This is a genomic window from Rhizobium sp. WYCCWR 11152, from assembly GCF_013087615.1.
GTDB classification, from domain to species: Bacteria; Pseudomonadota; Alphaproteobacteria; order Rhizobiales; family Rhizobiaceae; genus Rhizobium; species Rhizobium indicum.
Genome location: NZ_JABFCP010000024.1, coordinates 230388 through 286601, shown reverse-complemented (window position 1 = coordinate 286601; position 56214 = coordinate 230388). Strand labels below are relative to the sequence as shown.

At 60.7% G+C, this 56214-nt stretch carries 55 protein-coding genes (2 of these 55 running past the window's edge); 27 read left to right on the top strand and 28 right to left on the bottom strand.

The genetic code is table 11. The annotated features are described in order from the left end of the window. A protein-coding gene (gene groL / locus G9X67_RS31695; protein WP_171600510.1) for a chaperonin GroEL crosses the window boundary here: on the bottom strand, nucleotides 1-1581 show its 5' portion. It extends 48 nt beyond the left edge of the window; 1581 of the gene's 1629 nt are visible here — the first part of the coding sequence; its start codon is at nucleotides 1579-1581; its stop codon lies off the left edge, out of view. A gap of 153 nt (nucleotides 1582-1734) precedes the next feature. Then, entirely contained in the window at nucleotides 1735-2049 is a 315-nt protein-coding gene (locus G9X67_RS31690; RefSeq protein WP_171600509.1) for a co-chaperone GroES, read from the bottom strand. Between the two features lie 351 nt (nucleotides 2050-2400). On the opposite strand from G9X67_RS31690, the gene G9X67_RS31685 reads away from it, so the two are divergent. The 4 genes from G9X67_RS31685 (at nucleotide 2401) to G9X67_RS31670 (ending at nucleotide 3963) form a co-directional block, all read left to right on the top strand. After that, nucleotides 2401-2691, top strand: a complete 291-nt coding sequence (locus G9X67_RS31685; RefSeq protein ID WP_171600587.1) for a hypothetical protein — start codon at nucleotides 2401-2403, stop codon at nucleotides 2689-2691. A gap of 109 nt (nucleotides 2692-2800) precedes the next feature. After that, nucleotides 2801-3157 carry a hypothetical protein gene (locus tag G9X67_RS31680; RefSeq protein WP_171600508.1) on the top strand — a complete coding sequence of 119 codons (357 nt, stop codon included), beginning with the start codon at nucleotides 2801-2803 and terminating at the stop codon, nucleotides 3155-3157. Between the two features lie 54 nt (nucleotides 3158-3211). Further along, nucleotides 3212-3538, top strand: coding sequence for a DUF2934 domain-containing protein (locus G9X67_RS31675; protein WP_171600507.1), 327 nt, complete (start codon nucleotides 3212-3214; stop codon nucleotides 3536-3538). 5 nt (nucleotides 3539-3543) lie between these two features. Further along, a complete protein-coding gene (locus tag G9X67_RS31670) occupies nucleotides 3544-3963 on the top strand; it encodes an HD domain-containing protein (protein ID WP_171600506.1) in 420 nt (139 codons plus the stop codon). Nucleotides 3964-4111: 148 nt separating this feature from the next. On the opposite strand, the gene G9X67_RS31665 is transcribed toward G9X67_RS31670, so the two are convergent. The 4 genes from G9X67_RS31665 to G9X67_RS31650 all read right to left on the bottom strand — a co-directional run bounded on the left by G9X67_RS31665 (nucleotide 4112) and on the right by G9X67_RS31650 (nucleotide 6388). Then, nucleotides 4112-4381, bottom strand: coding sequence for a cyclase (locus tag G9X67_RS31665; protein WP_138388721.1), 270 nt, complete (start codon nucleotides 4379-4381; stop codon nucleotides 4112-4114). 43 nt (nucleotides 4382-4424) lie between these two features. Beyond that, on the bottom strand, nucleotides 4425-4688 hold the full coding sequence (locus G9X67_RS31660; RefSeq protein ID WP_138388722.1) for a hypothetical protein: 264 nt from the start codon (nucleotides 4686-4688) through the stop codon (nucleotides 4425-4427). 231 nt (nucleotides 4689-4919) lie between these two features. Beyond that, entirely contained in the window at nucleotides 4920-5564 is a 645-nt protein-coding gene (locus G9X67_RS31655) for an RES domain-containing protein (protein WP_171600505.1), read from the bottom strand. Continuing rightward, the gene (locus G9X67_RS31650) at nucleotides 5561-6388 is read right to left on the bottom strand and encodes a hypothetical protein (RefSeq protein ID WP_171600504.1); all 828 of its coding nucleotides are present in this window, start codon (nucleotides 6386-6388) and stop codon (nucleotides 5561-5563) included. The genes G9X67_RS31655 and G9X67_RS31650 overlap by 4 nt, the downstream gene beginning before the upstream one ends. A 208-nt stretch (nucleotides 6389-6596) precedes the next feature. On the opposite strand from G9X67_RS31650, the gene G9X67_RS31645 reads away from it, so the two are divergent. Beyond that, the gene (locus tag G9X67_RS31645; RefSeq protein WP_171600503.1) at nucleotides 6597-7103 is read left to right on the top strand and encodes an HIT family protein; all 507 of its coding nucleotides are present in this window, start codon (nucleotides 6597-6599) and stop codon (nucleotides 7101-7103) included. Nucleotides 7104-7128: 25 nt separating this feature from the next. Here G9X67_RS31645 and G9X67_RS31640 read toward each other — a convergent pair whose 3' ends face one another. The 7 genes from G9X67_RS31640 to G9X67_RS31610 all read right to left on the bottom strand — a co-directional run bounded on the left by G9X67_RS31640 (nucleotide 7129) and on the right by G9X67_RS31610 (nucleotide 15243). Continuing rightward, the gene (locus tag G9X67_RS31640; protein ID WP_171600502.1) at nucleotides 7129-8979 is read right to left on the bottom strand and encodes a DUF2264 domain-containing protein; all 1851 of its coding nucleotides are present in this window, start codon (nucleotides 8977-8979) and stop codon (nucleotides 7129-7131) included. Nucleotides 8980-9056: 77 nt separating this feature from the next. Then, on the bottom strand, nucleotides 9057-10331 hold the full coding sequence (locus G9X67_RS31635) for a sugar ABC transporter substrate-binding protein (RefSeq protein ID WP_171600501.1): 1275 nt from the start codon (nucleotides 10329-10331) through the stop codon (nucleotides 9057-9059). A gap of 35 nt (nucleotides 10332-10366) precedes the next feature. After that, on the bottom strand, nucleotides 10367-11095 hold the full coding sequence (locus G9X67_RS31630) for a YesL family protein (RefSeq protein WP_138388728.1): 729 nt from the start codon (nucleotides 11093-11095) through the stop codon (nucleotides 10367-10369). Nucleotides 11096-11115: 20 nt separating this feature from the next. Further along, complete coding sequence (ugpC, locus tag G9X67_RS31625; protein WP_171600500.1) at nucleotides 11116-12225, bottom strand: sn-glycerol-3-phosphate ABC transporter ATP-binding protein UgpC; 1110 nt, start codon at nucleotides 12223-12225, stop codon at nucleotides 11116-11118. Between the two features lie 15 nt (nucleotides 12226-12240). After that, on the bottom strand, nucleotides 12241-13413 hold the full coding sequence (locus G9X67_RS31620) for a glycoside hydrolase family 88 protein (RefSeq protein ID WP_138388730.1): 1173 nt from the start codon (nucleotides 13411-13413) through the stop codon (nucleotides 12241-12243). A 4-nt stretch (nucleotides 13414-13417) separates the two neighbouring features. Further along, complete coding sequence (locus tag G9X67_RS31615) at nucleotides 13418-14254, bottom strand: carbohydrate ABC transporter permease (protein ID WP_138332606.1); 837 nt, start codon at nucleotides 14252-14254, stop codon at nucleotides 13418-13420. Then, nucleotides 14251-15243, bottom strand: coding sequence for a sugar ABC transporter permease (locus G9X67_RS31610; protein WP_171600499.1), 993 nt, complete (start codon nucleotides 15241-15243; stop codon nucleotides 14251-14253). The genes G9X67_RS31615 and G9X67_RS31610 overlap by 4 nt, the downstream gene beginning before the upstream one ends. Nucleotides 15244-15367: 124 nt before the next feature. Between G9X67_RS31610 and G9X67_RS31605 the strand changes: the two genes are divergently transcribed. The 4 genes from G9X67_RS31605 to G9X67_RS31590 all read left to right on the top strand — a co-directional run bounded on the left by G9X67_RS31605 (nucleotide 15368) and on the right by G9X67_RS31590 (nucleotide 20324). Further along, nucleotides 15368-17164 carry a heparinase II/III family protein gene (locus G9X67_RS31605; RefSeq protein WP_171600498.1) on the top strand — a complete coding sequence of 599 codons (1797 nt, stop codon included), beginning with the start codon at nucleotides 15368-15370 and terminating at the stop codon, nucleotides 17162-17164. A 124-nt stretch (nucleotides 17165-17288) separates the two neighbouring features. Beyond that, a complete protein-coding gene (locus G9X67_RS31600) occupies nucleotides 17289-18149 on the top strand; it encodes a carbohydrate-binding protein (RefSeq protein WP_171600497.1) in 861 nt (286 codons plus the stop codon). 116 nt (nucleotides 18150-18265) lie between these two features. Beyond that, nucleotides 18266-18934: a response regulator gene (locus G9X67_RS31595; RefSeq protein ID WP_138332614.1), complete on the top strand. Its 669-nt coding sequence runs from the start codon at nucleotides 18266-18268 to the stop codon at nucleotides 18932-18934. After that, nucleotides 18924-20324: a sensor histidine kinase gene (locus tag G9X67_RS31590; RefSeq protein WP_171600496.1), complete on the top strand. Its 1401-nt coding sequence runs from the start codon at nucleotides 18924-18926 to the stop codon at nucleotides 20322-20324. Before G9X67_RS31595 ends, G9X67_RS31590 begins: the two co-directional genes overlap by 11 nt. Before the next feature lie 97 nt (nucleotides 20325-20421). On the opposite strand, the gene G9X67_RS31585 is transcribed toward G9X67_RS31590, so the two are convergent. The 7 genes from G9X67_RS31585 to G9X67_RS31555 form a co-directional block, all read right to left on the bottom strand. Next, entirely contained in the window at nucleotides 20422-21303 is an 882-nt protein-coding gene (locus G9X67_RS31585) for an ABC transporter permease (RefSeq protein ID WP_062942872.1), read from the bottom strand. Nucleotides 21304-21314: 11 nt separating this feature from the next. Next, nucleotides 21315-22133 (bottom strand): ABC transporter ATP-binding protein, encoded by an 819-nt coding sequence (locus G9X67_RS31580; protein ID WP_171600495.1) that lies wholly within the window; start codon nucleotides 22131-22133, stop codon nucleotides 21315-21317. A 98-nt stretch (nucleotides 22134-22231) separates the two neighbouring features. Further along, nucleotides 22232-23245: an ABC transporter substrate-binding protein gene (locus G9X67_RS31575; protein WP_171600494.1), complete on the bottom strand. Its 1014-nt coding sequence runs from the start codon at nucleotides 23243-23245 to the stop codon at nucleotides 22232-22234. 347 nt (nucleotides 23246-23592) lie between these two features. Then, nucleotides 23593-24603, bottom strand: a complete 1011-nt coding sequence (locus G9X67_RS31570) for a helix-turn-helix domain-containing protein (protein WP_171600493.1) — start codon at nucleotides 24601-24603, stop codon at nucleotides 23593-23595. Next, on the bottom strand, nucleotides 24600-25178 hold the full coding sequence (locus tag G9X67_RS31565; RefSeq protein ID WP_171600492.1) for an isochorismatase family protein: 579 nt from the start codon (nucleotides 25176-25178) through the stop codon (nucleotides 24600-24602). Before G9X67_RS31565 ends, G9X67_RS31570 begins: the two co-directional genes overlap by 4 nt. A gap of 192 nt (nucleotides 25179-25370) precedes the next feature. Continuing rightward, nucleotides 25371-26120, bottom strand: a complete 750-nt coding sequence (locus G9X67_RS31560) for a FadR/GntR family transcriptional regulator (protein WP_171600491.1) — start codon at nucleotides 26118-26120, stop codon at nucleotides 25371-25373. Nucleotides 26121-26296: 176 nt separating this feature from the next. Further along, a complete protein-coding gene (locus G9X67_RS31555; RefSeq protein WP_171600490.1) occupies nucleotides 26297-27304 on the bottom strand; it encodes a LacI family DNA-binding transcriptional regulator in 1008 nt (335 codons plus the stop codon). Between the two features lie 207 nt (nucleotides 27305-27511). Between G9X67_RS31555 and G9X67_RS31550 the strand changes: the two genes are divergently transcribed. The 4 genes from G9X67_RS31550 to G9X67_RS31535 all read left to right on the top strand — a co-directional run bounded on the left by G9X67_RS31550 (nucleotide 27512) and on the right by G9X67_RS31535 (nucleotide 31976). Further along, entirely contained in the window at nucleotides 27512-28834 is a 1323-nt protein-coding gene (locus tag G9X67_RS31550) for an alpha-L-fucosidase (RefSeq protein ID WP_171600489.1), read from the top strand. A gap of 49 nt (nucleotides 28835-28883) precedes the next feature. Then, nucleotides 28884-30107, top strand: coding sequence for a sugar ABC transporter substrate-binding protein (locus G9X67_RS31545; RefSeq protein ID WP_171600488.1), 1224 nt, complete (start codon nucleotides 28884-28886; stop codon nucleotides 30105-30107). A gap of 68 nt (nucleotides 30108-30175) precedes the next feature. Further along, on the top strand, nucleotides 30176-31102 hold the full coding sequence (locus G9X67_RS31540; protein WP_042954711.1) for a sugar ABC transporter permease: 927 nt from the start codon (nucleotides 30176-30178) through the stop codon (nucleotides 31100-31102). Further along, entirely contained in the window at nucleotides 31092-31976 is an 885-nt protein-coding gene (locus G9X67_RS31535; protein ID WP_171600487.1) for a carbohydrate ABC transporter permease, read from the top strand. The genes G9X67_RS31540 and G9X67_RS31535 overlap by 11 nt, the downstream gene beginning before the upstream one ends. A 28-nt stretch (nucleotides 31977-32004) precedes the next feature. Here the strand turns inward: G9X67_RS31535 and G9X67_RS35350 are convergent, their stop codons facing one another. Together G9X67_RS35350 and G9X67_RS31530 are read right to left on the bottom strand one after the other, a co-directional pair. Continuing rightward, complete coding sequence (locus G9X67_RS35350; RefSeq protein ID WP_281385746.1) at nucleotides 32005-32136, bottom strand: hypothetical protein; 132 nt, start codon at nucleotides 32134-32136, stop codon at nucleotides 32005-32007. 523 nt (nucleotides 32137-32659) lie between these two features. Further along, nucleotides 32660-33415 carry a glucose 1-dehydrogenase gene (locus G9X67_RS31530; RefSeq protein WP_171600486.1) on the bottom strand — a complete coding sequence of 252 codons (756 nt, stop codon included), beginning with the start codon at nucleotides 33413-33415 and terminating at the stop codon, nucleotides 32660-32662. 230 nt (nucleotides 33416-33645) lie between these two features. Here G9X67_RS31530 and G9X67_RS31525 point away from each other — a divergent pair, with 230 nt between their 5' ends. The 6 genes from G9X67_RS31525 to G9X67_RS31505 all read left to right on the top strand — a co-directional run bounded on the left by G9X67_RS31525 (nucleotide 33646) and on the right by G9X67_RS31505 (nucleotide 37591). After that, nucleotides 33646-34233, top strand: coding sequence for a L,D-transpeptidase (locus G9X67_RS31525; protein ID WP_171600586.1), 588 nt, complete (start codon nucleotides 33646-33648; stop codon nucleotides 34231-34233). Nucleotides 34234-34400: 167 nt separating this feature from the next. Next, complete coding sequence (locus G9X67_RS35230) at nucleotides 34401-34520, top strand: hypothetical protein (protein ID WP_018243378.1); 120 nt, start codon at nucleotides 34401-34403, stop codon at nucleotides 34518-34520. A gap of 161 nt (nucleotides 34521-34681) precedes the next feature. Beyond that, a complete protein-coding gene (locus G9X67_RS31520; protein WP_171600485.1) occupies nucleotides 34682-35266 on the top strand; it encodes a hypothetical protein in 585 nt (194 codons plus the stop codon). A gap of 60 nt (nucleotides 35267-35326) precedes the next feature. Then, nucleotides 35327-35920 (top strand): protein-S-isoprenylcysteine O-methyltransferase, encoded by a 594-nt coding sequence (locus G9X67_RS31515; RefSeq protein WP_246705482.1) that lies wholly within the window; start codon nucleotides 35327-35329, stop codon nucleotides 35918-35920. Nucleotides 35921-35930: 10 nt separating this feature from the next. Next, nucleotides 35931-36716 carry a 2-oxo acid dehydrogenase subunit E2 gene (locus tag G9X67_RS31510; RefSeq protein WP_138332643.1) on the top strand — a complete coding sequence of 262 codons (786 nt, stop codon included), beginning with the start codon at nucleotides 35931-35933 and terminating at the stop codon, nucleotides 36714-36716. Continuing rightward, the gene (locus G9X67_RS31505; RefSeq protein WP_138332645.1) at nucleotides 36713-37591 is read left to right on the top strand and encodes an SDR family NAD(P)-dependent oxidoreductase; all 879 of its coding nucleotides are present in this window, start codon (nucleotides 36713-36715) and stop codon (nucleotides 37589-37591) included. Before G9X67_RS31510 ends, G9X67_RS31505 begins: the two co-directional genes overlap by 4 nt. A gap of 263 nt (nucleotides 37592-37854) precedes the next feature. Here the strand turns inward: G9X67_RS31505 and G9X67_RS31500 are convergent, their stop codons facing one another. The 4 genes from G9X67_RS31500 to G9X67_RS31485 all read right to left on the bottom strand — a co-directional run bounded on the left by G9X67_RS31500 (nucleotide 37855) and on the right by G9X67_RS31485 (nucleotide 42870). Next, entirely contained in the window at nucleotides 37855-39117 is a 1263-nt protein-coding gene (locus G9X67_RS31500; RefSeq protein WP_171600484.1) for a DUF3422 domain-containing protein, read from the bottom strand. A 222-nt stretch (nucleotides 39118-39339) separates the two neighbouring features. Next, nucleotides 39340-40797, bottom strand: a complete 1458-nt coding sequence (locus G9X67_RS31495; protein ID WP_171600483.1) for an MFS transporter — start codon at nucleotides 40795-40797, stop codon at nucleotides 39340-39342. A 56-nt stretch (nucleotides 40798-40853) separates the two neighbouring features. Beyond that, nucleotides 40854-41705, bottom strand: coding sequence for an alpha/beta hydrolase (locus tag G9X67_RS31490; RefSeq protein WP_171600482.1), 852 nt, complete (start codon nucleotides 41703-41705; stop codon nucleotides 40854-40856). 4 nt (nucleotides 41706-41709) lie between these two features. Beyond that, complete coding sequence (locus G9X67_RS31485) at nucleotides 41710-42870, bottom strand: FAD-dependent monooxygenase (protein ID WP_138388752.1); 1161 nt, start codon at nucleotides 42868-42870, stop codon at nucleotides 41710-41712. Between the two features lie 114 nt (nucleotides 42871-42984). Between G9X67_RS31485 and G9X67_RS31480 the strand changes: the two genes are divergently transcribed. Then, nucleotides 42985-43908, top strand: coding sequence for a LysR family transcriptional regulator (locus G9X67_RS31480; protein WP_171600481.1), 924 nt, complete (start codon nucleotides 42985-42987; stop codon nucleotides 43906-43908). Nucleotides 43909-44105: 197 nt separating this feature from the next. On the opposite strand, the gene G9X67_RS31475 is transcribed toward G9X67_RS31480, so the two are convergent. Further along, on the bottom strand, nucleotides 44106-45389 hold the full coding sequence (locus G9X67_RS31475; RefSeq protein WP_171600480.1) for an ABC transporter substrate-binding protein: 1284 nt from the start codon (nucleotides 45387-45389) through the stop codon (nucleotides 44106-44108). A gap of 191 nt (nucleotides 45390-45580) precedes the next feature. Here G9X67_RS31475 and G9X67_RS31470 point away from each other — a divergent pair, with 191 nt between their 5' ends. From G9X67_RS31470 to G9X67_RS31445, 6 genes are read left to right on the top strand one after another with little or no spacing between them, the layout of a single operon-like run. Continuing rightward, nucleotides 45581-48103: a hypothetical protein gene (locus G9X67_RS31470; protein WP_171600479.1), complete on the top strand. Its 2523-nt coding sequence runs from the start codon at nucleotides 45581-45583 to the stop codon at nucleotides 48101-48103. 17 nt (nucleotides 48104-48120) lie between these two features. After that, complete coding sequence (locus tag G9X67_RS31465) at nucleotides 48121-49215, top strand: glycoside hydrolase family 88 protein (RefSeq protein WP_012755439.1); 1095 nt, start codon at nucleotides 48121-48123, stop codon at nucleotides 49213-49215. Then, entirely contained in the window at nucleotides 49212-50576 is a 1365-nt protein-coding gene (locus G9X67_RS31460; protein WP_171600478.1) for a glycoside hydrolase family 28 protein, read from the top strand. Before G9X67_RS31465 ends, G9X67_RS31460 begins: the two co-directional genes overlap by 4 nt. Further along, nucleotides 50564-51670 (top strand): sn-glycerol-3-phosphate ABC transporter ATP-binding protein UgpC, encoded by a 1107-nt coding sequence (ugpC, locus tag G9X67_RS31455; RefSeq protein WP_171600477.1) that lies wholly within the window; start codon nucleotides 50564-50566, stop codon nucleotides 51668-51670. Before G9X67_RS31460 ends, ugpC (G9X67_RS31455) begins: the two co-directional genes overlap by 13 nt. A gap of 2 nt (nucleotides 51671-51672) precedes the next feature. Beyond that, nucleotides 51673-52668, top strand: coding sequence for a sugar ABC transporter permease (locus G9X67_RS31450; protein WP_171600476.1), 996 nt, complete (start codon nucleotides 51673-51675; stop codon nucleotides 52666-52668). A gap of 1 nt (nucleotide 52669) precedes the next feature. After that, nucleotides 52670-53716, top strand: coding sequence for a carbohydrate ABC transporter permease (locus tag G9X67_RS31445; protein WP_171600475.1), 1047 nt, complete (start codon nucleotides 52670-52672; stop codon nucleotides 53714-53716). Nucleotides 53717-53980: 264 nt separating this feature from the next. On the opposite strand, the gene G9X67_RS31440 is transcribed toward G9X67_RS31445, so the two are convergent. After that, complete coding sequence (locus G9X67_RS31440; protein ID WP_171600474.1) at nucleotides 53981-55132, bottom strand: ROK family transcriptional regulator; 1152 nt, start codon at nucleotides 55130-55132, stop codon at nucleotides 53981-53983. Nucleotides 55133-55373: 241 nt separating this feature from the next. On the opposite strand from G9X67_RS31440, the gene G9X67_RS31435 reads away from it, so the two are divergent. Continuing rightward, a protein-coding gene (locus G9X67_RS31435) for a helix-turn-helix domain-containing protein (RefSeq protein WP_171600473.1) crosses the window boundary here: on the top strand, nucleotides 55374-56214 show its 5' portion. Its footprint extends 215 nt past the window's final position; only the first 841 of its 1056 coding nucleotides appear in the window; its start codon is at nucleotides 55374-55376; its stop codon lies off the right edge, out of view.

Here is a 56214-nt window from a genome sequence, read left to right as displayed (position 1 = left end):
CTTGGGTTTCTCGGCGATCATGGCTTCCGTCGTGACGAGAAGACCGGCGATGGAGGCCGCATCCTGCAGCGCGGTGCGAACCACTTTGGCCGGATCGATGACTCCCTGTGCATAGAGGTCGCCATATTCGCCAGTCTGAGCGTTCCAGCCGTAGGAAAACTCGCTCTTCTCACGCAGCTTGCCGACGATGACCGAGCCTTCCGCGCCGGCGTTTTCGGCAATCTGGCGAGCCGGCGCCTCGACCGCGCGGCGAACGATGTCGACACCGACGCGCTGGTCGCCATTGGCGGTCTTGATATTGTCGAGCGCCTTGACGGCGCGCAGCAGCGCCACGCCGCCGCCCGGCAGAATGCCTTCCTCAACCGCCGCGCGGGTTGCATGAAGCGCGTCGTCGACGCGGTCCTTCTTTTCCTTCACTTCGACTTCCGTCGAGCCGCCGACACGGATGACGGCAACGCCGCCGGCCAGCTTGGCAAGGCGCTCCTGCAGCTTCTCGCGGTCGTAGTCCGAAGTGGTTTCTTCGATCTGCGCCTTGATCTGGGCAACACGGCCTTCGATGTCGGTCTTGGCGCCCGAACCGTCGACGATCGTGGTGTTTTCCTTCTCGATCGACACCTTCTTCGCACGGCCGAGCATATCGAGCGTGACGGATTCGAGCTTGATGCCGAGATCTTCGGAGATGACGGTGCCGGCGGTCAGGATGGCGATGTCTTCGAGCATGGCCTTGCGGCGGTCGCCGAAGCCGGGCGCCTTGACGGCAGCGATCTTGAGGCCGCCACGCAGCTTGTTGACGACGAGCGTCGCGAGGGCTTCGCCTTCGACGTCTTCAGCGATGATAAGCAGTGGCTTGCTGGATTGGACGACGGCTTCGAGAACCGGCAGCATCGACTGCAGGTTCGAGAGCTTCTTCTCGTGGATGAGGATATAAGGTTCTTCGAACTCGACCCGCATCTTGTCGGCATTGGTGACGAAGTAGGGGCTGAGATAGCCGCGATCGAACTGCATGCCTTCGACGACTTCGAGTTCGGTTTCTGCGGTCTTGGCTTCTTCGACAGTGATGACGCCATCATTGCCGACCTTTTCCATGGCTTCCGCTAAAAAGCGGCCGATTTCGGCATCGCCATTGGCGGAGATTGTGCCGACCTGGGCGATTTCGGAATTGTTGGAGATCTTGCGGGCGTTGGCCTTCAGTTCCGCGACGATGGCGGCGACCGCAAGATCGATGCCGCGTTTCAGGTCCATCGGGTTCATGCCCGACGTGACCGCCTTGGCGCCCTCCTTGACGATCGCCTGGGCCAGCACCGTTGCCGTCGTGGTGCCGTCGCCGGCGACGTCGCTGGTCTTCGAAGCAACTTCGCGGACCATCTGGGCGCCCATGTTTTCGAACTTGTCTTCGAGTTCGATTTCCTTGGCGACCGAAACGCCGTCCTTGGTGATGCGCGGGGCGCCGAAAGATCTTTCGATAACGACGTTGCGGCCTTTCGGGCCGAGGGTCGCCTTCACCGCGTTGGCCAAAATGTCGACGCCACGCAGCATCTTCTCGCGGGCTTCGGTGCTGAATTTGATTTCTTTAGCAGCCATGTCCTCACTCCTTCATAGGCAGCCAGAGCAGTTCCAGGAAAAGTGCAACGCGGTTTTCCGTTCGGAACTGCGTCAGAAATAAGAGGTTGGAGCGGTTTTGCGTTTCCATGAAAAGCTGAAGCGCTCCAGCGTCGACTGATGTCCGCAGGAATCTCAGGCGGCCTGCTTCTTTTCGCCCTGGGTTTCGATAATGCCCATCACGTCGCTTTCCTTCATGATCAGCAGGTCTTCGCCATTGATCTTGATCTCGGTGCCGGACCATTTGCCGAACAGGATGCGATCGCCGGGCGTGACGTCGAGCGCCTGGATCTGGCCGGCCTCGTTGCGTGCGCCGGGGCCGACGGCGATGACCTCGCCTTCCTGCGGCTTTTCCTTGGCGGTGTCGGGAATGATGATGCCGCCCTTGGTCTTTTCCTCTGAATCGACCCGGCGGACGAGAATGCGGTCATGAAGCGGTCGGAACGACATGTCTTCCTCCATCGACAAACAGTGATGACGGTGTCCCTAGCCGGACCGGATGACCAATCCGGGCGGGTACGCAGGGCTCGCGCGCGAGCCTTGCGAGAATGATTTGGTTCGACGGGTTTGCAATTCAAGAGGCGACGGAAGAAAAATTGGCACTCCCTGCCAATGAGTGCCAACGCCCTGCAGGGAACAGAAAATCGGCTCCTGCGTTCGAATGGTAAGGCGGATGGCGCTGTGTCGAAGCGAGTTCGAGTTGCATTGAGGCTTGAATTCGGATTTCGGCGTTCCCAGCTTTTTGGTGACCGAGGCTTGATGAGCTCGGTCATCGTCCCACGTCTTTTTGGAGTGAGTGACATGGAAGAGAAGGCCAATTTAATTAAAGACCTCAGTATCGAGGAACGCGAGGAAATCCTCGTCGATATCGCTCGTACGCTGGAGGACACGGCGCGTGAGGCTTTTGTCGAAGGCAACACGCACTTTGCCGCACTCTCCAACAACATGGCCGAAGCGATCCGCGGCAACGCCGATGAGCTCGCCCGTGACGATCCGGAAAATGCCGAGCTCGTATTGCAGCAGGCAACGGCGATGATCTCGCAATTCGAAGCCGTGCACCCCTATCGGATGGTGAGTATGGCCGTCCATTGAGCGCAGGCTGTGTGGCTCCGCCTCGATCGCCCGCTCAAATCAATCGCCACCCATGCGGAACTCTCACTGCTTGCGAAGGTTATTGGATCACAACATCGAAAGGTGATCCATGACGACTTTCAAATCCAGCGTGCCGCCCGAGAGCGGAACAGATGACGCGCGTTCCGCCGATACGGAGCGAGCCGAGACCGATCGCAAGAGAGCATTGGAAAATGCCCGGCGCAACGCGAGTTCGGCATCAGATCGCGATAGCGACACGGAAACCCCGAGCCTGAAGCTTGCGAAAGAATATCTCAGCCTCGGCGGCCACCGCCGGTCCATGATCGACGACAACATCACCGATGTTCGCCAATGGGATGAGGATCCACCCAAGGCCGAGCGGTTCTGGAAGGAACGGGTGGAGACGCTTCCAGAGGATCAACGCAAACAGGTGGAGGATTTTCTTCCAACCATCAACACGCCCTGATAGGCGGCCGGGCCGCTCTTCGGAGGGCTCATCCCAGTGCGCTTGGAGGAGATCATGGCGATAGACAAGCACGAGCAGATACGCCAGCGCGCCTACGAAATCTGGGAGGCCGAGGGCCGCCCGGATGGCGCCGACCAGCGCCATTGGCTTCAAGCCTGCGACGAACTGTCGGGCGACGATGAGAATGAAACGCTGCAGAATCTGCTCGATGAAGACGACAGGGATGATGCGGCGCTACTTCAAGGCGCCGGTGAGAGTGGCGATCTCGATCGGCGGCGGGCGAGGCCTGTCCAGGCCGCCGTGGCTCCCGCCCCTGACATCGAGATGACGACGGGCGAAAAGCCTTACCCGCGGAAGATTAGAAAAACCAAAGGGCCATAATCGCCATGCAGCATCTCGACCATGCCATCCAGATCGCTCTTACGGCCCATGAAGGTAAGGCGGACAAAACCGGCCGGCCGTACTTCGAGCACTGCCAGCGGGTAGCCCTTCTGGTTTCCGGCGACGAGACGCGAACGGTCGCTTACCTTCATGACGTCGTCGAGAAGGGAAGCGCCTGGACGCTCGACAGGCTGAGGGAAGAAGGCTTTCCGCCGGCGATCATCTCGGCGGTGAATGCTCTGACACGGCGGCCGGACGAGCCGGATGACGACTTCGTCAGACGTGCGGCATCAAACCCGCTGGCCTTGCCCGTCAAACGGGCCGACCTCGAAGACAATCTCCGGCAGGCCGAACAGGCCGGCGAGAAAATGGAAAGATACCAGCGCGGCCTGGATCTGCTGCGCGAGATCAGGAACGGACAATAGAACTCGGACAAATTTGCGCAGTTCGCCTGCAACTGCCACCAAGGTCGGCAATTGGCGCAGGGGCACACTACTCGGCTTCCATGTCATGTGCCGAGCGCGACAGCAACCTGGCCTCCGCTTGCAGCGGCGGAGGCCGTTTGGCCCTATTTCATGTTTTGTTGGTAAACCACACCGTCGGCGCGCCGAGTACGCCTCCCGTGCGCATCGCCGTCTTCAGCTCGTCCAGCTTGCTGAACGACTGAGCCGCTTCCAGCGTGGCAAACTCGTGGGTCACGGTAATATCATTCGGATTGTCGACGGCTCGATAAACGGCTTGCGCTGTCACCCCATTGGCCTTTTGCACTGGCGAAAAGGCATCATATATTTTGCGCCAAGCGGCGTAGTCGGAGACTTCGTGCCGCACGAATAATGTCGTCATATCATCCTCCCGCGTTGCATTTCCAAGTCTCGTCGAGATGTGGTTACGATTGCACGAGGAAGGTCATGGTCTCGGGCAAGACGCCGTCACTCGCCATCGCATCGGCCGCTGCCTTGGTCTGCATGAAGGCCATCAACTTTTCCATGTCTGCAACGTCCATGACCAAGCCGACGCGGTTGGACGTTTGAGGGTCTGTAAACGTGCGAATGTTCGTGACGCCAACGGGTTCCAATACCTGTTTGCGGATGGGTGAAGCGAGCCAGTGTTTCGTGTCTTTGACGTCGTGACAGATCATTATGGTGGGCATTGCGGTCTCCTCTCAAGATTTCGGAAACTGAAAGCTGAGTATGCTGCTGCGCGTTGCCGGATTTCATTACAGCAATGTTGCGAAGAGTGGGTTTTTCTTATTCATTAGTTGAAGATGTAAATATAATTATTGAGTAATTCGAAAATATTATGCGACGGCGGCGTTGAGCGCGCATTGGTTTTTTGAGAATAGCTTTGGTGGCGGCTCTGGAGTCAGCGAGCGTCATTGGGGCTAAGATATGATCGTGATGCCCGCACGGCGCCCATAGTCCCGCAGTTCGAGAAGGAGATCGGCGTCCGCACCGGCGTCACTGGATTGAACGACGTCGAGCCGGTCCTCTGCCAAGCGATCCTCGAACAGGATGATACATTGCTCGGGGTCGCACTGGCGGGACGTCCAGACCAACCCGTCGACGTCGGCGCGCGCCCGATGAATGGCTTCGGCCCATAGGACGGTCTCGCCATAGGTCGACTTCGGCGTTTCGATGAGATCCGTTTGACTGAGTTTCCAGGCCTTCAAATCGGGTGCGAAAAGGCTTGCCAGCCGCAGATCACGCTTTGGCGCGATGACGCTCACCGTCCGCGCTTCGACGACGGCAAGCCGGACGGTCTTGAACGCGGCGGTGGGTTCGATGTCGTGAAAGATCGACTCGAAGGCGGCCGCCTCTCTGCTCGTTGCGGCATAGAGCGTGGCGACACAATTGCCCTGCGCGTCGTTGAACGGAGCAAAGCTCGTCGGCTGTCCCTGGCAGGGATTGAATTGTCCTACCCGGAAAGATGACAGATGGCTTCGATGAAGCGCCGTACCTGCCTTGATCGTCCGGATGTTGATCGTTGGAAAAGGCGACGGCGGGCTTGGCAGAGGAGGGTGGCTCACCCACCGACCTCTTGCCGCTCGCGGGTCGCGGCAGCCGTCACCGCGTCCATATCGTCAAGCACATCCATGGGCGCCTTGTCGTCCAGCCAGCCGTTCGTTGAAACGAACCAGAATGCGCGCTGCCATGGAGACAGGTTCTCCGGAAGAGCCGCAAGCGCCTTCTTGATTGCAGGATGCGGCCGTCCGTCCCGGAGCTGAAACGCCGGAAAATATTCGGTGCCGCGATGATATACCGAGAAAATGTCGCCGGCTTTCTTCCAGCGCGCTGCGGTCGCGTACAGGTTTCGCGCGCTTGAGCCGGCGCGGTTTCCGACCTCCGCGCTGGTGAGCTGCGGCACCTCAGCGATGAAGCGATCCCTGAGCTCCAGATTGTCCGCTGCGAGCACGCCGCGCGCCTCGCCAAGCTCATCAGGCAGGATAACGTCCGCGAGCTTGTTGATCGCGTCTTCCAGCCGGCTTTCCTCCAGCGAACCGCTGACGCGGACCATCGTCTGGAAGAAGGTCTTGACGGATCTGCGATGTCCTTCCGGGAGATCGGGTTTCAAGCGGATGATCACGGAATCCCCGACCGCAACATTTGCCATCGCCCTGGCGAGCTTCGCGAGTTCGGGGTCCGCGTTCTCAGGAAAAGCAGATCGATCGACGGCGAACTTCGTCAGGGTCTGCAGGAAGGCATCCGCGAAGGCGTCACGCAGAGCGTTTTCATCCGAGGTCCGTTCTGGAGCAACGCCTTTGCGCCGGCGGCCAGCCAATGGCACGGTTCGTCCCTCGTTGGCGGACGACCGGTCAATCATGAGAAATTCGGAAAAGAGAGCTTCGGTCATTTCGGCCACGTGAGATTGGTGATGAACATCTCAATATCACTTAAGTCATGCAAAGTCGATTGCAATGGGAGTGTCAGGATGATCATAACCTCGCATATGTGCCAGTGGACAGATTTGATGGCAGGATCGATTTGACTTCCCAATATCGGCTGCCGCACCAATTTGACGATCGGATACGCCTCGGCGCGTGAGACGACGGAGGTTCAGGATGAGCGAACGCCAACCATTTGATCTCAAGGCCTATACGCATGACATCGGAACAAGGTCATGCTTTATTTGCGGCTTGGTCTCTAATGACCCTGACTTCTTTCATCATCGCGTTTTTGAAGACGGTGAGACGATCATTTTCCTGAGCAAATATCCCACTCTACCCGGCTATTGCCTTGTCTGTCCGAAGGCGCATCGTGAGGATCTGGCGCGGGATATGTCGACGGATGAATATCTTCAACTACAGGAGAAGGTGCACGTCTTGTCGCGTGCCCTCAAGAGCGTGTTCGACGCCGAGCGAATTTATGTGCTTTCGCTCGGCAGCCAGCAAGCCAATAGCCACCTGCATTTTCATGTCGTTCCCTTGCCTTCAGGCGTGCCTCTCGAAGAGCAGCAATACCATGCGCTGATGGCGGAGTATGGGGTCCTGCAGATACCTGACGATCAAATGGCAGAGTTGGCGCAGCGCATTGCAGAAGCATACCGTGCCGAGTTGACCGCACGATAGTCACTCCTGTTCCCCCAATCCCAGGCTATGTCTGGAGGGCGAATGCCGACACCCGCTCGCCGTTCTGGCGAAAGAGCCGCTCCACCTCTTCGAGGCGGGGGCAGTCGGGCGGGTTATCGAGCGCTTTTGCCCAATTCTCGCGACTGGGCAGGGCCATCGCGGCGGTCACCAGCACGATGGTGCCTGCGCCGATGTCGCCGCGCAGCTGCGGCAGCAGGGTCTTGGCGTGGATGAGGTTGGTGTTCGGGATCGGGCTCATCGCATGGCCGGACCTTCGATTGGGCGATAGATCCACGATCGCGCTGACGTCGGTCTGCCCGTAGCAGACAGCTCGGCCATCCCTTATATCGGAGCGGTCGGCATTGAAATCCGCGCGTTCGATCGCAAAGCCGCCCTCGATGGTCATCAGGGCGCGTGGTGTGGCGATGCGGTGAATGCGGATGTGCCATGGGCTTTCGGGAAGCAGCCAGGTTTCGACCGTGACATCGCTCCAGGGGCGCCAGCGCGAATAGAGCAGGTCGCCAGCGATCAACGCCTCTTCGAGAGTTTCCCGCATGCGGAAATGGACGCCGTCATCGGAGAGGCCGAGCATGCCGTCGAAGCTTGCGGCGGAGAAATTCCGATCGTCGGCTTCGATGTTGAAGGCGTAGCGGGTGGAATAGACGAATTTCGAATATTTCTCGTTTGCGCCGAGCATCTTGTCGTGCTGCTGCCCTGAGGAGAGCACGACCACGTTGCCCGGCGTGTGCATGGCGACCATTCCCGCCGGCTTCAGCGCAACCGGCTCCGGAAATTCCGGCTGCGGCGCCTCCTCGGCAGCCCAGAACGGATGATCCCCTGCAAGGGCGAGCGGCAGGAAGAATTTCAGCGCCCAATAGGGCGAACCGGGCGAGTTGTAGCTCTCGCTCATGAAGAGGTTCGGATAGCCGTAGCCGACCGAAAGAACGCCGTCGCGATCGGCAATCGGCATCGCCGACCACCAGCGGATATGGCGCATGTAATAGCCCTTGATCTCCGCCCAGGGCAGCGCTTCGACGCCGGCAAAGGCAAGCGCGCCCCAAAAGCCGCCCGCTGCAAAGCGGTAGGTCTGGCTGCGGCCGAAGGCAAGGGCTGCGCCATCGGGGCCGAACCAGTGGCGGATATCCCTGGCGAAGATCTCGGCACGATCGCGGAAACGAACCTTGCGCGCCTCGTCGCCTTTGGCGAGCACCGCATAGATCAGGCCGTAGAAATGCATGGCGAAGGGAATGTAATGATCGACCCGCCGGACCGGCCCGTCGCGATACCAGCCTTCTCCGAGGTCGAAAGCCTCCACTTCGTCGAGATAGGCGAGGGTTTTCCGGTGATCGAACGCCACGCTCACGCGTTCCAGCCCGAGATCGATGAGCACGCGGAAGAATTTCCAGTTGTTGTCGATGAATTCCAGCTCGCGCGCTCTGAGAAGATAGGCAGCGACCGTCTTCTTCTCGCTGTCGTCAAGCGGTTCCCAGATGTGCTCGGGCACGAGCGCCAGGGCGAAGCCGACGGCGGCGAGCTCGACCAGCCGCTGATTGCGGTCGGCAAGATCGCCCCAATATTCGGGATGAGCCGGATTGGTGCCGTTTGCCAGCCCGCGGCGATAGAGATCCCAGTGCGGAAACGCGCCGCCGCCGGCAACGAGCGGAACGATCCCCCAGAGCGGCCGCGCAAATCCCTCCAGATCCGCCGCCGCCCGATCGAAGATCGCGCCGGCCGCACCGAGGCGCACACGGGCGCCGCCCTCGGAAAAATACGGCAGCAGCGGCTCGAAGAGATCGATGACGGCCTTGGCGAGGTCGTCGCGTGTCTTCAAGGGATTGCCGAAAAGCGGATTGGCCCGGGCGGGATCATAAATCATTGTCAGGCTCGAAATTCATGAAAAACAGGATCGGCCGCGGGCAGATATTGCCCGCGGCCGTCGACATTTCTGGACGCCTACTTGATCGCCTTCACGCCTTCGGTCATTTCCTTCAGCCCGTCATCGACGGAGGTGCTGTCGGTCATGATCGCGTCATGCGCACGGTTGAGCACGACCTCTATCTTGGCCGCGTTCGGGTTGACCGCCATCTCCAGGTAGGTTTTCGACGGCTTCAGCGCCTCCTTGCTGGCCGCATCCTCAGGAAAGCCGGGTGTTGCCGCGATCTGGGCGCTAACGTCATTCGTCTTGAGCGCGGGGAAGGTGCCCGTCGACGCGATGACTGCTGCGCCCTCAGGACCGGTGACGAACTTGATAAAATCGAGCGCGGCATCCTTGTGAACGGAATTGGCGTTGACCGCCAGGCCCGAGATCTGCGCAGCGGTGGTGCCGGTCGCCACACCGTCGGGATGCGGGAACTTCACGATGCCCCAGTTCTTGCTCTTCGATTCACCCGATTTCACCTTGGTGATCTGGGTGCCGACGAACCAGGTGCCCATCGGCAGCATGCCGATCGTGCCATTGAAGAAGAGCGCCGAATAATGTGTGTTCGACGTCTTCAGGAAGGCATAGGAGGGAATTGCACCATCCTTCTGCAGGGTCAGCGCCCTCTCGTACCAGGGCTTCAGGAAGCCGTAGTCGCCGTCGACCAGCGTGTGTTTTCCGTCGAGGATGGCGGGCAGTTGAACGGTCGAGCGCCAGGTATGCAGAAGCGCGCCGTAGGTCTTGTTGGTGCCCATGCCGCCCGAAAGCTTCTCGGCGGTCTCGTCGAACTGCGCCCAGGTCATGTCATTGGTGGGGTAGGCGACGCCTGCTTTGTCGAATATGTCCTTGTTGTAATAGACGACCCAGAAGTCGGACCGGAACGGCAGCGAGTAGATCTTGCCGTCGATGGTCAGCTCTTCGATCAGGCCGCCATAAGGAGCCGGGTCGATTTTCTGATCCTTCACGAAGCCGCTGAGATCGGCGATGTTGCCGGCGCGCACCAGATTGGTGTAGCCCGGCACATCCTTGATGGTGACGATGTCGATGTCCTTGGAGCCGCCGGTCAGTTGCGTCGAGATCATCTGCTGGTAGTCCTGCGAGCCGAGGTCCATCGGCTCGAACTTCACGTTGGGATGCTTGGCCTGATAGGCCTCGATCAGAGGCTTGTAATAGGCGGTCTTGTCCCAGTCCCACAAAGCCCATTTGAGCGTCACGGCGTCCTGGGCAAGCGCTGCCCCGGCCGTCATCGCGGCCAAGGTGAAACCCGCCACGGCAAGTTTCACCGTCCCCCCGAATTTATCCAAATACATTCCCGTTCTCCTTCCCTGGATCATCTCTGGATCAGTTATTTTATGAAGCGTCTCGTATGCGGTTCGCGGTGCGGTTGTGTTGCGTTTGGCAGGTCTAGAACCGTCACCGCCGCCCGATGGACGCCGAATGCGACGGCGAACATTCCGAGTGAAAAATTGAAGGTTGCCGGCATGAACACGGAAACCGGATAGAAGAGGATGTGCGCCAGCCAAAGGCTGGCGGCAAAGGCGAGCGCGGCAAGCGCCGGGAGCGGACGGATGACGGAGGCGAGCGCGGCGAGGCGCAGCAGCCTAAGAGCCGGCAGATCGCGCATCACCATGAGAACGATGAGATGGCAGGCGAGGACCGCGACATAGGCGGTGGCGACGAGGGCGACCGTCAGCGGTGCGCTGAGCAACAGATTGTCGCGTGCGCCTGCGGCATAGGTGGCGATCGCATAGAGGCCGATTGCGAGCGCGCCGCCCAACGCCAGGCCCCAGGCGGTGGCGCGCCAGAAGTAGCGCAGAAAAGCTTCCGTGAAGTCCCTGAGAAGATAGGTGTTGCGATCTTCCACCAAGGCTACCGAGACCCGGGCCATGGCGGCGAGCGCTGCCGGCAGGGTCACGACGAAGAGGGCGGCCAGGATGAAGAGGATGTTCAGCTTGACCATCTCCCACCACTCGCGGACGAGGATCTCGGCGAACAAGGCAAGGCCGGTCCTCTTCGGCGCATCCTTCGGAATGCCCGGTCCCTCCCTCGTCCACATGTCCCGCAACCACTGCATAGCCATCTCCCGCAGGCGCCTCAGTATAGAATCGAGCGTTCCGTTTCCTTGTCGAACAGCTGCGCATTGGTCATATCGGCGACCAGCGTCGCCTCCTCGCCAATATCGGGCCGGTAGCGCGGCGAGACCCGGGCGATCAGATTGCGCCCGCCCGCCACCATGTTCAGGTGCACTTCCGAGCCCATGGGCTCGGCAAGTTCGACGATCGCCTTGAGCGGCGCCAGGTTCTCCGGTGCGATGTCGGCCGGCGGCAGTTCGTGGAAATTCTCCGGACGGATGCCGAGCACCAGTTCGCGGCCCTCGTAGGGGGCGATCCTGCTCTTGTCGAAATGGGCAGGCAGCGGCAGTTCCCGGCCGTCGAAGACGGCGACGTAGCCATCGCCCCGGCGCAGAATGGTCGAGGGCAGCATGTTCATCTGGGGCGAGCCGATGAAACCGGCGACGAACATGTTGACGGGGCGGTCATAGAGGTTCTGCGGCGTATCGACCTGCTGGATGTGCCCGTCCTTCATGACGACGATCCGGTCCGCCATGGTCATGGCTTCCACCTGGTCATGGGTGACGTAGATGAAGGTGGCGTTGAGTCGCTTGTGCAGCTTGGTGATTTCGGAGCGCATCGTTCCGCGCAGCTTGGCATCGAGATTGGAAAGCGGCTCGTCGAGCAGGAAGACGGCCGGATTGCGCACCATGGCGCGGCCAAGCGCGACGCGCTGGCGCTGGCCGCCCGAAAGGGCCTTCGGCTTGCGGTTCAGGAGATGAGAGATGTCGAGGATCCTGGCGGCGTCCTGCACCTGGGCATCGATGAAGTCGCGCGACACCTTCCTGAGCTGCAGGCCGAAAGCCATGTTCTTGTAGACGGTCATATGCGGATAGAGCGCATAATTCTGGAAGACCATGGCGATATCCCGATCCTTGGAAGGAACGTCGTTCATGACGTCGCCGCCGATCTTGAGCTCTCCTCCCGATATCTCCTCGAGACCGGCGATCATCCGCAGCGTCGTCGATTTGCCGCAGCCGGAGGGGCCGACCAGAATGATGAATTCCTTGTCGGCGATCTCGAGGTCGATGTCGTGGACGACGGTGAGCGCACCGTAGCTCTTGTTCAGCTCTTTAAGCGAAATGCTGGCCATCGGGTTCTCCTGAATTCACCAATAGGAAGACCAGTTGCGCGAAAGGCGCGTCAAAGCTTCCATGTAATAATAATCTCCCCAGGAGACGCATTCATCGACACCCTCGCCGCGGCAGGTGTTGAACGGCGATTTCTTCGAATAGGTGGCGTGCAGCACCAGGCCGTTGGAGATCGTGGGGTCCTTGACCGCATAATGATCCGCAAGGCTCTTCATCATGCGCCGCGCCAGCATGCGATAGCGTGCTGCCGGTTCCGGCTCGGCGAGATCGGCCATTTCCAGAAGGCCGCAGGCGGTGATCGACGCCGACGAGCTGTCGCGCGGCTCGCCGTCGCCGTCCGAAAAGACGAGATCCCAATAAGGCACCATGTCGGCAGGCAGCCGGTTGAGATAGAAGGCGAGCAGCCGGTCGAAGGTCTGGCGATATTCATCGATCCGCTCGTAGCGATAGGAGAGCGCCATTCCCGAGATTGCCCAGGCCTGTCCGCGCGCCCAGGCGCTGTCGTCTTTGTAACCCTGCTTGGTGGCGCCGCGCACCGGCGCTCCGGTGACCGGGTCCATATAGAAGGTGTGATAGGTGGAATCGTCCGGCCGAACCGAGTTGGCGAGTGTGGTGCGGGCGTGAATGAGCGCGATCTCGCGGTATTTAGGATCGCCGGTTTCGCGGCTCGCCCAGTAGAGAAGCGGCAGGTTCAGCAGGCAGTCGATGATGTAGCGGTATTCCTCCGCCTTGCCTTTGCGGCCCCAGGCCTGGATGAACTGGCCGATGGGCTGAAAACGCTCGATCAGCTGGTCGGCGGCCAGGATGCCGGCCCTGCGGCCATCCTCGTCTCCGACGAGCTTCCAGGCGGCGATGCAGGAGGGCGAATAGAGAAAGCCCATGTCGTGATGGTCGGTCTCGATGCGGTTCACGATCCGATGCAGGAACGACTGGACCTGGATCTGCGCGGCATCCCGGAAAACCGCCTCGCCGCTGTGCTCGAAAGCGAGCCACAGCTCTCCGGGCCAGAAACCCGCGGTCCATTGATCGTTCGCCACCGCGGGATAGAAATTTCCGACGCTCGAATGGTTCTGCGAGGCATGGGTGAACTGGGGGAGGTTGCGCCTGATCTGCCTGACGGCAAGATCGAGCGCGGCTTTGACCTCCGGGTCGGTGATCGGCTGTGGGGCGACGGACGAGACGGCGTTCATGGATTTAACCCTTCAGTCCCGTCGAGGCGATGCCTTCGACGAAGAAGCGCTGGAGAGAGAGGAAGACGACGAGAACCGGAATGAGGGCGACGACGGAGGCTGCCATGATGAGCCCGTATTCGGCCGAATATTGCGAGATGAACATGCGCAGGCCGATCTGGACGGTCTTCAGCTCGGTCTTGGTGAGGTAGATCATCGGCCCGAGAAAATCGTTCCAGGTGGTGACGAAGGTGAAGATCGTCAGTGTCGAGAGCGCGGGCTTCGACAGCGGCAGCATGATGCGCGCCCAGATCTGGTACTCGTTCATGCCGTCGATGCGGGCCGCCTCGCAGAGCTCGGTCGGGATCGACATGTAGAACTGCCGCATCAGGAAGACACCGAAAGCGGTGAAGGCCTGCAGGCAGATCAGCGCCAGATGGGTGTTGTTGAGGCCGAATTCGCGCATCAGCAGGAATTGCGGCACCATATAGACCTGCCAGGGCATGGCGATGGTGGCGATGTAGCCGAGGAACAGGGTGTTCTTGTAGGGGAAATTCAGCTTGGCGAAGGCGTAGGCGGCAAAGCTGGAGGTCAGAAGCTGCAGCAGCGTAACGATGATCGTCAGCTTCGACGTGTTGTAGATGAAGAGCGCAAGCGGGATCTTCGTCCAGATATCGACGTAGTTGTGCCATTGCGGCTCGGACGGTATCCACTCGATCGGGAAGGCGAAGACGTCGCGGCTGAGCTTCAGGGATGCCGAAAGCATCCAGGCGAAGGGCATCAGCATGATCAGCGTGACGGCGATGACGATGGCGTAGATCGCGACCGATCTGACGGTCACCTTGCGTCCTGCGACCCTCATTCACCGTCCTCCCTCTGGCGCCGGAACTGGAAGACGGTGACGGCGAGCACGAGGAAAAACAGCACCAGGGCGACCATGCTCGAATAGCCGAGATCCCAGGAAATGAAGGCCTCGTTGTAGATGTGATAGACGAGGACGAGCGTCGAGGTGCCGGGCCCGCCCTGGGTGATCATGTAGATCTGGTCGAACACCTTGAAGGACTGGATCGTCAGCATGACGGTCACGAAGAAGGTCGTCGGTCCGAGTTGCGGCACGGTGACATGGATGAACTTCTGCCAGGAATTGGCGCCATCGAGATCGGCGGCCTCATAGAGCTCCGAATTGATGCCCTGCAGGCCGGCCAGATAGATGACCATGTAATAGCCCATGTTCTTCCAGATGCCGAAGAGGATCACCGTCACCATCGCCCAGTGGCGATCGGCCGCCCATCCCGGCATGTTCTTGGGATCGAGGCCGAGCGTGTAGAGGATCATGTTCACCGGTCCCATCTCGGGATTGAAGATCATGTTCCAGACGACCGCCACGGCCACCAGCGAGGCGACATAGGGGAAGAACATCGCCGTGCGGAAGAAGTCGCGCCCCGCGATCTTCTGGTTGAGGAGAACGGCGAGGCCGAGCGCGCAGATGAGCGTCGCCGGCACGGAGGCGACAGTATAGATCACCGTGTTCCAGAACGCCGCGATGAAGGCCTTGTCGTCGAAGAGCCGCCAGAAATTATCCAGCCCGGCGAAGGTGATCGCATTCGAGCCGTCCCAATGCATGAAGGCGAGCACGAAGGCGAACAGGATCGGGCCGAGCGTGAAGACGGCAAAGCCGATGAAATTCGGGGCAATGAAGGAATAGGCGACGAGCGCGCTGCGTATCTTGCGCTGCCGCTTGGACAAGACCGCGACTTTTCGGCTTGGGATTGCCGGAGCGCCATCCGTCGCGATGACCGAATTCGATATGGACACCGATGCCTCCTCTTCCTCTGCAACCACATAGCACATATCCGGTATTGGTCAAACAAGTTCTAAACAGGTCATACGAATGTTATGGAAAGCGCAAAATACATATGATAGGTGAGCATGCAGACCAAACGCCCATCGATGCTTTTCCGGTACGGGGAGAGACATGTTCAGCGAGATTTCAGGGGACCTGCCGGATGTGCTGGGTGATTTCACGCCTGGGGCGGTCGGCTCCGATCGCCCCAGATGGAACTCCGTGCCGCAGGCGGTACGGGAGCTGGTCATTGGCGAGGCCGAAGAGACGCTTGCGCGCGCCTGGCCGTTGATTGCGGCTTCGGATTACCGGGAATACACCGCGACGGGCAACCGCGCGCGCTTCGAGGAGCTTTATTTCACGCGGCGCCGGATGCTCAACAATCTGGTGCTCGGCGAACTCGTTGAAGGCGGGGCGCGCTTCCTGCCGAAGATCGTCGACGGCATCTTCCTGATCGCGGAGGAGAGCGGCTGGCAGCTTCCGGCGCATAACGCCTATGAACGAAGCGGCGCGCGGCTGCCGCTTCCCGACAATTCGCAGCCTGTCGTCGATCTCTTCGCCGCCGAAACGGCGGCGCTGCTTGCCACCATAGTCGCATTGCTTCGCGACAAGCTCGACGGCATCAGCCCCGAGATTGCTGCACGCATAGAGCGCGAGATCGAAACCCGCATCCTTTCGCCCTATCTCGGCCGGCATTTCTGGTGGATGGGCCGCGGCGAGGAGCGGATGAACAACTGGACGGCATGGATAAGCCAGAACGTCCTGTTGACGGTCTTCTCCCTGAAAACCGATCAGCCCACGCGCCACGCCGTCGTCAAAAAGGCGCTCGGCAGCCTCGACGCCTTCCTGAAGGACTATGCCGAGGACGGAGCCTGCGAGGAGGGCGTGCTCTATTACCGCCACGCCGCACTCTGCCTGCATGGTGCCTTGACCATCCTGGATAGGGTGGCGCCGGGCCTGTTCAGCCGATTTTGGCAACAGCCGAAGATCCGCAATATGGCCGAATATATCGCTCACATGCATGTGGCCGGCCGCCATTATTTCAACTTTGCGGATTCCTCCGCGGTGGTCGACCCCTGCAGCGCGCGGGAATATCTGTTCGGACAGGCGGTCGGCTCTGAGATGCTGGCTGAGTTCGCTGCATCCGACAGAGCCGCTTCCGATAATCCGCACCTGCCGGGGGAATGGAACCTCTGGTATCGCGTGCAGGAACTGCTGGTCGGCCCTACGCTTCCCGCTGCCGCCGAGCCGCATCCCGCATCCCGGCGCGATATCTTCTATCCCGGCATCGGCCTGTTCATCGCCCGCGACGAGCAGTTTTCGCTTGCGGTCAAGGGCGGCAACAACGGCGAGGGCCACAACCACAACGATGTCGGCAGCGTGACGCTTTACAAGAACGGACGTCCGTTCCTGATCGATGTCGGCGTCGAGACCTATACCGCAAAAACCTTTTCGGCGCGGCGCTACGAGATATGGACGATGCAGTCGGCGTTCCACAACCTGCCGACATTTGCAGGCGTCATGCAGTTGGCTGGCGAAGCTTTTGGCGCGCGCGATGTCGAGGTCGGGTTCGACGAAGGGAGCGCGCGCATATCGCTCGATATTTCAGACGCCTATCCCCCCGAAGCGCAGTTGCACAGCTATTGGCGCGTCGTTTCCCTGCTGCGCGGCCGCCATGTCGAGATCGTCGACACCTATGACGGCGGCAAGCCGGCGGTCCTGTCGCTGATGACATGCCTGGCGCCGACCGTCAGCCCGGACAGGATCGACCTGGCCGACCTCGGCAGCATTTTCGTCGGGGGCGCCGGCGAGATCGAAATCGACGAGATCGGCGTGGACGACGCCCGGCTGAGATCGGCATGGCCCGAGAAAATCTATCGGCTGCGCGTGCCGTTTGCCGGCAGGCTGCTGAGATTGCAGATCGTCTAGAACAGGATGATTTTAGGCCGGGTCGGCCCAAAATTTGAATCCTGTTCTAAATTAAAGAGTTAGAGCATGACGTCGTCCGAAAATCGCTCACACTTTTCGGCATCATGCTCTGGGGAGGGCGAGCATGGAATTGACGCTGAAGATCGTGGATGCCGATGGAGCGGTGCTGGCGAGTTCCACAGGCCGGGACGAGACGTTCCTGGTCTATCGCCATAGCTATCGCGAAGGCGATCGCGTGATCGTGGAGGTCTCCGAGCCCGGGCATGTCTTCCTTTCCCTTGATGGCGCGATCCAACCCGGCCTGGTCTATATGAAGGAATGCGCCTATTCGCTCGCCGTGCCCTTCGGCGACAAGCGCAAGCCCTATTCGCCGAATGCCTTCAGGGGCGATATCCACCGGCTTTCAGCGCGAAGCACACGGCCGGGCGAGATCATTCACCGGCGCAATCTCGCCCTGAACCCCTGGGACGATCACGCCAATCGGGCTCTGTTTCCGCATGCGCGCGCCAATGTCGAGACCCGGGGCGAAGCGGTCTTTGCGGCGCGCAACGCAATCGACGGCGAAAAGGCCAACGATGATCACGGCTTCTGGCCCTATACGAGCTGGGGCATCAATCGCGATCCGCAAGCAGCACTGACGGTGGAATTCGGCAGGCCGGTCAGGATCGACGAGATCGTTTTCTATCTTCGGGCTGACTTCCCCCATGATTCCTGGTGGGAAGCGGCCAGCATCACCTTCTCGAACGGTAAGACCTGCTGTTTTCCGCTGGTGAAATCGGGCACCGCCCAAGGCTTTCCCATAGAGCCCTGCATCATCGAATGGGTGGAACTGCACGGTCTGATCAAGGCCGAAGACGCCTCGCCCTATCCGGCGCTGACCCAGATCGAAATCTGGGGAACCGAGGCGCCGGAGACCGGGACGTCGCGGTTGCGGTCGACGACAATTGCGGAGGCGCCGACGGGAGCGCTTGGTGACGACGTTTAGGGCGATCGCATGCGATAGCATCTCTTTCTGCTTCGGTCGGGAATAGAGGCCAAGCAACAGCTGTGGAAAGCGTGTCACGCTTCCGCCGGGCCGCCTGCCCATGCTAAGGAGGTCGGATGCGACTGCTTGTGGTGGAGGACAACAAGGATCTGGCGGCCTGGCTGGGGAAAGCCCTGCGACAGGCGCAATACGCTATCGACATTGCCCATGATGGCGAGGACGCGGAGCATATGCTCAAGGTGGCGGAGTATTCGGCGATGATCCTCGACCTGGCGCTACCCAAGCTTGACGGATTGACGCTGTTGAAGCGATTGCGGCAGTCCGGAAACAAGCTGCCGGTCATCATCCTGACCGCGAATGCGAGCCTGGATGGCCGTGTTGCAGGGCTTGACAGCGGCGCCGACGACTATCTCGCCAAACCCTTCGAAATCGCCGAGCTCGAGGCGAGGATTCGTGCAGTGGTCCGTCGCGGCCAGGACCGGGCATCATCCGAGATTACCGTCGGCAACCTGCGTTTCTCCGGCGGGACGCGGCAGTTTTTCGTCGCAGGCGAGCTGCTGCAACTGACGCCGCGCGAATATGCCGTGCTTGAGCAACTTGTCATGAAGCTTGGCAACACAGTCTCGAAAGCCGCCCTTTCTGAAAGCGTGTTCGGTTTCGACGACGAGGCGGATCCGAGCGCCATCGAAATCTATGTCCACAGGCTGCGAAAGAAGCTCGAGAGCAGTTCGGTTCAAATTGCCACGTTGCGCGGACTTGGTTATCTCCTCAGACATGTCCAGTAGCCTCGTCACCAAGGTGGGCGCGACGATCGCGCGGCTCGGCCAGAGCCTGAGGGTGCAACTGCTCTGCTGGGTGTTGCTGACCCTGTGCGGGGCGATCGGCTTCAATCTTTATGACAGCTTCTGGACGGCTGATGCCACAGCAAAGCTGGTGACGGATCGAACACTTCTGGCATCGGCGCGCGTCATTGCCGAAGCCGTGCGCGTAGACGAGGGCGGCAATGTTCAGGTGGACGTGCCGCCTGCCGCGCTGGAGATGTTCGATACGGGCTTCGGCGACCGGGTATCTTATCAGGTCATCACCGCGTGGGGCAGTCTGGTCAGCGGCTTTCCCGACCTGCCGTTGCCGGCCGTCCAGCGCACCGGCGAGGATCGCGCGTTCCACGGTGCCGATGTCCGCGTCATGATGCTCGACCATCCCGTCGTCGGCCTTCCCGATGACGGCACGATCTCCGTGACCGTCGCCGTTACGCATAACAGCCAGTATGCGATGCGAAGGCAATTGTGGCTCTCAGACTTTTCGAAGCAGTTCGTGCTCGTCTTCGTCGCAAGCCTGGTGACCATCCTCGGCCTTCAGCGGGGCCTGGCGCCTGCGCTGAGACTGCGGGACGCCCTGCTCCAGCGCGGGCGCAACCGTCTCGATCCGCTGCCGCCGGAGATGGTGCAGAGCGAGCTGCAGCCGCTCGTTCACGCCCTGAACGACTACATGGAGCGCGTCCAGAACCAGATGGCCGCACAGCGACGGTTCGTATCGAATGCTGCGCATCAACTGCGAACCCCCCTGGCGCTGATTTCGACGCAGGCTAGCGTGGCGGCCCGCGAAGCCGACGCGGCTCGCCGCGACGAGGCGCTTGTCGCCCTTCGCACCAGCACGAAGCAGATCTCGCGTCTCGCCAGCCAGCTGCTTACCTTGTCGCGGGCCGAGCCCGGAAGCCGGCGCCCGCGCAGCGATGCGACCGACCTTAGCAAGGCTGCCCGCGAGATCCTGGAAGCACATGCCGAAGAGGCGCTGAGGCGCAACATCGACGTCGGCCTGGAAGCCGTCCGCCCGGTCATTGTCGACGGCGACGCGACGATGTTGCGCGAGATGTTGGTCAACCTCATAGACAATGCGATCCGCTATACCCGCCCGAATGGACGGGTGACCGTTGCCGTCGGGCAGGCGGACGGCAACGCCGTCGTCACCGTCGAGGACAACGGGCCGGGCATTCCGAGCGGGGAGCGCGAGCAGGTTTTCGAACGCTTCTACCGGATCATGGGGACCGAAGCCGAGGGGAGCGGTCTGGGGCTTGCGATCGTTCGGGAGGTCGTCGAAGGCACTGGAGGTTCGGTCTCGCTCGGTGACGCGGAAGGCGGTGGGCTCGTCGTGACGGTGCGGCTTCCGCTCACGTAAACCCGAATGCGCACTAATGCTCTTTCCAAGATTGAGAGAAGGCCGGGCATGGCGCCCGGCCTTCTGTTCGATCTGCCTTGGGAGGAAGTCGATTGGATCACTGGGTATCCAGGTGCTGCTGCGGACGCCATTTCGCCAGGCGGTTCTCGATCAATGTCATGATGTATTCGGCAAAAAGCGTGACGACCATGACGAGGAGAATTGCCGCGAACATCCCGGCGGCATCGAAGGTACCCTTGGCGATCGAGATGAGTTGACCGATCCCAAAGCGGGCGCCGACGAATTCGCCGACGATTGCGCCGATGATCGCGAAACCAAAGGACACGTGCAGGCTGGCGAAGATCCAGCTCATCGCCGAGGGAATGACCACCGTGCGGGTGACCTGCCAGTCCGAGGCGCCGAGAATGCGGGCATTGGCGATCATATTGCGGTCGGCCTCGCGCACGCCCTGGAAGGCGTTTGCAAAGACGACGAAGAACACCATGATGAAGGCGAGAGCAACCTTGGAGGGCAGGCCGAGACCCATGATCATGATGAAGATGGGGGCAAGAACGACGCGCGGTATCGAATTGATCGCCTTGATATAGACGGAGAAGATGTCCGACAGGAAGCGGTTACGGCCAAGACCGATGCCGACGAAGACGCCGGTGATCGAACCCGCGAAGAAGCCGATCAAGGCCTCCTCCATCGTCACCCATAGATTATACCAGAGCGAACCTTCCGTGGTGCCTTCGGTTGCCCATTCGTAGAGGCGCTGAACGACGCCGCTCGGGCTCGAATAGAAGAACGGATCGATCCATTGCATGTTTGAGGACAGCTCCCACATGCCGATCACGAAGACCAGGATGGCGATCTGCCAAAAGCGCACCAGCGTCTTGCGCCGGCGCATTGCCTTCAGCGCCGATGCCTCGATTTCCGTGTCCGACGTGCCCGGCCGAAACATGGTGGCCGAACCGGCCTCAAGTGTGATGTGTGCCATGATATCCTCCCTCAGGCCGCTTCGCTCGCGCGGCGGTAGCTGGTCTCCACTTCCTCGCGGAGGTCCTCCCAGATCGTCTTGCAATAGTCGATGAAGCTCTGCTCGTAGCGGATTTCCGACACGACGCGCGGACGGGGGAGATCGATCGTGTAGACCGACTTTACCGTTGCTGGGCCGGCGGTCAGCACATAGACCTTGTCGGCGAGCGCGACGGCCTCTTCCAGATCGTGGGTGACGAACACCACCGAGGCCTTGCGCTCCGCCCACAGCTTCAAGAGCTCTTCATGCATGACGGTGCGGGTCTGGACGTCGAGAGCCGAAAACGGCTCGTCCATCAGCAGAATCTCCGGCTCGTTGATGAAGGTCTGTGCCAGTGAGACGCGCTTGCGCATGCCGCCGGAAAGCTGGTGGGGATAGTGATGGACAAACTTCGAAAGGCCGACACGGGCCAACCAGTCGCGTGCGCTCTTTTCCGCTTCAGTGCGCGACTTGCCCCGAAACAGCGGACCGGCCATGACGTTGTCGATCACGTTCTTCCAGGGAAAGAGTGCGTCGGTCTGGAACGCGAAGCCGACACGCGGGTCAATGCCGGTGATCGGACCGCCCATCAACCGGACTTCACCGGCACTCGGGCGTGCGAGACCCGTCACAAGATTGAGCGTCGTCGATTTGCCGCATCCGGTGGGGCCGACGACGGCGACGAACTCTCCGCGGTCGACCGTCATGTTGAAATCGCGCAAGGCCGTAAGGGACTTGCCGGTCGGCGAGACGAAGCGGCGGCTGACGTTGATCAGCTCGATCGCCGGGATCTGGTTCTTGTCATTTTGCATGATGATACCTGAGGCGTGCTTTGGGCGCGTGCACGCAATGCCCATGGATCGATCGGGAGGTCGCTTCCGGCTGGAGCCGGAAGCGATGCGACGACGCCTTACTTGACGTTCTTGACGAAATCCGTCGTGTAGGTCTTGGAAAGGTCGATCTGCTTGCCCTTGACGTTCTTGGAGAACTCCGAGAGCACGGCAAGCACGGTCTTCGGACCGTCTTCCGGCATGACGCCATCCGGTGTGAACATGCCCTTGCCGTCGTCGAGAGCCTTGATGTAGCCGTCCTTGTCGCCGACGTAGAAGTCCTTCGGCATCTTGTCCGCGATCTCGGCGGACGAATGCGTGTTGATGTAGCGCAACGTCTTGACGAAGGCGTTGGCGAGCTTCTGTGCCTCTTCCTTGTGCGCGTCGACCCAGGAGGCTTCCATGTAGAGCGAGGCGGCCGGATAGGTGCCGCCGAGCGCCTGACGGGTCGACTCGACCGTACGCATATCGACGAGCACGCTCGCCTCGCCGGTCTTGATCATGCGCGAGATCGTCGGCTCGGTCGTCATGCCGGCCTGGATCTGATCCTGTTGCATGGCAGCGATGAAGGTGCCGCCGGCGCCGACCGGAACCGTCACGACGTCGCCGGGCTTCAGCCCGGCCTTCGAGGCCATGAAGAGGGTCAGGAAGTTGGTGGACGAGCCGAGACCGGTGACGCCGAGGGTCTTACCTTTGAAGTCGGCCGGCGATTTGATGTCAGGATGTTTGCTCGAAACCATCTCGACTTCGCCCGGCGCCTGGCTGAACTGGACGATGGATTCGACGAATTTGCCTTTGGCCTGCAGGTCCACACAGTGGTCGTAGAAGCCGACCACGCCCTGGACGGCGCCGGCCAGAAGCTGATTTTCGGCATCGACGCCGGCAGCTTCGTTCAGCAGTTCGACGTCGAGACCCTCGTCCTTGAAATATCCGAGCGATTCGGCAAGCTTGGCGGGCAGATAGATCTGCTTTTCATAACCGCCGACCATGATGGTGATCTTATCGGCCGCATGTGCGGCGCTGGTCGCGAAAGATGCTGCGGCGAGAAGCGTCGAAAAAGCGACGGTGTGAAAAAGGCTGCGTGAAGAACGCATGGAAATCTCCTCCTGTGGTTTGCTAGCATCGTCGTCTCGCCACCTTGACCCGTGTCTCCTCCACGATGCTGCCTCTTCCTATGACGTCGAAGCTTTCAACTAGCTTTCAGTCGCGGATGGGTAAGCAGCCCGTCGAATTCCATCCATACATCCCTCATCGCGGGAGCAACGGGCGCGTAGTCGTTTCTTAAGCCAGATGCGCCGTCCCTTCCATAGATTTGTGCCCAGACGGATCTCTATCCGAGCGCATGCAGCATCAAGCCATCGCGGCAAGCGCTTCAATGTGAAATCTGCGAGACAATATGTCCGCGATCGTCATCGCGATCTGGTGACCGGCGGCGAGCAGTCTATGAACCGACGGGCAGCCTCGACCGCGCCGCGCTCGGCGGGCCGTCATTCAGACGATTCCAGGCGCGGCGGAGCTGCCGCGCCGAGCCGAAGCCGGCGCGCATCGCGACGGCCTCCATGTCCAGCCGTGAACCGGCGAGCATCTCGCGGGCAAGAGCCACGCGCATAAGGTTGACGAAATCCGTAACGCTCATGCCTGTCTGCTCGTTGAACAGCCGTGAAAGGTTGCGCGGGCTGGCACCGCTGAGGTGCGCAAGCGACGCCACCGACCAGTCGTGAGAGGGGTTGGCGACCACCGCATCCTGCGCGCGGTGAATGACCGGGTGAATATGGTTGCGACCTTCAAGCCAGGGCGAAAGCTGCGGATCCGAGCCGCCGCGCCTGAGATAGACGACAAGATATCGCGCCACCGCGAGCGCGCAGGCATGTCCTGCTGCTTCGGCAACGATATGCAGCATGAGGTCTATGCCGGCGGTGATGCCGGCGCTCGTGAAGCGGTCTCCATCCTCGACATAGAGCCGGTTGTCCCGGACGCGCGCGGTGGGTGCGAGTCTCACCAGATCCTCTATGCAGGCATGGTGGGTGGTGCAATCGCGGCCGTCGAGCATGCCTGCCTCGGCAGCGAGCAATGCGCCCGAGCAGATCGAGACCAGACGAATTCCCGGAAGAATGGCGCGCTTCAGCCATGCGACGATGGCAGCCTGGTCGGCGCGCTCCTGTTCGTTCCCTGGGGCGCTGTTTTTCATCGGGGCATCGGCGCTGCCGGCAATGATGACAAGCGCGGTATCGGGCAAGCGTTCCGGCATTGCGGCGACTCCCGTAACGGCAAGGCCGATCGAACTGCCGACCGTCGCCGATGGGCCGATATAGGCGACGGTAAAGCGCACTGTGCGCTGTTCGAGGTTCGCCTTGCGCAGCACTTCGATCGGGCCGGCCACGTCGAGCAGCAGCACGCGCGGCGGCACGACGACGAAGACCGGAATATCGAAGGGCTGCGCGGCGTCCGTCATGCGGCGAGCGACTTTCCGCGCCCAGCCAGGGCCTGTTCGACGGTCGCGATCCGAGCGAAACGGCCCGACAGGACCAGTTCGGTCCGGTCCCGGATTTCCTTGGCGTTCCAGGTGCGTCCTGCGGCATCGGTCATCGGGAAGGTCAGGGTCGCTTCGCCGACATAGTCGACTTGATAGCCGAGATCCGAGGCATGGCGGGTCGTGGTCTCGCAGCACTGTTCGGTGCGGATGCCGGAGACGAGGATACGACGGACGCCGTTCTCGGTCAGCCACACGTCGAGACCGGAACCGACCAGGGCGCTATGGCGGTTCTTCCTGAACGTCGCCTTGGGAGCGATCCTGAGCGGGGCGAGTGTGCTGACGAACCCGGATGCTTCCGAAAACGGCCCATTTTCATCGACATGGAAGATCTGGATGATGGGTATTCCATCGGCTTGCGCGCCGTCGATCAGAGCCTGCTGACGATCGATATAGGCGGAAGCGAGGTTTTCATCCCAGTAATCGCGGTGTCTGAAGGACTCCTGAGCGTCGATAACGAGAAGGACAGTATCATGGCCGGACATTTTTTGCTCCATGCAGGTTGATCATGAAGTCATATTCGGCGATTTGAAGACAGGGGAAAATGCGCGCGCCGGACAAATAACGGACAATTCGCGCCAACTGCCACGCTCAGGAGCGGCCTTGCGCCAAGCGCCTCGAGCCACATCCGGCGCCTGCCGGCCGTGCGCACATAATCAGTCCGCTTCCACGCAATTCCGGATCGGATGTCAGCTCGTAAAGCTTCGCAGATCCCTCAGCAAGTTGCGGTACCTGGCCTGGCTTCCGACCAGATGGTCGCGCATGGCGTTGCGGGCGGCCTGCTCGTCCCTGTCCGAGATGGCGACGACGATTGCCTCGTGCTCCCTGTGGATCAGCTTTCGATAGGCGGTCTGTTCGGCCGTCCTCGATTCCGGGACGAGCCTCGACTGCGGGATGATCGCAGAGCCCTGCGATTCCAGGAACTGCCTGAACAGCGGATTGTTCGTGGCTTCGGCGATTGCGGCATGGAGCTCGAGATCCGCATCGCGAATGGATTGATCGCTCTCGATGCATTGGAGGATTTTCCGATGACATTCGAATATCGCTTCCTCCTGTGCCGGCGAGCGGCGCAGGGCCGCTAGGCCCGCCGCCTCGATTTCGACAGGTGTTCTGATCTCGAGGACCTCAAGATCGGAGGCGACGCGGGCTTTGTCGACTTTCCGCGCGGAGAGCGCGGGATCGGCACCGAGCACGAAAATCCCCGCTCCCTGGCGCACCTCGACAAGCCCGTCGGAGCGAAGTGCGGCCACCGCCTCGCGCACGACGGTGCGGCTGACGCTGTGCGTTTCGGTCAGCTCGTGTTCGCTCGGAAGCTTGTCGCCGGCGGAATACTGGCCGCTCGATATGGCTTGCCGGAGGCTTTCGCCAACCTGTGAGACCAGCGACCCGGAGCCTTTGCTGCGATCCTTCACCTGCATTGCCACGTTTGACCCCCGCATCGGCCTCGATCCGAATGCCGTTCAAACGCGCGGCATTGCGAAATTCACGATTCATCACACATGTATGACAAATTTTGCCGCCTTTCAATGGATAAGGGCCGACGAGAGAAAATCCGGCACTGCGCTTACATCTCTCGACGCCGGTTTGGCATATGCGTGAGGACCGGTGGAAGCACTCACAACCGCCTGGTCGATTCTCCGCGTACGAATCTCGGCGTCAGGATGAAATCTTCAGGCGGCGCGGCGGCGCCCTCGGGGCTTGCTATTCTTGCCAGGAGGCGTTGTGCCGCCAATTCCCCGAGCTTCTGCGCATCCTGCACCACCATGGTGATGCGAGGCGTGATGACATTGCTCCAGGGCACGTCGTCGACCATCGCCAGCGACACGTCGTCAGGGCAGCGGAAGCCCATCTCCTGCATGACCTGAAGTGCTGCTAGGCCGGTCATGTTGTTGGCGCCGATGATGGCGGTCGGCCGGTCGCGGCGGGTCAAGAGGCTCATCGCCTGTGCATGGCCGCCAGTCCGGGTGTAGCCGCCTTCGACCACCAGCGAAGGATCGATGTCCACACCGGCGCCGGCCATCGTGTTCATGAAACCCTTCAGGCGCTCGTCGGCAGTGTGCAGGCCGCTCGGCCCGGAGATGAAACCGATGCGCCTGTGGCCGAGCTGCAGCAGATGTTCGGTCAGGATGGTGGTGGTAAGCGGGTTGTCGGAACCGACAAAATCGCGTTCCGCCCCTTCCACCTTCTGGTCGAACATCACGATCGGGGTTTTGAAGTCGCGCAGGAACGTCGCGTACTCCTCGCCGTGCCCGTTTGCCGCCAGCGCAATTCCGGCGATCTTCTGCGCTTCCAGCCGCTCCAGCAGCGCCCGTTCGAGATCGGCCCTGCCGGAGGAGTCGGCGATCAGGACGAAATAACCGTGGTCGAGCGCCTGGTGCTCGATCTCTCGACGGATGTCGCCGAAGAACATGTTGCCGAGATTGGCCGAAACGAAACCGATCAACGAGCTGCGTCCGCGCGCCAGCGTCTGGGCCACCGGGTCGATGCGGTAACCGGTCGATTTTATCGCCTGCTGGATGCGGTCGAGCGTCTCGACGCCGACCCGCTTCGGGCTGTTGAGCGCGAGCGAGACGGTCGAGATGGAAACCCCCGCAAGGCGCGCTACGTCTCGTATCGTGGTCATGTCTGTCGAACCGGTTCTAATGCCTTGTTATGTCCGATTTTATTGGTCGGCGCAACATTTATGCTTCAAATCAGTTGTTTTGCGGGGCTTGCCTTTCTGATCTGGTGATCGCGAATTTCGGCTTGACAGACATCGGATCAGGCGAGATGATCATTTACCGAACCGGTTCGATATGATGTCGAGCCGGAAAACAGGGAGGAGAAACCTGTGACGAGTTCGGAACGCCAGCCGGAAAATCCGGCATCGGGAGGGGCGGAGAAACACGCCTGGTTCAGCCAGGATCGCCTGGGCATGTTCATCCATTGGGGCCTCTATGCCTTGGGAGCCCGGCACGAGTGGTTGAAGAACCGCGAAGAGCTGACCGACGACCACTACCAGCGCTATTTCGACAATTTCGATCCCGATCTCTACGATCCCAGGGAATGGGCCCGCCGGGCGCGCCTTGCCGGCATGAAATATGTCGTGGTGACGACCAAGCATCATGAAGGCTTCTGCCTGTGGGACAGCAAGGTGACGGACTACAAGGCGCCGAACACGCCCTGCGGCAAAGATCTGCTCACGCCGCTGGTCGAAGCCTTCCGCGCCGAAGGGCTCAAGATCGGCTTCTACTATTCGCTGCTTGACTGGCACCATCCCGATTTCCCGATCGACGTTCACCATCCGCTGCGCAACCATCCCGACGCCAAGGCCCTGAATGCCGGCCGTAACATCGCCAACTACGCTGCCTATATGCGCGAACAGGTGCGCGAGCTTCTGACCGGCTTCGGCCGCATCGACATCATCTGGTTCGATTTCAGCTACCCCGGGCGCGAATATCGCGGCCTGCCCGGCAAGGGGCGCGCCGATTGGGAGAGCGAGCGCCTGGTGGATCTGGTGCGCGAGCTGCAGCCCGGCATCATCGTCAACAACCGCCTCGATCTGCCGCCCGGCACCCTGCCTGACGTGACGACGCCGGAGCAGTATACGCCGCGTGTGGCCCCCGCCATCGCCAGCCAGGGGGTGCTCTGGGAAGCCTGCCATACCTTCAGCGGCTCCTGGGGTTATCACCGCGACGAAGATACTTGGAAAAGCCCGGAACAGATCATCCAGTTGCTGATCGATTCCGTCGCGCTCGGCGGCAACCTGCTGATGAATGTCGGCCCGACCGGCCGCGGCACGCTCGATGCGCGCGCCATCAGCGCGCTCGAGGTCTATCAGAACTGGATGGCCGTCAACGGACGTTCCATCTATGGGGCAGGGCCATCCCGCTATCCGGTGCCGGCCGGCTGCCGTTATACCCAGCGCGGCAACCGCCTTTATTTGCACGTCTACAATTGGCCTTACCGCCACATCCACATCGAAGGTCTCGCCGACAGGATCGCCTATGCGCAATTCCTGCATGACGCCAGCGAGGTGCACTGGTTGAGCCATGCCAAAGATGTTGATTCCAATATCGGCGTGACGGTGCCGGAAGGCATGATCACGCTCGAACTGCCGGTCCGGCGCCCGGACGTTACCGTGCCGGTGATCGAGATCGTCCTGAAGGCGTGAGCTCGATCGCACTCGCGTGTCCTTGCGTTCATGGAGGGAGGAGAAACCCATGAAGGTTCTGAAGAAAACGCTTTTGCTTGCCGCTATCGGCAGCAGTCTTTTTGCCACAGCCGCATCGGCCGAGCAGGTCAACCTGACCTGGCAGATGTGGACCGGCTCCGAAACCGACACCAAGAGTTGGCAGCACCTGGCAGAGATGGTGACCGCCAAGTATCCCGATATCAAGGTGACGCTGACGACGACGGGCTGGGTCGACTACTGGACGCGGCTGCCGGTGCTGGCGGCATCGGGACAGCTCGCCGACATCGTTTCCATGCAGTCGCTGCGCATGCCGAACTTCTATTCGCTGCTCGAGCCCCTGAATGACCGGGTCGAGGCCGATAAGTTCGACGTCGGCGCCTTCACACCCTCGATCATCGGCGGCATGTCCGTCGATAAGCAGCTTTACGGCCTGCCCTACGATGTCGGTCCGTGGGTCATCTACTATAACCAGGACGCGCTCGAAGCCGCCGGCGTTCCGCTACCGAAGCCAGGCTGGACACTTGCCGAGTTCACCGATGCCGCCAAGAAGCTGACGAAGGACGGCAAGTACGGCTTCGGTATCACTCCGACCAACTATTCGGTCCTGGCCGCGGCCTGGGGCGATAAATACGTCAACGACGCCGGCGAGCTTGACTTGACCAGTGCGAGCGCGGTTGCAGCCGCCGAGAGAGTGATCGGTTTCGCCGCCAAGGATAAGATCGCGCCGTTGGTTCCCTCGGGTGGCGCGGATCCCGGTGATGTCGTCCAGGGCCGGTTCAACTCGGCCAATGTCGCCATGTATATCGACGGCCCCTGGTCGATCATCGGCATGAAGGACCAGGCCAAGTTCAAGATCGGCCTCACCACCCTGCCGCGCGACGAAGGCGAACTCTCGGCCGTCACAGCGGGCTCCGGCTTCGGTATTTCCACGTCCAGCAAGAACAAGGATGCGGCCTGGAAGGCCATTCAGGTGCTGACAAGCCCCGAAGCGCTGACCTATCTTGCCGAAGGGGGGCGCGCGTTGCCGGCGCGCACGGCGGCGCAATCCGCCTGGTACAAGGTGGCGGCCAAGGACATCACCAATGGCGGTGAGGCCATCGACTATTCCCTGGCGCACTCCGTGCCCTACGTGATCACCAACAACTGGGCAGCGGTGGAAAACCTCTTCAACCAGTATTTCCCGCCGGCTTTCGCCGGCAGCGCCGATGCCAAGCAGACGATGGAGTCCATCCAGAGCCTCGCGCAGCAATAAAGCGAGCGCGTCCGACAGGACGCGCTAGCGCCCGCCCGCGGCAGGACCTGCCGCGCATGGAGGAACACATGTCGCAAAGCGCTGTTGCCGAAGTTTCCTTGCAGCCCGGTCGGCCCCGGCGCTTCCTGAAGCCGGAGACGCAGACAGCCATGCTGTTCCTGCTGCCGAGCTTCCTCGGCTTCATGGTCTTCATGGCCTTGCCGATCGTGGCGTCGCTGGCGCTCAGCTTCACCAATTGGCAGCTGATCTCGACGCCGTCCTTCGTCGGCTTTCAGAATTATATCAGGCTCTTCACCGTTGATCCGGCCTTCTACACCATATTGCGCAACACGCTGTTCTTCGCCGTCGAGTATCTGGCGCTGAACCTCGTCATCTCGTTGACGCTGGCGGTCTGGATATCGAGCCTGAAGCGCGGCAAGGCGATCTTCCGGGTAATCTTCTTCCTGCCGACCTTCACGCCGACGATCGCGGCGTCGGTGGTGTGGCTGCTCATCTTCACACCGGACGGGCTGGCCGACACCATCATCCGCGCGCTCGGCCTCGGCCTGCCGAATTTCCTGCTGAGCTCGACTTGGGCCATGCAGGCGATCGTGCTCGTCACCCTGTGGGCGAATGTCGGCTACAACGTCGTGATGTTCAACGCCGCGCTCGACCTCGTGCCGAAGCACTATCTCGAGGCGGCGACGATCGACGGCGCCAATGCCTGGCAGCGCTTCTGGCGCATCCGCCTGCCGCTCATATCGCCGACCATCTTCTTCGGCACCGTGATGACGGCCATCACCTCGCTGCAGATCTTCGACGAGATCTTTGCGATGACGCGCGGCGGGCCGGGATCGGCGACGGCCACGCTTGGCTTTGCCATCTACCAGAAGGGCTTCACCAATTTCCAGATGGGCTATGCCTCGGCTCTCGCCTGGGTGATGTTCGTCATGATCATGGCGCTCACCATCCTGCAATTCCACATGCAGCGCAAATGGGTGCATTATGACGACTGATCCGACCTCACGGCATCCGCATTCCGTGTCCCAGCATCGTCACCGCCTATTGCGGCGCATCGGCTCTTTCGCCAGTTACACGGGGCTTTCGCTGATCGCGCTGCTTTTCCTCTTCCCGTTCTTCTGGATGGTGTCGAACGCGGTGCGCTCCAATGCCGAGGTGATGGCCGTGCCGGTCCGCATCTTCCCCGAGGAATATCATTGGGGAACATTCGTAGAAGCCGTGGTTTCCCTGCCGTTCGGAGCCTTCCTGTTGAATTCCTTCGTGGTCGCCTGCGGCGTTACGGCAATCGTGATTGCGGTCTCCTGTCTGTCTGCCTACGCTTTTGCTCGGCTGAAATTTCCCGGCCGGGAGGGTCTGCTGCTCACCTATCTCACCACGCTGATGATCCCGCAGGTCATGCTGGTCATTCCGCTCTTCCTCATCGTCAGCAAGTTCGGCTGGATCAACACCTATCACGGCATGATCCTGCCGGTCGCTTTCAGCTCTTTCGGCACCTTTCTGCTGCGGCAGTTCATCCTCGGTATTCCCAAGGATCTCGACGAGGCGGCGATGATGGACGGGGCTTCGCGCCTGCGCATCCTGGTTACGGTCATCATTCCGCTTGCCATGCCGGCCATCGGCCTGCTGGCGCTATTCACCTTCATCGCACAATGGAAGAGTTTCCTCTGGCCGCTGATCGCCACCAGCGGCGTCGAAATGGCCACGCTGCCGCTCGGGCTCACCCTGTTCCAGACACAGCAGGGAACCGCCTGGAACTACATCATGGCCGGTGCGACGATCTCCATGGTGCCGGGTGTCGTGCTGGCCATCGTGCTACAGAGGGTGATTTACAAGGGCATTACCGTCAGCTCCGGCTTCGGCGGACGCTAATTTCTATAAGAGCAAAATCTTAAACGCATCACATCAAGTTTGATGTGATGTCCTTCAAGTTCGGTGGATTTGCGCCGAAGAAGGCGAATTGCGCAGCGGGATTCACGAAAACGGCCACGCTTGCATCCATCGCCTTGGCGATATCGATCTCTGCTGCCAATGCCCAGACGATCGGCGCCGGCGGAGCGCGCGTAATTACTCCGCCGACCATTTCGCACCATGCGACCACTCGCTCTTCAGCACCAACGAGATTAGATTTGAATGGAAGCTGCCACTAGCGGCTCGTGCCAGGCCATAGCGTGGAAGAAGACCGGCGTATTTGGAGGCCCGCACATGCGCTTGCCACACCGCGCCATCGTTCGCCAGAAAGACAGGTGGTTCGGCGTCAGTCCATAGCGCTCCACAACCATTTATCGTCAAGCCCGGCCACAAACTCTCCAACACAATCCGCGCCTTGATCTAGTCCCGCCAGTGGCGATGCCCGCCCGTCATGTCCGGCCTTGCTGTTCGGGAGAACCCCCAAAGTAGGCTCCATGGAGAAACTTATTTCGCTCATCCATAGATAGCCGATCACAGATCAGGGGAGAGACCCGAGGGGAGAACACTGACCGCCGACAGGTCCGCAGCACGTCATCAGGCAAATGGACACAGTCTGGAATCGCTCTTCCTCTCAAACCCTTTCTTCAATGAGCGGTATAGGCCCCGTCTACCAAATAGTGCCCCCCGGTGATGAAACTGGCCTGCTCGGACAAGAGGAAACACACAAGCGTCGCGACCTCTTCCGGTTTTCCACGCCTGCCCATTGGTTGAAGCGATGCCATGCGTCGCGTACTCGCCGCCTCAAGGTGCTCTGACAAAAGTGGCGTTTCGATCCAGCCGGGACCGACGGCATTTATGCGGATACCCAATCTCGCATACTCCATCGCAGCGACTTTCGTCAGCCCAACAACCCCGTGCTTGGCTGCGGTGTATGCCGCCGCGGTGGGTAATCCAACGGACCCGAGAGTGGAAGACAAATTCACGATTGCGCCGCCACCCAGCTTAAGCATCGCGCCAATTTCGGACTTCATGCAATAGAAAACGCCGTTGAGATTGACGTTCATCACCCTGTGCCAATTGTCGAGCGGATAATCTGCGACCGCTGCGCGCACCCCATCGATTCCGGCATTATTGACCGCCAGATCCAAGCCGCCACATGTCTCAACGGTAAAATCGATAAGTCTCTGCACACTTCCACTGTCACTGACATCGACTGCAAATTCACAGGCGCGGCCTCCCTCTGATCTGATTGCGGCGGCAATCGCGTGTGCTGCGTCAGCATTGATATCGGCAGCCACAACCTCAACACCCTCCTCTGCGAGTTGTCGGGAAACGGCGGCACCAATTCCGGAACCTGCGCCCGTTACGATTGCGATTTTTCCTTCCAGGCAAAGCTTCATCGTCTCTGTCCTTGTTGATGTGCTAATATTCGATCGGCGCGATTATTGATGCAAGGGGTTTCCCGGATAAATAGAAGCGCATGGTATTGCGCAGCTTCGGATGTTGCCAGTGTTGCGAACTCATCTTCCACAGCGTTGAGTGTCTTTGTCAAAAGATGTCGCAATCTAATTTGGAATGAACGGGCTAATTTGGAATGAACGGGATCGACCGAATTACTTGGCAGGTGGAAATGGACAAACACCATATTACACGCCGGGGGCTCGTGCTGGGGAGCCTGGCTCTAATGCTTTCTGGATGTACTTCGGGCGATGGGCCGCCGCTGCGCTACCGATTTGCGATGGATCCGGATGTCGATCCCCGCTATCGACGACGGGAGGTCGCGTATACGGGGAGCGAAGCGCCCGGAACTATCGTCGTCGATACGGCGAGCCGCTACCTTTACTTCGTGGAGGCTGACGGACAAGCGACTCGCTATGGCGTTGGCGTCGGAGAGGAAGGACTGAGTTTCAAGGGCGAGGCCACTATCGGCCATAAGGCAGAGTGGCCTTCGTGGAAGCCCACCAATGACATGATTCAGCGCAAACCCCGGCTAGCCCAATATGCCGATGGGATACCGGGAGGACCGCTCAACCCTCTCGGTGCAGCGGCCCTCTACCTCTACCAAGGTGGACAAGATACCCTGTTCCGGTTGCACGGAACGAATGCCCCCTGGTCGATAGGTCGTGCAGTTTCGAATGGGTGTATTCGCTTGACGAACGCAAACATCGTCGACCTTTACTCTCGTGCACGCATAGGTACACGCGTGGTTGTCATCTGATGGCGTTTACCATTTGAAATCGCAGGGTTGGCTATGGCAATATGTATCTGCTAATGTAGATTCGTTGCATGTTGCATCATAACCGCCCTATCCAGGGTGCTGATTGTCGCTAAACTTTAAGGTGTAGCCCTCAAAAAGCTATCCCATGATGAGGAGAGGACTTCATGATGAGCAGAATTCTAATCGTAATCGTTGCAATGTTTGCGGTGGCCAATCTGAGTGCTTGCGGATCGATTGGCAAAGGCAAGGGGAAGGCCCCACCGCCGGCAGAAGCAGTCTACAAGTAGCATATCGCGTTTGATTCTTAGGAAGGGTCACATAGACCCTTCCTCTTCTTGCACCATAAACCGCCAGGCTTGCGCTCCTTCGCAACTCACAGCGCACGAGTGGCATTTTATATGCTGACTTCGGGCTCCCATTCGTCGGGGCCTGCATATGGAGCTTAGTGATGGCGCTTGGAAGAGGCGGTGTGTCGCTAGTTGTTATGTTGGCGGTCATGGCATCTTCATGCCAGACAGAAGACAAAAGGCCTCTACCGCATTATACGTCGAATGGCAGAGGCGTAGCTCCAACCAATGCGGCTGAAAACAAAGCAAATCGGTATTTCATCGAATTCCGCTCACGCTATGCGCTGACCTACGGCCACACCTACGTCGTTTTTGGGCGGGCGGATAAGAACGGAAATATGATCAATCCCGAAGTCGCCGGACTTGCGCCAGCTTCTGACAATGCCGCGCCCTATGTATTAGGCCATTTCATACCCGTTCCGGCCTCGACCGGAGCAACGGATGGTGACCTGGAAGAGCAGTACAGGTCGGCAAGCTGGCGTGTGATGCTGACTGATGATGAATATCGCGACACAGTTGCGTATATACGCAAACTGCAGGCAACCACTCATCTCTGGGAGGCGACGGTTTATAATTGCAACGCCTTCGTGGCGGATATCGCACGGCACATGGGTTATAAGGCGCCCGGCATTTGGCTAAGGCCGCAACAATTCATTGCAACTCTGCGGGAGATGAATACAGGTTGATTGCGTGCGGGCGTTGGCGATCGCGGAAGGCCGATCATAGAAAGGTTCTGGTGACTTGATTTGAATTTATCAGTAGCCGTCGTCGGCGAGATGGTCTGGGTTCTTGGAATTGTGGCATGGTGCATCATTCGATACCCATTTGAGCGTCGCGCGAAGCGAGTGCCGGTCGTCAGCAACCGCCGTACCGGTTCGGAGGCGGTCGGGCTTGCTGCAGCTCTCGTCGGGCTTGCGATCGTGCCGGGATTTTACGTCGCGACTGGCATCCCTGAGGTGGCCGACTATACCGCCCATTTGTGGGCCGTCGTGATCGGGACAATACTCTTCTGTGCCGCAATGTGGGTCTTTCGAAGAACCCACAAGCAATTGGGACGAAACTGGTCGATTACGCTGGAGATCCGCCAGCGGCACGAATTGATATGCGCTGGCCCGTACTCCCTTGTCCGCCACCCCATGTACACGTCGTTCCTTCTGATGGGGCTTTCACAAGCGTTTCTGCTGTCGAACTGGGTGGCAGGCATGGCGGGCCTGATCGGCTTCACCGTTCTATTCTTCCTAAGGGTGGACAAGGAAGAACGTATGATGTTGGAAGTTTTCGGCCCGCAATACCAAGCGTATATGGCGAAGACCAAGCGCATCATCCCTTATCTTTACTAGAGGTGGTTAGATGAGAGGCCGAACGATCAAGCTCTCGGCATCGCGACGACTTGTTGGAGATCTGATGAGATTCTCGATCGGGGTGCCACGCGTGACGGTCCAGCGGCAAATGAACCTTCGGCCGCTCCTCGATGCCAGAGACGGACCGGATGCCCGGCCGTCCTGGACTGTGCTTTTCTTGAAGGGATACGCCCTACTCTCTCAAGAAATTCCCGAATTGCGGCGCGCTTATGTCAAGTTTCCAAGGCCGCAGCTCTATGAATATCCGGCCAGTGTGGCCTCCATTGCCCATGAGCGCGAGCATGACGGAGAGCGGGTCGTTCTGCTGAGCATCATCAAAGGTCCCGAGCAGCGCTCCATTTCCCAGCTGGAGACGCTGATCCGCGCAGCAAGGTCACTTCCGGTTCTGGAGATCAAGGAGTTTCGGCGCTCTCTGAAGCTCGCTCGCGCACCTGCCCCTGTGAGGTGGCTGCTCATGTGGCTCGGGCTCAATATCGGGCGGAAGCGTGCGCGTTATTTCGGCACGTTCCAATTGTCTGTCTATTCGGGCCTGGGAGCGGAGTCCCTCAACCCGATCACCCCACTGACCACACTTCTCAACTACGGTCCAATCGGCGAGGATGGATCGGTTGCTGTCCGCATCCACTACGACCACAGGGTCATGGATGGAGCGAATGTCGCTCGGGCGTTAGAACGGTTCGAAAGAATCTTGAACGGCGAGATCGCCGACGAAGTAAAAAGCCTCGCCCAGAGCGGAACCCCTACCATCATGTCGACGGTAGGGACGTCGAAATGACCGTGCAGGATGAGTTTCGTTTGGCTGTCGTCGTGGTTGGGGCTTCCCGCGGCATTGGACGAGCAATTGCAAAGGTTGCGGCACGTGAAGACAATGTCGTCGTGCTCGTCGCGCGTTCGCCTGAAGGCCTCGCCGCTGCGGCGGCCGACGTACGGCAGGCCGGCGGCGAGGCGTTCACGCTGGAGCTGGATCTCTTCGCAGCCGATGCGTCGGCGCGTCTCGAGGCTTTTCTAACCGCCAACGATTTGGTCTGCGGCGTCCTGGTCAACAGTGCTGGGTATGGTCTGCGAGGTGCAGCAACGATACTCCCCGTCAACGATCAGCTTGGGATCATCGATCTCAATATACGCGCCCTGACCGATATGACCCTTCGCTTCCTGCCTGGAATGCTGGCGCGCGGACGTGGCGGCGTGATCAATCTCGGCTCCATAGCGGGTTTGGTTCCCGGGCCGTACATGGCTTTGTATTACGCAAGCAAGGGTTTCGTGCACTCTTTTTCGGACGCGCTCCATCAGGAAGTGCGCCGCTTTGGCGTTACCGTGACATGTGTCGCGCCCGGACCGGTATCCACCGAATTCCTTGAAAAGGCCGGCGCGAACCGGGCGGCTCTCTTCAAGATATTGCCCAAGCTGGACGCTGAATATGTCGCTGAGCGGGCCTGGAGCGGTTTCAACTCCGGCCGTCGCCGCGTTGTCCCTGGCATTTCAGCCAAGTTGATCACTCTTGTCGCCGCATTCTTGCCGACCGCAGCTATTCTCCCTCTGATCGGTCGCCTGCAGCGCAGGAGCAAAGATCCATGTCCTTGCGGTTCAGGGAAGAGCCTCAAGGAATGTTGCGGTAGCCGCTCCCCGGCACGGAGCAAGCTGCAGAAATAGTGCCCGTCGACGAGTTTGTCGAAACGATATCCGGAAAGCGGGATGATCGCGTTCAGTTGGTCGAGGAGACTACGGCGGCCGCGCAGAGCTTGACACATGAAACCGAAAGCCTTGCCGAATTGCTGCGGCGGTTCAGAACGGGCAGCGGCCGGGCATCGGAACATCGCCACTAAGCGATGGCATCCTGACGTCCTGCCGAAGCAGGCAAGAAAACGCCGCCGCCTCGAAAGGGCGGCGGTGAGCGATCATCGGCCAGCGTCGCCTCAGTGGCTCTCTGATGCGGGACCGTGAGAGTGGCCGGCAATGCTCTTGCGAACATGACGAACTGCCGCCCAGACGGCGAAAAGCACGAGCGGGATGGCGCCGAGAACGGCGAGCTTCGACACGTGCGGATCGACGCCCAGTTCGGAGATGCTTTCCAGGCAGATCTTTGCGAGGCCAACGGTGTAATAGGTGATGGCGATGACGGAGAAGCCTTCGACCGCCTGCTGGATATGGACCTGGATGCGCGCCCGCTCTTCCATTGATGTCAGCAGTGAGGCGTTCTGATCTTCGAGCTGAACCTGCACGGTGGTTCTGAGCAGGTCGCCGGCCAGGCTCACACGTTCGGCCAGTTCATCGAGGCGGCGTTCGGCGGCGTGAACCGCACGGACGGCCGGTTGAAAGCGCCGGTCGATGAAGGTGCCGATCCGCTGGCGCTGTTCGACGCGCTCCTCGCGCAGCTCCGACGATCTGCTTGCGACGATCTCGGCATAGGCTTTCGTCGCGCCGAAGCGGTGACGGGCGAGAGCGGAGAAATTGAGCACATCCGACGAGAGCTTGGTGACCTCGGAAAGCAGGGCTTTGTCGACCTTGACCGCACTCTGCATATGCGCGATCAGCAGGTCGAGGCGCCGGTCGAAGACGGAAAGCTTCGACACCGTCTCGCGTGCCATCGGCAACGCCAGCAGCGCCATCATCCGGTACGTCTCGATCTCCAGGAAACGCCTGACCATGCGGCCGGTGCGATAGGCATTGAGGTTGCGGTTGAAGAACAGAAATTCGACGAAACCGCTGTCGGTCAGCCGGAAGTTCGAATGCACTTCCGCATCGCCGCCGCCGACCTGAGAGGCGACATAGTCGAGCCTCGGTTTTTCCGGACGCTGCCCGTCCTTTTCGTCCCGCACCAGCACCCGAACGGCCGCGATGATCTTCCCGTCGATCTGGCGGCAGCAGGCCTGAAACGCTTCCGGCGGATTGCTGCCGGGCTCGGCCGATGCGGGAACGACGAAGGTCAGGGTGAGGAACTCGGTATGAGCCTCCCACTTCAGCCGGCCGTCGCCGATGCGGCCGATGCCGTGGTTGCCCTCGCGGGTCGTGGAGACATCCTCCAATCCCGGCAGGGAACTTGGTATCTGAGGAGGGGCATTTTCTCCGACGATGGCGACGTGCCACACATCCGTGTCGCCATCGAAGTAAAGCGACGGCCGCGCGTGGAGCTCGTTGTGAAGTTCCCTTCGCAGCGGATGCTCGGAGCCCATCGGCATGGAAATGCACCTCTATACGATAGACAGTCGCTGGATCGCCGGATGTAACCGGGTTGCCGGCATGTGTGAGTTGACCATGGCGCCTGCGAGCCGGCGAAGGCTGACAACGCCTATAGCCTCTCCCGAACCACATGTCACCATAAAGGGCAACGATGTCGGCGGCTTGCACGACATCGTTGCCCCATTGTTCGATTGTCACCCGCTGGACTGGTGAGGCTGGCCTTACGACGAGGTTTCTTCCAGCCGTCGGCCGCCGGTCTCGATCATTCCGATAGCCGCGACCGCACCGATGGCGGCGACGATCGCGAACATCATGAACACCGAATTGATGCCCTGCGTCCCCACCATATAACCGACCGTGGTCGGCCCGACGGCCGAGGCTATGCGCAGCCATGATGTCGCAAGGCCGGTTCCGATGGCGCGCATCCGCGTCGGATAGATCTCCGGTGTGTACAGGTACAAGACCGCATTGATCGACCCGACGACGCCATAGGCAAGCGTTGCCAGCACGATCAACGACCAGAGCTGGCCTGCACCACCTGCAGCCAAGGCGCTCAACAGTGCCGCGCCGACCAGGAAGGACACGATGGCCCAAGTTCTTCGACCGATGCGGTCGATGCAAAAAGCGCAAACCAGAAGGATGGCGACCTGGGCGACATTGGTCATCGACGCCGCCCGAAGAGCGCTTCCGAGCTCGAGCTTGTAGACGGTGTGATAGAGTGTTGGCATCCAGTTGTTGAGGCTGTTGGCGACGAAGAACGAACTCGCCCAAAGGACCCAGGCAATCAACGTCCTCACGCGGAAGCGTGGAGACAGCAGCTCGCTCCAGCGGCTTCTCGGTTGCCGGGCGACCTGTGCAGGGGCGGGTGCTGCAGCCGACGCTTCGGGCGCCGATTGCGGCTCCTGTTGATAATCGAGTTTTGCCTTTCTTGCGCTCGCCTCAGCCTGGCGGATGATCGCTTCCGCTTCGTCGAGGCGTTGCTGGCCGATCAACCAGCGCGGCGATTCCGGCAGCCGATAAAGCAGATAGGCGATGACGAGACCCGGAATGCCGCCGATGAAGAACAGCGATGTCCATCCGAGGATCGGCACGAGCAAGGTCCCAACCTGGCCGGTGATCATCAGCCCGACCGGAAAGATCATCTCGTAGAGCATGAAATAGCGGCCGCGTCCCTTCGCCCGCAAAAGTTCGCTGATATAGGTGGCCGCAACCGGCATTTCTCCTCCGACACCGATGCCCTGGATCAGGCGGCACAGGAAAAGCATCTGAAAATTGCCGGTGAGCGCGCAGGCGAGGCCCATGACCGACATCAGCGCTGTGGCCGCTGCCGCCATGGGGACGCGGCCGAAACTTTCGGCAAGACGGCTGAAGAGCAGGGCGCCGAGCAATTGGCCGATGTAGCTGGCGGCGATCATCCAGCCGATCTGGGCCGGAGAAAGCTCCCATAACTTGATCAGGATCGGAAGGACGAATGCCAGCGAAAGGGCATCGAAGGCATCGAGAAACGTGGCACTCCCCATGACGATCCGCGCCCGGCGGTGCCATGGTGTAAAGGGAATGGCTTCGAAACGGGCAGTCAGCGCTGCGGCGCGACCGCTGTCGGATGCCGGGGTCGGATCGTGGGCCTCTAGCCCATCTGCGGTCGCGGATGCGGCCAGCGTAATTGTGTTGTCGTGCATTCTATCCTCCCAGATTCAGCACCTTGATGATGGCCGGCGCCTTCGTAGCGCCGGCGTTAGCCGTTAGCCGTCGACCGCCTGAACAGCGACCGGATCGCATCTGCGATCTGGTCGGGGCATTCGATCGGCGTCAGATGCCGCGCCGCGGGCAAGACGGTGAGGGATGCGCCCGGAATGGCCGCAGCGAGATCTCGGGCCGTCTCGACGGGGGTGGCGTAATCCTCCTCGCCGACGACCACCGAAACGGGAAACCGGAAACCTCCCAGATGCCGGCGCAGATCGGCATCGCCGAGCATGGCGCAGGTCGCGGCATAGGCATCGATATCGTTGGCGGTAAAGACCGACATGGCATGCTGAACCTGCGCCGGATGATCCATCCGGAATCGATCGCCGAACCAGCGCGTTGCCTGAAACTCGGCCATTGATGCCAGCCCTTCGCTGCGAGCCTTTGCCGCCCGGGCGCGCCATTCCGTGGGCGCGTTGGCACCATACCAGGCGGTGGTGTCGATCAGCAGCATGGCGCGCACCAGCTCGGGGTGCCGCGCCGCGAAGGCCTGCGCCACGCAACCGCCCATGGAGCAGCCTGCGACGACGGCGTCACTCCACCCGAGTTCTCCCATCAGGTCGGCGGTATCGTCGCCGAACCGCTCGACATCATAAGGGCCGGCAGGCTTGTCGCTCCTGCCATGGCCGCGGCAGTCCATCGTGACGATATCCGCATCCTCCAGCCGCCCGACGACCCGATCCCAGACACTGGCGTCGAGCGCCAGTGAATGGATCAGAACGACACGCGGCCCACCGGGCCGTCCGCTGCGTCTATATGCAAGGCCGATACCATCGGACGTTCTCGCATAGGCGACGCCGGAAGCCGTCTCGCGCACATTTGCTGCACTGTTGGACATCGACATTCCCTTACCCGGCAAGCGCCATATCGTTTTCGCCCACGAGCGGTACGTTCCACGCGTCGTAGCCATAGAGCCAGGAGGTGTCTTCGTTGCCCCCCGACATCCAGGTATTGGCGCTCGAAATCGCCTGGATGCGTGACGTGCGTGGCTTGCGGTTTGCCTCGTAGCGGCGGAACGCGCCTTCGATGTCGTCATTGTCGACGCCGGCAAGGCACCGCGCCAGCACTGCCGCGTCCTCGATCGAGGTTGCAGCCCCTTGTGCCATATAGGGTGTCATCGGATGGCAGGCGTCGCCGAGAAGCGCCACGCGTCCGTCGCTCCAGCGCGGCAATGGTTCACGTTCGAGGATTGCCCATTTGTGGCAGTCCGGGCAGGCATTCAAAACCATCTGCACTTCCGGATGGAAGCCTTCATAGGCGGTGCGCAATTCCTTCACGTCGCCCTTGGCGGACCAGGATTCCGAGGTCAGCCAGTCGGCGGGCTCGGGCACGCTGGTGACGAAGTAGAGCGAGCTGCGATCAGCAGCCGTATAGTAGATGACGATATGGCGGTCGACACCCCACCACTTCGTTCTGGACGCCTGGATCTCGCCGCCGTTCATCAGGCTTGCGTCGAAGACCGCGCGGTAGGCGATCCGGCCCTTGTGGATCGGTTTGTCAGGGCCGACGACGATGTCGCGAACGAGCGAATGCACGCCATCGGCGCCGATTACGGCATCGGCATCCGCCTTCGTGCCGTCGGCGAAAGAGAGGGTCACGCCAGCCTTGGTCTGATCCAGGCCGACAAGCTTCTTGCCGAGGTGAACGATCTCCGGCGGCAGCACGGAATAGAGCGCTTCATGCAGGTCGGCCCGGTGCATGCAGAGAAAGGGCGCACCGTAAAGGCTTTCCGGCATCGGAAGCTCGCGCTTGATCTCGCCGGTATCCCAGACACGGTTGAGATGAGAATAGGGCTCGAACGCAAGCTTTTGAAGCCTGTCGAGGACGCCGATGCCGCGCAGCACGCGCGATGAATTCGGCAGCATCTGGATGCCGGCGCCGATGCGGGCAAATTTCGGTGCCTGCTCGTAGACATTTACGTCGATGCCGACCTGGCGAAGGGTGGCCGCGGCGGCGAGACCACCCATGCCTGCACCAACGATCGCGATTTTCGGTTTATTTCCAGCCATGCGATTTTCCTCCCTTGGCAATCAAGATGGAGGTAGTCGTAGTTCGGCATCTATAGTATGTAAAATATTTATATAATTTATGTCTGAAACCTTTTAAGTTTATGGTGGGCGCCAATGGAATTGAGACACCTCCGCTATTTCGTGGCCGTCGCAGAAGAGGGGAGCATCTCGCGGGCTGCCGCGCGGCTCAACATCCAGCAGCCGCCGCTCGGTCAACAGATCCGCGATCTCGAATACGAGCTTGGCGTTTCGCTCTTTGACCGGCATCCGAAGAAGATCTCGCTTAATGCTGCCGGCGCAGTTTTCCTTGCCGACGCCCGCGACATCCTCAAGCGGGCCGGTCAGGCAGTCGAGAATGTCCGCCGGTACGACAAAGGCGAGGCCGGCCATCTGTCGGTCGGCTTTACGAGTTCGGCGTCGCTGCATGTTCTGGCGCCGAAGCTGCTGCAGCAGTTCCGTCTTTCCTATCCGCTCGTCAAAATCGCCGTCGAAGAAAGCGAGACCTACGAACTCATTCTCGCCCTGCAGGAGGGGCGTATTGATGCAGCATTGCTGCACATCGATGCTAATCGATTTCCGGATCTGGCAAGCACGGTGCTTTCCGAAGAGGACATGATCGTCGCCGTCCCTCTCGGCCATCCCCTCGCAGATGAAGGCCTCGGGCCAATCACCCTGAAAATGCTGGAGGGGCAGGATGTCGTCGTTTATCGGCGACCCGACGGCCCAGGCATCTTCGAGCGTATCTTGCAGTCACTCGATCGTGCAGGCGTGACGCCTGCGATCGTCGACGAAGTCTATCGCATCGTCGCAGCGATCAACCTCGTTGCCGGCGGTCGCGGCGTCACGATCGTTCCAGCCTCCATGCAGGTCCTCCATCCGGAGGCCATCGCCTATCGCGCGCTCGCTCCCGGCCAACTTTCACCCTTGCCGCTCTGCATCGCTTACCGGCGTGATCTGAAGCTCTCGATCGTGAGGAATTTCGTTGCACTCACGAAGGAAATCGCTGCCGTCCCCGCGCATATGCGTGGTCGTGCCTGACCGTTGAGTGCGCGCGCTAGGCTATGAAGCAGCCGCATCGGCAGCAGAGACAGTTCGACCTCCGCCGAGGCCAGACGTCCAGGCCATCGACAATTCGAAACGCATCGAAGCGTTCGAGAGGAAACGAAAAAGCCACGGCCCTGTTGCGAGGCCGTGGCTGGTGCGTGCGCGCATTTTGCGGGACAACGCGTGACCGGTTACTTGGCGGCGAGCGCCTGGTTGACCTTGTCGACGTCGGCATTCATTGCCTTGAAGGTCTCGTCGAGGGAAAGCTCGCCGACGATCAGCTGGCTCATCCTCTGGACGATGAGCTGATAGATGGCGGAGGATCCCTTGAGACGTTCCAGGTCCCGGGCTGCCTGCGGCACGCTATTGCGGCTTCCGAGGAAGACGGCCATCGCTTCCTTGGCATTCTTGCTCTCGAGCTTGTATTGCGGGTCCTTGATGTCGGCGCCCGTCAGGACGACGTAGTTTTCAGCGATTTCACGCTGGACCTTTTCAGAGCCGAGGAACTCGATGAACGCGGCCACGGCCTCGGGAGACTTGGTGCGCTTGAAGCCAACGATCGCGGTGCCGCCGGGCATCGCATAGCAGCCGGCATCGCCGCACGGGGCGCTGATCGCCGTCCAGTCGAAGGCATCGCCGATCTTCTTCTGGAACGGATTGACCATCCAGTTGCCGGCGAGATAGGTCACGACGTTGCCGTTGACGAATTCGTCACCCATGTTCTTGTACTGGGTTCCGCCGGCAGCCCCCCACATTTCCTTGGGGAAGGAGCCGTCCTTCGTCCAGCCGTAGAGATCCGTGACATAGCGCTTGGCGGCATCGTCGGGGAAGAAGAACTTGCCGTCCTTGACGTAGTTCGAACCGTAGGAGAATGCCGCGCCGGAAAAGCGGTGGCCCGAGCGGTCCATCGTGAAGGGGATCTGAGCGCCAGTCGCCTTGGCGACGCGCGCCGAGGCTTCGACGATATCCTTCAGCGTGGCGGTGGGCTTCGGAAGCGGTTCGCCGGCCTGTTCGAACAGCGTCTTGTTGACGAAGGGCAGGTTGAAGGTTTGCGACGCGATATAGCCGTTGATCGACTGCGGATCGTTGACGCCGGGGAAGCGAAGCGTGTTCAGGCTGTCGCCGTGTAGCTTGGCGAAGCCATCCGGATCCTTCATGTAGGGACGCATGTCGAGGTAATAGGGGGCAAGTTGCCAGTCGGTGATCTTGGCGATGTCAGGGCCCTCGCCGACGGCAAGCTGCACCGGCAGCTGCTTGGCGACCGCATCATAGCCCGAAGAGACGAAGTTGACCTTGACGTCGGGACGCGCGGCCTCGAATTCCTTGCTGAGCGCTTCCATCCGCTCGACGTAAGCCTGGTCGTCGTCGGTGAACAGAAAGGTGATTGTCTTGGTTTCCGCCATGGCCGCGCCGGCCCATGCGAAAGAAGCGGTTGCCAACGCCAGTGCGACGGCCCCTGAGAGATAGGTTTTCATTTTCATCCTCCCATGAAAACATTTTCATCAATCGCGGCTTCAGCCATCGATAAATCAATTTCATATACTTGACATTCGTTCCGTCAAGCTATTTTCTGCGGCAATAGCGATGTTTTTGAGCAATTTGCAAAAATGGCGCGCACAAATAACCTAATGAAAATATTTTCATAGGATTGCGGAGGAGGCGGTCTGTGAAAACGGAATGCATCAAGCAGCCGGGCGAGATGGCGCCAGCATACAGTGTGGCCATGGGCCAGACGATCACGGCATGGGCCGTTTCCGGCCTGATCGCCAGCTATTTTCCCGGCGAGCCCGCGCCGGCCGAAGATCGCGTAAACTATCGTTTCATCAACGGTTTCGTCGATGTCGGCGACTTGCCCTGCCGCAAGGCCTTCTGGTCGACCATGGTCGGGCGGCCGCTATTGCCCGACACCGCCTGGCCGACCGAAAGCCTCAATCTTCCCGGCTCGAACCGCCGCGTCGAGTTCACCGGCTTCTGGCACGTACCGACGCATCTCAGGCGATGGCTGAAGGGCACGTTCAGAACGGAGACCGCGCGAACGCTCAATCTCAGACTGAAGACCTGCGGCGGCGTTCGCATATGGGTCAACGGACAGGAGGCGGTGCGCTTCGAACCCTTCAAGCGCAACACCGAGAGCGCAACCGACATCAGCCTGCCGCTTGAAGCCGGCGACAACCAGATTCTCGTCCATACCGAAGACCTGGCCGAGCGTGACACGACGTGGTTCTTCGAGCTCGAGATGCTGGACGGCGAGCCGCTCTGCGTGCTGCTGCCCGTATCGTTGGATCAGGATGAGGTCAGCGAGCTGGAAGCCCTTGCGCGCGGCGTCCGTCCGGCTCGCGACGTCTTCGTCAATCAGCCGCTGGAGATCATCTTCGGCACGGCGCCCGAACGCGACTTGCCTGTCGAGATCAAGGTCATCGGCCATGGTCACGAACGGCCCATTCTCGCGTATTCCAGATTGACGCTGCGCGCCCATCAGAGCAGCCTCACGGCCGACGATATCTGCGGCATTGCGGACGGTTATCACGGCGTCCACATGACGATCGGCAGCGGCACGGGTTCGGTTACGCGCGTCATCGATGCCGCCTTCATGAGCAGCGTTTCGTCGTTGCCATCAGAGACGTCGCTCGCCGCCCGCAAGCGGCAGGCACTGGAATACAGCGCCCGCTTCGGCGCAAACCGCGTCGGGCGCCTGATCGCCATGATGGAAACCGGCCATCACGACCAGGAAAGCTTCGACCGCATCATCGACGCGACGCTGGCCTCCATCGATGCGCGGGAGGATTGCTCGGATTTCATCATGGTGCCGCTCTTGTGGCTGCTCGGCGCCTATGCCGACCGGATGCCCGATGCCGTGGTCGATCGCATTCGGCATTCCGTTCGCTCCTACCGTTACTGGGTCGACGAGCCGGGTAACGACGCGATGTGGTTCTGGAGCGAGAACCATGTGCTCTGCTTTCACACGAGCCAGCTGTTGGCCGGACTTCTTCTGCCCGACGAGGTGTTTTCGGCCTCGGGCAGGACGGGGCAGCAGCAGGCGGAACTTGCCGGCGAGCGGCTCGGCCGCTGGTTCGACAGCGTCGAAGCCCATGGGTTGGCGGAGTGGAACTCGGCCGCCTATTACCCGATCGATTTCATCGGCCTGCTGGCGCTGGAGCGCTGGGCCGAGACGGCGATGTCAGCGCGCGCCCGCGCCCAGATCGATCTCATCTTCCGGATGATCGCCCTTCATACGCTGGCAGGCGTTCCGGCCGGATCGCAGGGCCGCGCTTACGACAAGGAGTTGCGCGCCGGCCCGCTGACCGAGCTTGCGCCTTTCGCCCAGGTTGCCTTCGGAACCGGCTGGCTGAACAATGGTGTGGCGGCATTGACCATGTTCTGCGCCGGCGGCTACGAGCCGCCCGCCGATCTGGCCGAACTTGCGACGCTCAACCGGGGAAGAAGCGTCGAGGCGCGCTACAGCCAGGGGCTTGAGAGCGGAAAACTCGTGCTGTTCAAAAACGAGGCGGCGCAGCTTTCGACGGTCGTCGATCACAAGACCGGCCAGAAGGGGCATCAGCAGCATGTCCTCGACATCCGGCTGGCCGGCCACCCGATGGCGAGGCTGTGGGTCAACCATCCCGGCGAGGACGATCCCTGGGGCAATCAAAGGCCGTCCTATTGGGCCGGCAACGGCATCTTGCCACGCGTTGCCCAGCATCGCGACGTCGCTCTCCTGATCGAAGACACAAGCGACGCACGCCATGCATGGACGCACGCCTATATCGGCCGCGACGGGCTGGACGATCTCATCGTCGAAGACAAGTGGCTCATCGCGCGATCGGGCCGGGGTTTTTCCGCCCTCTGGGCGTCGAACGGCCTGGAGCTGATCAACGACGGGCCGACCGCCGGCCGCGAGGCGCGCTCCTACGGAGAGCTTTGCGGCTGGGCCGCTATCGTCGGATGCGGCGATGGCGACGCCTTCAAGGCGTTCATCGAACGCCTGCGCCGGACGACGGTTTCCTTCGATCCCGAGCTTCGGCGTCTCTCCCTGACACCGCCGGGCGGCCCGGCGATCGACCTTTCCTATGCCGACGGTCTTTCGATCGGCGGCGAGGCGAAGCCCTTCGCCCACGATCAGCCGCACCCGATCCTCACCCACGACAGTGCAGCCTCCGGCGCCGGCACTGACGGGCCGCTCTACTCCTGAAAACATAGGTCTCCAGCATGAACACAACATCTGTCGATAACGCCGCCCTCCTGACGACGATCGATCGCGTGGCAACGGCTTTCAGCCGGCTCAGAGGCATCAAGGAAGGTCTCGTGACGGGAAATTCCGCCTCCGGAATCCAGTTCGACGAATGGGACTGGGAAGTCGGCGTCGGTCTTTACGGCTTCCTGCGTCGCGCCATTTCCACCAATGATCAGAAAGCGCTGCAGGAACTCGTCGCCTGGTATGCCGGCCAGATCGAACGCGGCTTGCCGCCGCGTCAGATCAACAGCACGGCGCCGATGCTGCCGCTTGCAATCCTCGTTCAGCATGTCGACCGTCCCGATTTTCGCGCGCTTGTCGAGGACTGGGCCGAATGGCTCGTCAAGGAACTGCCCAAGACCGAGGACGGCGGCTTTCAGCACGTCGTCAAGGAGCGCCTCAACGACGGCGAATTGTGGGACGATACGCTGTTCATGGCCTGCCTGTTTCTCGCCCGCGCCGGCGTTCTCTGCGAGCGCAGCGAGTGGATCGACGAGGCCGTCTATCAGTTCGTGATCCACACCCGCTATCTCTCCGATCCGGTCAGCGGGCTCTGGTATCACGGCTGGACCTTCAACGGACGGCACAATTTCGCCAATGCCTTCTGGGCGCGCGGCAATGCCTGGATCACCGTCGCCATCCCCGAGCTCTTCGACCTCGTTCCGACGCTCGGCGAGAAGGACCGGCGTTTTCTGTCGAACGTCCTCGTCAGCCAGGTGCGCTCCTTGAAAGCATACCAGCGGCCGGACGGCATGTTCACGACGCTTCTCGACGATCCGTCTTCGCCGCTGGAAACCTCGGCCACGGCAGGCATCGCCTACGGCATATTGCGCGCCATCGATGCCGGCATTCTCGACAAGGACGACAGGGCCTATGCGGAGCGCGCGCTTGCGGCGGTGCTGGCGCAGATCGACGAAGAAGGCGTCGTCCACGGCGTCTCGGACGGCACGCCGATGGGCCATGACCTCGATTTCTACAGGCGCATCCCCAACGTGCCGACGCCTTATGGCCAGGCGCTGACCATGCTGCTGCTGACGGAAGTCTTTCTCGAGAACGGCCAGCGCCAATGAGCCCCGTGTCTCTTGTCGCGATCGAGCCGGCGGAGGGCGACGATACGGTCCGCCTGCAGGCGGCCATCGACGGCCTGTCGGCTTCGGGCGGCGGACGCGTGGAGCTCATGGCCGGCATTCATGTCTGCCGCGGGCTGCAGCTCAGATCCGGTGTCGACCTTCATCTAGCCGCCGGTGCGATCCTGCGTCCCGTTCCGGACTATGCCGCCTATGCGCATACGACCGTTTCGGTGATCGCCGAAAAATCCGACCGCGGCATGATCGTCGCCAAGGATGCGCGGCGCATCAGCCTGACGGGGGCGGGGCGCATCGAAGCCGGTTGCGACAGCTTCATCGTGGGAGACGACGAGACGGTGGGAACCTTCATCCCGGCCGAATTTCGTCCCCGCGTCGTCGTCTTCGAGGGCTGCGACGAGGTCGAGATCAACTCCGTCCATATTTGCCGCTCGCCGATGTGGACGCTGCACTTCGTCAACTGCACCGATGTCGCGGTCAGGAACGTGACCATCGACAACGACCGCCGCCTTCCCAACACGGACGGGATCGTACTGGATGCCTGCCGCGGCGCCGTCATCGAGGACTGCCGGATATCGACGGCCGACGACGGCATATGCTTGAAGACGAGCATCGGTCCTGACCGTGTCGCCATCGGGCGTTGCGAAAACATTCTCGTTCGTCGATGCTCCGTTCAGAGCCTTAGCTGCGCGCTGAAGATCGGCACGGAAACGCATGGCGACGTCACCAATGTCGTGTTCGAGGATTGTAGCGTCTCATCTTCCAACAGGGCGCTCGGCGTATTCTCCCGCGACGGCGGCCGGATATCGAACGTGAGGTTCTCACGAATTGCGGTAGAGTGCCGCGAGACGCCCGATGGTTTCTGGGGCTCGGGGGAGGCGCTGACCGTCAACGTCGTCGACCGTGTTACGGAACGCCCGGCCGGCGCCATCGACAATCTCATCGTCGAGGACATCACCGGGCGGATGGAGGGGGCGATCACCGTCATATCGACCTCGTCGGCCGGCATCAGTAACGCATCGCTGGCGCGCATCGCCATCGATCAGCAGCCTGGGCAGCTCGGCACGGCGCGGTCCTACGACCTGCGTCCGACAAACGCGGACCTTTCCCCGACAGCCGATGGCGGCGGCCGTGCCAATGCCTGGACCCGCGGGTCGGACGGGCGGGTGATCGGTCTTGAGCACTATCCGGGAGGAATGCCGGCCGTCTACGTGGCTGATGTCACCGGGCTCTCGATGAACGAGGTGCGGATCACGAGGCCGACACCGCTGCCGCAAGGCTGGAACAAAAACGACGCCGTCTTCGAAACGGCGGCACCTGATGGGAGTGGAACATGGCAGAACTGAAACTTTCCAACGTCAACAAGTCGTATGGCTCGGTCAAAGTCCTGCATGACGTCGAACTCGATATCCAAGACGGCGAGTTCGTCGTCTTCGTCGGTCCGTCGGGATGCGGCAAGTCGACCCTGCTGCGTGTCATCGCCGGCCTCGAAGAGGTCACGGAGGGCGCAATCGCGATCGGGCGCCGCGACGTCAGCGCGCTCTCGCCGGCCGAGCGCAAGATCGCGATGGTCTTCCAGTCCTACGCGCTCTACCCGCATATGAGCGTTCGCAAGAACCTCGCTTTCGGCCTGGAGAACCTGAAGTTCAAGCGTGCCGAGATCGAGGCGCGGATTGCCGAAGCTGCCAGGATGCTGGCGATCGAACCCTATCTGGACCGGCGCCCGAAGCAGCTTTCGGGCGGCCAGCGCCAGCGCGTGGCGATCGGCCGGGCTATCGTGCGCGAACCGGATATTTTCCTCTTCGACGAGCCGCTGTCCAATCTCGACGCGGCGCTGCGCGTTCAGACCCGGGCCGAGATCACCAAGCTCCATCGCGAGATCAAGACGACGATGATCTATGTCACGCATGACCAGGTCGAGGCGATGACGATGGCCGACAAGATCGTCGTGCTGCGCGCCGGGCGGGTCGAGCAGGTCGGAGCACCGCTGGACCTGTTCGACAGCCCGCGCAATCTCTTCGTCGCCGGTTTCCTCGGCTCGCCGCGTATGAACATCATCAAGGGCAAGGTCGCTGGCATCGAGGAAAGCGGTGTCGTCATCGATGTCGGCAATGGTGGTAAGGTCGTCAGCGATGCCGATCCCGCCGGCATTGCGGTCGGACAGGCCGTTCTCGCCGGCATTCGGCCCGCGCATTTTTCACGTTCCAGCGAGCAAGGCCTGCCGTTCATCGTCCAGTATCACGAGGGCCTCGGCACCGAGACCTATGTCTACGGCATCCTTGCAGGCCATGACGAGCAGATCATCATTCATGAGGCCGGCCATTTCGCGCCGGCGCCTGGTGATCACATCCTGATCGACGCCGCCCCGGGGCGGGTTCATCTGTTCGATCCCGAAAGCAGCCTGGCTTTTGCCAGGCGGCCCGGACAGGGGAGGCGCTGAACATGGCGGCGCTCAAGGTAGGTGCATTGCTGTCCCGGACAGGGGAAACGGCGATGAGAGTGGTCGAAGCCCCGATAAATGTGATCGAGCGCATCTTCGGCCGCAAGCGTATGCCATGGCTGTTCCTGGCACCGAACCTCGTTCTGTTCGCCATCTTCACGTTCCTTCCGATCGCGATCGCGGTCGGTTACGCCTTTACCGGCGGCACCAATCTCTTCGTGTCGGAGCGGCCTTTCGTCGGCCTGGACAATTTCCGCACGCTGCTTTCCTGCGGCAATTACCTGCAGCCGGGAACCTGCCAGGAATCGCTGTTCTGGACGGCTGTGTGGAATACGCTCTGGTTCGTGGCCTTCAATGTCGTCGCCACATTGCTCGTGGCGCTGATCACGGCGCTGATCCTCAATCGGGCGATCGTCGCGCGCGGCTTCTTCAGGGCGATGTTCTTCTATCCTGTCTTGCTGTCGCCCGTCGTCATCGGCCTGATCTGGAAATGGTTCCTCGATCGCAACGGGCTGCTGAACGCCTTCTTCCAGATGATCGGCGTGCCCCCGGAGATCTTCCTGCTGGACGTCGGCTGGTCGCGCTTCTTCGTCGTCGTGGTGTCGGTCTGGTTCCACATGGGCTTTTACACGCTCATCCTCTTGGCCGGCCTCCAGGCCATCCCGAAGGAGCTCTACGAGGCTGCCTCCATCGATGCCGCCTCGCCGCGCCGCACGCTGTTCAGGATCACACTTCCCCTGCTGGCCCCGAACCTCTTAGTCGTGTTCATTCTTCTGATGATCAAATCCGTCCAGATCTTTGACGAGGCCTGGGTTCTGACCAATGGCGGCGGTCCGGGCACGGCCAACAGCTTCATCGTCCAATATATTTACCAGATGGCATTCGGCAGCGATCTTCGCCTCTTCGGACTGGCTTCCGCCGCATCGGTTCTCATGGGGCTGGTGCTTCTGGTTCTCACCCTCATACAGCTGCGTATCGGCAAGCGAATGGAGTCCTGAGATGAACCCGATCAGCTTTTTCACGCGCACACGCCGGGCCGGACGCATCGATATCACCGACATATTGTCGTGGGTCTGGCTGATCGGCGGAACCTTCGTCGTGCTCCTTCCCGTCATGTGGGCGGGCCTCTCCTCGCTGAAGCCGGCCGCCGAGATCACCCGGTTTCCGCCAACGCTGCTTCCTCGGGCCGCCGTGGAGCAGACCGTGCCCGGCTTCGACAAACCGCTCAGCCTCTGGAAGGTCACCATCGACGGTCAGATGCGCGAGATGGCCATGGTCCGCCGCATCGGCCTCAAGGCCCAGATGGTCGATCCCGCAAATCCAGGACCGCCCGTCAGCGTCGACGTCAAGGGGTTGACGCCGGTGCAGAAGCTGACGATCGCCACGCAGAATTACACCGATCCGCTGACGCGCTTCAACTTCCTGACCTTCCTCAAGAATTCGGTGTTCGTCACATTCGTCGCAACGCTGCTGACGCTGATCGTCAACGCTATGGCGGCCTTCGCCCTGTCGAAATACAAATTTGCAGGGGATACGACGGTTTTCGTCATCATCATTTCGACGCTGATGATCCCGCTCGCCGTCGTCATGGTGCCGGCCTATCTCGTCATCGTCGGGGTCGGGCTTGCCGACAACCTCTGGGGCGTCATCCTGCCGACGGTCGCCTCTCCGACTGCCGTCTTCCTGCTGCGGCAATATATGCTGACCATACCCGACGAGCTGATAGAGGCGGCGCGCGTCGATGCGGCGAGCGAATTCTGCATCTTCTGGCGCATTATCCTGCCGCTGACGGCGCCGGCTCTCGCGGTGCTGGCGATCTTTTCGGTGCTCTGGCGGTGGAACGATTTCCTCTGGCCGCTCATCGTCCTCAACAGCCGCGAGAATTTCACGCTGCAGGTCGGTCTGAATGCGTTCCAGGGCGAGTTCTCGGTGCAGTGGCACTATATCCTGGCGATGACGTTCCTCAGCCTGCTGCCTGTCACCATCGTTTTCCTGTTCCTGCAGAAGTACATCACCACGGGAATCGCCGGAACAGGCATGAAGTGATCGGCAAGGCGTGGAGATAGATCTCCTCGCAATCGCCGAACGACCCATACCACGCCTACCTCCCGGCTGAAGCGCGTCGCAATGAACCTGGTTCATGCGGCGCGTTTCGGTCGTTGTCTTTGTGCGTGACTCCCAAAATCGCCGCCCATTTTGTGGGCGGTATGCGCCGCCGCGAGCGTAGCGCTTGCCACCGAGGCCGGCCGCCTCCGCGACCTGATGGGCGGCCAGACGTCGATTTCAAAATGCTACGGCGTCCTGCAAATATCACAAAACGGTTTCGAAGAGCGGGATCAGGGCCGCGCCGATTGCGCCGGGGGCATCGATTATCTGTGCCACGGCAAGCCTGGGGACGTCGCGTAAAACCCCATGCCGAGGCAGGTTGTTGAATTCTGTCCGTTCGATCAGCATTCTCGCCAGTGAGTGCGGAAGCTCGCCGCCGAGGACGATCAATGCCGGGTCGAATATTGCGCAGATCGCATTGATGGCTCGATTGTGGGCCGGCGTGACGCGGTCGACCCACTCCTCAACGCCATCCCAGTCCATCAGGTCCTCGTTCTTCAGGTCCCTCAGGGTCAAGTTCATGCGCCCCTTGGCACGAAGATGTTCAAGCAGGACGCCGAGTGCAGGGCGTTCCTCGTAGTCCTGACGCCCGAAGAGAACGGAAAATTCGCCGGCGTTGCCGAAATTACCGCGAAACGGCATGCCTCCGGAAACCAGGCCGCCGCCATAGCCATGAAGATGGGCGATATAGGCGAAATCTGCGACATCGCGGCCAACGCCGAAAATGGCTTCCGCCAAGGCTGCGGTCCTGGCGACATTGTCTGCCCAGACCGGCAGCCCAAGTTGCTCTCCAAGCAGGGGTGCCAGGTCGATCAACGACCAATGAGCGAGCGGCAAGGGGCAATTGAATGCCGTCTCCAGCATGCGGTGGCCGGCGACGGCCAGGCCGACGCCGAGGACGTCACGCCGTTTGGCGCCCCGGCGGGCAAGAAGTTCTTCGACCGCCGCGTCGATCCGCTCCATTTCAACGGATAGCGAGGAGCCCGCCTGTGGGATTTCCATGTTTTCCAAAGGTTCGCCGAAACCCATGAGGCAAAGGCCGATCGAGCCGACGTTCACGGAGATGCCCAGCGTTAAACACCAGTCTTTGCGAAGGGTCAGCTCCGGGCTGGGCGGTCCCGGCCGTCGGGTTTCCGAATGGGAAAAGACGAGCATTCCTCGCTCATGAAGCCGCGCGACGATCCTGTGCAACGATTGCTGGGTGAGATCGAGCGGCTCTGTCAGGTCGGAGCGTTCGATCCCCGGAGACTTCCAGATCAGCCGCAACAGGTCGCGCTCGTTGCGGGAAGCAACGCGCATCGGTTGTGTGTCTCGCAAAAAATGCACGGCAACATGGTCTAGCGGATCATACTTCATTTTCGGTTCGTTTTGATTTACACTGTGAGTGTGAACCACATTGGGAGGGCATTCTGCTTCTGTCAAACAAGGAATTCGATCCCCGCTTTGCCGGCACTGCTTACCTCATCGAGATTGGTCAAGCCAGTCAGGCTGACGGCCTTTCAAAGGGGATCGTGTCCGAGCGTTTGGAAGGCACGATATCGGCGTTGCGGCGATCTCAAACGAGATGGAGCGCTTGAGGCGGTTAGCCGGTCGGGGTGTGGAAAGGGAAACAACCGAGTTGCAGATATCGTTGAGATCCGAAAATACGGTGTGCGCTCCCGAGCGTGAAGTATATGGGTTTGCGCCAACCCATGAAGGCACTGACTTCGAGTCGATGGTTCGCGCCTATTCGGCGGGCTACGGGGTGTTTGACGCGAAGCCGTTGAGCAACGATCGGGCCTTTGCCTGGGCCGCGGACTTGCGAACAAGTGAGGCATTTACGGTGCTTCATTCGGTTTATCAGAGTTCCTGGACAAGTCGGACGCTAGATGAGACGCCGCAACACCTTGCGTTTTACATTCCTCACTCGGGATCCTTCCGGCTGTCCATTGGAAAGACGGTGGTTGAAAGTGGGCCAGGTCGTCTCCTCATGGCCAACAACCACGAGGCTGGCGATCGTCTCATTCAAGGCGGCCCGCACTGCTCGGATGCCCTCTTTCTGGACTGGAAAGTTGTGAGGCGAATGCTCGTTTCACTGGTGGAAATGCCGATCCTCGACTCACTTGACCTTGAGCCGGTTGTGGATCTCGCAACGCCGTCGGGCCAGCTTATCGGCAGCCTGGTGCAGACGATCGTGCAGGGCATGCGCAATGGCGGTCCACTTCTGTCTTCACCTCTGGCCTTGGCGGCGATGAGCGAAACGCTTGCTAACCTCGTGATCCGTTTTGGCCGCCACCGTCTTTCCGACCATTTGGAAAAACAGAAAGTGTGTTTGATCGCGCCGTGGCATGTCCGGCGTGCTATCGACTATATGCACGCCAATATCGCAGAGCCCCTCACCATGACGATGGTTGCCGATGGTGTCGGTGTTTCGCTTCGTGCGCTGCAAACCGGTTTCA

Bases quoted from the DNA above. Each gene is read 5' to 3' on its own strand.
- G9X67_RS31465 (WP_012755439.1), top strand. From the start codon at position 48,121: ATGAACACAACATCTGTCGATAACGCCGCCCTCCTGACGACGATCGAT.
- G9X67_RS31575 (WP_171600494.1), bottom strand. From the start codon at position 23,245: ATGCGTTCTTCACGCAGCCTTTTTCACACCGTCGCTTTTTCGACGCTT.
- G9X67_RS31490 (WP_171600482.1), bottom strand. From the start codon at position 41,705: ATGTCGATGTCCAACAGTGCAGCAAATGTGCGCGAGACGGCTTCCGGC.
- G9X67_RS31615 (WP_138332606.1), bottom strand. From the start codon at position 14,254: ATGAGGGTCGCAGGACGCAAGGTGACCGTCAGATCGGTCGCGATCTAC.
- G9X67_RS31620 (WP_138388730.1), bottom strand. From the start codon at position 13,413: ATGAACGCCGTCTCGTCCGTCGCCCCACAGCCGATCACCGACCCGGAG.
- G9X67_RS31595 (WP_138332614.1), top strand. From the start codon at position 18,266: ATGCGACTGCTTGTGGTGGAGGACAACAAGGATCTGGCGGCCTGGCTG.
- G9X67_RS31680 (WP_171600508.1), top strand. From the start codon at position 2,801: ATGACGACTTTCAAATCCAGCGTGCCGCCCGAGAGCGGAACAGATGAC.
- G9X67_RS31460 (WP_171600478.1), top strand. From the start codon at position 49,212: ATGAGCCCCGTGTCTCTTGTCGCGATCGAGCCGGCGGAGGGCGACGAT.
- G9X67_RS31440 (WP_171600474.1), bottom strand. From the start codon at position 55,132: ATGAAGTATGATCCGCTAGACCATGTTGCCGTGCATTTTTTGCGAGAC.
- G9X67_RS31540 (WP_042954711.1), top strand. From the start codon at position 30,176: ATGTCGCAAAGCGCTGTTGCCGAAGTTTCCTTGCAGCCCGGTCGGCCC.
- G9X67_RS31610 (WP_171600499.1), bottom strand. From the start codon at position 15,243: ATGTGCTATGTGGTTGCAGAGGAAGAGGAGGCATCGGTGTCCATATCG.
- G9X67_RS31670 (WP_171600506.1), top strand. From the start codon at position 3,544: ATGCAGCATCTCGACCATGCCATCCAGATCGCTCTTACGGCCCATGAA.
- G9X67_RS31560 (WP_171600491.1), bottom strand. From the start codon at position 26,120: ATGCGGGGGTCAAACGTGGCAATGCAGGTGAAGGATCGCAGCAAAGGC.
- G9X67_RS31520 (WP_171600485.1), top strand. From the start codon at position 34,682: ATGGCGCTTGGAAGAGGCGGTGTGTCGCTAGTTGTTATGTTGGCGGTC.
- G9X67_RS31690 (WP_171600509.1), bottom strand. From the start codon at position 2,049: ATGTCGTTCCGACCGCTTCATGACCGCATTCTCGTCCGCCGGGTCGAT.
- G9X67_RS31505 (WP_138332645.1), top strand. From the start codon at position 36,713: ATGACCGTGCAGGATGAGTTTCGTTTGGCTGTCGTCGTGGTTGGGGCT.
- G9X67_RS31510 (WP_138332643.1), top strand. From the start codon at position 35,931: ATGAGAGGCCGAACGATCAAGCTCTCGGCATCGCGACGACTTGTTGGA.
- G9X67_RS31495 (WP_171600483.1), bottom strand. From the start codon at position 40,797: ATGCACGACAACACAATTACGCTGGCCGCATCCGCGACCGCAGATGGG.
- G9X67_RS35230 (WP_018243378.1), top strand. From the start codon at position 34,401: ATGAGCAGAATTCTAATCGTAATCGTTGCAATGTTTGCGGTGGCCAAT.
- ugpC (WP_171600477.1), top strand. From the start codon at position 50,564: ATGGCAGAACTGAAACTTTCCAACGTCAACAAGTCGTATGGCTCGGTC.
- G9X67_RS31640 (WP_171600502.1), bottom strand. From the start codon at position 8,979: ATGATTTATGATCCCGCCCGGGCCAATCCGCTTTTCGGCAATCCCTTG.
- G9X67_RS31585 (WP_062942872.1), bottom strand. From the start codon at position 21,303: ATGGCACACATCACACTTGAGGCCGGTTCGGCCACCATGTTTCGGCCG.
- ugpC (WP_171600500.1), bottom strand. From the start codon at position 12,225: ATGGCCAGCATTTCGCTTAAAGAGCTGAACAAGAGCTACGGTGCGCTC.
- G9X67_RS31500 (WP_171600484.1), bottom strand. From the start codon at position 39,117: ATGCCGATGGGCTCCGAGCATCCGCTGCGAAGGGAACTTCACAACGAG.
- G9X67_RS31685 (WP_171600587.1), top strand. From the start codon at position 2,401: ATGGAAGAGAAGGCCAATTTAATTAAAGACCTCAGTATCGAGGAACGC.
- G9X67_RS31635 (WP_171600501.1), bottom strand. From the start codon at position 10,331: ATGTATTTGGATAAATTCGGGGGGACGGTGAAACTTGCCGTGGCGGGT.
- G9X67_RS31605 (WP_171600498.1), top strand. From the start codon at position 15,368: ATGTTCAGCGAGATTTCAGGGGACCTGCCGGATGTGCTGGGTGATTTC.
- G9X67_RS31665 (WP_138388721.1), bottom strand. From the start codon at position 4,381: ATGACGACATTATTCGTGCGGCACGAAGTCTCCGACTACGCCGCTTGG.
- G9X67_RS31580 (WP_171600495.1), bottom strand. From the start codon at position 22,133: ATGCAAAATGACAAGAACCAGATCCCGGCGATCGAGCTGATCAACGTC.
- G9X67_RS31445 (WP_171600475.1), top strand. From the start codon at position 52,670: ATGAACCCGATCAGCTTTTTCACGCGCACACGCCGGGCCGGACGCATC.
- G9X67_RS31570 (WP_171600493.1), bottom strand. From the start codon at position 24,603: ATGACGGACGCCGCGCAGCCCTTCGATATTCCGGTCTTCGTCGTCGTG.
- G9X67_RS31675 (WP_171600507.1), top strand. From the start codon at position 3,212: ATGGCGATAGACAAGCACGAGCAGATACGCCAGCGCGCCTACGAAATC.
- G9X67_RS31630 (WP_138388728.1), bottom strand. From the start codon at position 11,095: ATGCAGTGGTTGCGGGACATGTGGACGAGGGAGGGACCGGGCATTCCG.
- G9X67_RS31645 (WP_171600503.1), top strand. From the start codon at position 6,597: ATGAGCGAACGCCAACCATTTGATCTCAAGGCCTATACGCATGACATC.
- G9X67_RS31545 (WP_171600488.1), top strand. From the start codon at position 28,884: ATGAAGGTTCTGAAGAAAACGCTTTTGCTTGCCGCTATCGGCAGCAGT.
- G9X67_RS31485 (WP_138388752.1), bottom strand. From the start codon at position 42,870: ATGGCTGGAAATAAACCGAAAATCGCGATCGTTGGTGCAGGCATGGGT.
- G9X67_RS31480 (WP_171600481.1), top strand. From the start codon at position 42,985: ATGGAATTGAGACACCTCCGCTATTTCGTGGCCGTCGCAGAAGAGGGG.
- G9X67_RS31450 (WP_171600476.1), top strand. From the start codon at position 51,673: ATGGCGGCGCTCAAGGTAGGTGCATTGCTGTCCCGGACAGGGGAAACG.
- G9X67_RS31475 (WP_171600480.1), bottom strand. From the start codon at position 45,389: ATGAAAACCTATCTCTCAGGGGCCGTCGCACTGGCGTTGGCAACCGCT.
- G9X67_RS31600 (WP_171600497.1), top strand. From the start codon at position 17,289: ATGGAATTGACGCTGAAGATCGTGGATGCCGATGGAGCGGTGCTGGCG.
- G9X67_RS31525 (WP_171600586.1), top strand. From the start codon at position 33,646: ATGGACAAACACCATATTACACGCCGGGGGCTCGTGCTGGGGAGCCTG.
- G9X67_RS31590 (WP_171600496.1), top strand. From the start codon at position 18,924: ATGTCCAGTAGCCTCGTCACCAAGGTGGGCGCGACGATCGCGCGGCTC.
- G9X67_RS31555 (WP_171600490.1), bottom strand. From the start codon at position 27,304: ATGACCACGATACGAGACGTAGCGCGCCTTGCGGGGGTTTCCATCTCG.
- G9X67_RS31650 (WP_171600504.1), bottom strand. From the start codon at position 6,388: ATGACCGAAGCTCTCTTTTCCGAATTTCTCATGATTGACCGGTCGTCC.
- G9X67_RS31660 (WP_138388722.1), bottom strand. From the start codon at position 4,688: ATGCCCACCATAATGATCTGTCACGACGTCAAAGACACGAAACACTGG.
- G9X67_RS31530 (WP_171600486.1), bottom strand. From the start codon at position 33,415: ATGAAGCTTTGCCTGGAAGGAAAAATCGCAATCGTAACGGGCGCAGGT.
- G9X67_RS31535 (WP_171600487.1), top strand. From the start codon at position 31,092: ATGACGACTGATCCGACCTCACGGCATCCGCATTCCGTGTCCCAGCAT.
- G9X67_RS31565 (WP_171600492.1), bottom strand. From the start codon at position 25,178: ATGGAGCAAAAAATGTCCGGCCATGATACTGTCCTTCTCGTTATCGAC.